The organism is Bacillus salacetis (assembly GCF_003581585.1).
GTDB classification, from domain to species: Bacteria; Bacillota; Bacilli; order Bacillales; family Bacillaceae_B; genus Rossellomorea; species Rossellomorea salacetis.
In genome coordinates, this window is record NZ_QXIR01000017.1 from 1 (window position 1) to 57671 (window position 57671).

Here is a 57671-nt window from a genome sequence, read left to right on the forward strand (position 1 = left end):
TGAGTATTACTTAACCTTCAAGAAGCTGCATATAATACAACTCATCTCCTTCATATTCAACGAAAAGAAACCCTTTAACCTCTTCAGTATTTGAATAAACCTTTGTCCCTTTTGGTAATTTGGTTGCACTAAAGTCATTAAACAACCAGCTGTTCTTTGTTTGTTTTTTCACTTCTCCCAGGAGATGCTCTTTAGAAAATGGAACATCTCCACCATCCTTAAACCACTCCAGGTTAGTAACATTGTTATAAATAAAACCTTGATACTGTATAATATCTGCATCATCACTTTGTTTCAGTACGTCTCGGGCGGTCACTTTTCCCCCATCAGCCATACCACATCCCACTAAAGCAAGCGACAAACTCACAGTAATTAATAGCATTTTTATCACTTTCAACACTCACACCCCTTTGTGTTCATCATCTTCCTAGTTCAGCTAAACTGCCCTTTAATAAAATATCCATTATTTACAAGTGTAGCACACAATTCCTCAATAAAGGCTCATATCCACAAGAACAGGATGCAAATAGGAAAGTCAGTTAACACAATAATTATTGTACGATTGTTAATTAAGGTGCTATTTGAAGTGCTAATTCACCCCTGAATTTGATGAAAACATTGATAAAACAACAAATAAAGCAGGTCTAATCCGTATGCGAATTAGCCTGCTATTTATAGTACTATTTACTATTTTCTCTCCCTGAACGGAACCCCTTAATAATAAAATTACCTAGCGGCTCTTTATTCTTCACGGATGATCTTCGTTGTCCAAGTTGAAATGAGCGGTTACGATATAAAAAAAACTGACCCATGCAATGCACAGGTCAGCCTTCATATTACGTAAAGCAGTTTTCCCTTACCCTTCCACAGGCGTGACCGCTTCATGAAGAAGGACATCAAGTTCCTGCGTATACTCCTCCGCCTGTTCTTCACTCCAGTTGAACACCCTTTTCAGGTACTGAATGACAGGCTCTTTATGCTGGCGGACCCAGTCAATATGGAAAAACAATGCTCCTGTCCGTCTGATGAATATATCAACTGGTTTATATGCCATTTCATAGGCAAGCGCATAGTTCACGACGGCATACACTACAGGCTCCAAGCCCTCGTTTACTGCAGGGTCCCTGCCTTCCAGATACAGATCCAGCACCTTATCGATGTTCGATCCATATCGGTTCACCAGGGTTCTTGCCATGACCGGATCAATGTCCAGATCTGCCGCTTCTTCAGTCTTTTTCTTAACGAATCCCGGATATCCTTTTGATCCCCCAACATCACCGCCGGATAGTGCCAGGTGCTTGGTCGCAATTTCACCAAAAGCCGATCCCTCTTCTTCCTTCAGCTGCTTTGCCACCAGATCCACGACACTCTCTGCCATTTTTCTGTAGCCGGTCAGCTTCCCGCCGGCAATCGAAATGAATCCGGAATCCGAAATGAAAATTTCATCTTTGCGTGAGATTTCAGAAGGATCCTTCCCTTCCTCCAAGATCAATGGACGCAGCCCCGCCCAGCTTGATTCGATATCTTCCGCTGTGATATTCACATCAGGGAACATGAAGTCAATCGCATTCAGAACATAGTCCCTGTCAGCAAAGGTCATCGTCGGATGGCTGATGTCACCCTTGTAAACGGTATCCGTCGTACCGACATAGGTTTTGCCTTCACGCGGAATCGCAAACACCATCCGTCCGTCAGGCGTATCGAAATAGATTGCTTGCTTCAGAGGGAAACGGCTGCCGTCAAAAACGAGATGGATCCCTTTCGTCAATTGAAGTGTCTTTCCTTTTTTCGAGTTATCCTTTTCCCGAAGCGTATCCACCCATGGGCCTGCCGCATTGACAATCTTTTTGGCATATACCTGATGCTTCGAGCCGTCGATTTGATCCACAAGCCCGACACCGGCCACCTTGCCGTTTTGATCATATATCAGCTTCTCCACTTTCGAGTAATTCAAGGCAATGGCACCTTTTTCAACGGCTTTTTTCAGGACTTCGATCGTCAAGCGGGCATCATCTGTCTTATACTCCACATAATAACCCGCCCCTTTAATGCCGTCCTTCTTCAGCAACGGCTCACGCTTCAGTGCTTCCGCGGCTGAAAACATCTTCCGCCTTTCGCTTTTCTTCACTCCCGCAAGAAAATCGTACACCCGTAAGCCGATATTCGTGGACAGCGGGCCAAAGGTCCCTCCTTTATAAAAAGGGAGCATCATCCATTCGGGTGTCGTGACATGCGGGGCATTTTCGTATACGATTGCCCTTTCTTTCCCGACTTCAGCCACGACCCTGATTTCAAATTGCTTTAAATAACGGAGGCCCCCATGCACGAGCTTCGTTGACCGGCTTGAAGTACCTGCAGCGAAATCCTGCATTTCCACAAGCCCCGTTTTCATCCCTCTGACGCTTGCATCCAGGGCGATCCCGGCACCGGTGATCCCTCCCCCGATGACCAGTACATCAAGGGACGCGCTTTTCATTTCTTTATAAAATTCGTTTCTATCCAAGCTTGAAAAAGACATGATTATCTCTCCTTATTTATACTGAGGCGAAAAAAAAGAGACCGCAAACCAACCCATAATATAGTTATAGGTCGATTGCGGTCTCTCAAATTCTCCGTCCGATGTATTAACATGTACCCGTATTATAACATAAGAAACACAAATTTGAAAAGATTTTTGTTGTTCCTGTTACTCCCATACAAGCGAGTGGTTAGAGGTCGTTACGGCGATCGCCCCGCCCTCGTATGCAGCCTCAATGTCTTCTTCGTTCCTGATCAAGCCCCCTGCAATCACAGGAATATTGGTGGCCCGATTCACTTCTTGGATGATTTTCGGGATCAGCCCCGGAAGTACCTCAATGTAATCAGGCTGAACATTGTTGATGATTTTCAAGTTGTGCTCGAGCGCATGGCTGTCGAGCAGGAATAATCTCTGGATGGCAATCAGGTTGTTTTTCTTGGCAATGGCGATGGCATTCCCTCTTGTTGAAATGATTCCATCGACCTTGATCACCCTTATTAAGAATTCCATCCCGTATTCATCCGTTTTCAGGCCTTGTACAAGATCGACGTGAACAATCAGTTTCTTATTTGCTTTCCGGGCGTAGCTGGCCATGCTTGGCAGCTGGGAAAGCCGGGTTTCCAGCAAAATGATGTATTTATGGTCGCTCTCCAGCAATTTATCAAATTCTTTCATGCTTTTCACTGCAGGCAGTATTCCTGATAATTCCGGCATGTTGTATCCCTTCCTTACTGTATTGCGAATTTTATATTAAACCATCTGGTCCTCTGCATTGTTTTAGGTCCTAAAGATGCATTCAATCCTTTGATATAGTCTACTTTAGTTTCGGACTTATTTCTAGTACCGAAATAGATATACCGAAAAGGAAAGCTGTCTTGTGTTAAGATAGGTAAGAAATCGGATAATTCCAACAATAGAAACCAATAGAATGGAGAAAGTATGCACCTACCTGCCGAAAACAAACTTAAACAAATAACGCAATACATCAACCAAATCCTTCTTGACCAAAATGGCACCGGCCTGAGTGCCGCCATCGTCAAGGATTCGGAGATCATTTACTCGAAGGGATTCGGCCATTCCCGGACCCATCCGGAAAAGAAGCCCATCGATGGGGATACGTTGATGAGCATTCAAAGCATTTCAAAGAACTTCATGGCCCTTTCCCTCATGAAGCTTGCGGAAAATGGCCTGATAAATTTAGATGACCCGGTCGTCCGGCACCTGCCGTACTTCAGGACAAAAGATAAGCAGCAAAGCGACATCATCACTATCCGCCATATTCTGACTCACACGGCCGGCTTCCCTTCAGATCTGGGCATCGCCAATATGATTGCCCCGAATGTAAAAGAAATCTTTTCCGATACACCCACTGAATTTCAGGAAGCACTCGATCACTACCAACTCACAGAGGACGAAATCAAAAGCATAACCTCGAGGGAAGATATAACCAGGTGGTTCCAAAAAGTGGAGCTGGAGTATCCTGTTGGAGAGGGATGGAATTACTGCACTGATGCCTATGTCATCCTTGCAGACTTGTTTGAAAAAGTCAGTGGTTCAAAGTGGGAAACCCATCTTCAAGAGGAAATTCTCATCCCTCTCGATATGAACCGTACAACGGGCGATTCCGCTAAAGTTGAACAGGACGAAAACAGTGCCAGGTATTATCTGGGTGAGGAACGAACAGAGACTCCTTTCCCAAAAAACTCGATTTCCGCCCCGATCGGCTATTTGTATTCAACCGCCCATGATTTAGCAAAATACTTGGCCTTTCATTTATCAAAAAAACCAGGTATCCTGCGTCCGGAATCAGTGGAAGACATGCAGCATCCCTTCCACCTTGTCAGCGAAGAGTGGCGGTTTGGCAGCGACGTCAGAAGCTACGGACTGGCATGGTTCACTGACAGCTATAACGGCCTCAAGGTTGTTGAACACGGCGGCGGGCAAATGGCCGTCAGATCGCTCATGAGCATCGTTCCTGAACTTAATTTAGGGGTAGTCGTCCTGCTTAATTTTGACGGAACCGCCCATCATGATATTTGTGATAAGATTATAGACATCTTTAACGAGTCATAACAAATGAGGTGGAATGAATGGACAATAACGTTTTTGAACAAATGGCCAAAAGATACGATACAGTAGAGAGAATAGAACTGGCCAAGGTTGTCGTCAAGGAAGTCAGGGATGAATTGCGAAACAGCAGATCGAAATCGTTAATTGACTACGGCAGCGGAACCGGGCTCGTCGGTTTAGAACTGACCGATTTGGTGAACTCTGTTCTGCTGGTCGATTCATCGGAACAAATGATTGAAACAGCCAAAGCGAAAATCGCCAAAAACGGAATCGCAAACGCAGATGCCCTTTATGCTGATTTTACCCAGTCCACCCCTGATCTCCAGGCAGACATCGTGTTAATGTCCCTGGTCCTTCTTCATATCCCGGATACGAAGAAGATCCTGAAGGAAATGTTCAACATTTTAAACGACGGCGGCAAGCTCATTATTGTCGATTTTGACAAGAACGATCAAATCAGCCATCCGAAAGTCCATAACGGTTTTTCACACAGTGAGCTGCAAGAAAAATTATCCGAAGCCGGCCTTTCATCCAGCACCATCAGGACCTTCCATCATGGCAGCAATATTTTCATGAAGAAAGACGCATCCATGTTCATTTCCTGCAGCAGGAAGTGAAATTGACAACAGACCCGCCTAGTTGACGGGTCTGTTTCTTTTATCTGATTTTCAGTATTGCACTAAACTATGCTTCTCTTTACTCCACCATGAATGTCATCACCACAAATAATAGGAAGGCCAGCAGTAGCAAGCTGCCTCCCACGACAAACCATACAGTGACAGCCGCTTCACTTAGTTCAAAGGGATTCAGGTTATACATCCACATGCCGGAAGTCAGGCCGAGTGCCCCTGCCATCCCCAGGATACTATGAACGGCTACAAGCTTCTTATATTTTATTGTGTATACCTTATAGAAAATTCCCCAAGCGAATACGGAAAGCCATCCTACTAATAAAATATGTGTGTGGATCGGCTTGAGGGCATAGTCCATTTGACCAGCCATATGTGATCCCAGAAACGCTCCGATGAGCCCAAAGATTGCAGCAAATCGTATCAAACGCAAACTCCATTTTTGTTCCATTCTCCATTCCCCCAATTATAATTATTTATCTATAGAAGGAAGGGTAATCGTGAAGATGGACCCCTCCCCTTCTTTACTTGCCACAGCAACTTTCCCCTTATGCAAATCAATGATCTGTTTGACAATGGAGAGACCCAGTCCGGTGCCGCCCTTTTTCCTTGCTGCATCCACCCGGTAAAAGCGGTCAAAGATCTGTTCCCTCTCACTATCAGCTATGCCAATCCCAGTATCCTTAAATGTCACGATAAGCTCCGTATCCTTTGCGGCCAGTCCTATCCAGATGGCGTCTCCATGCCTGCTGTACTTAATGGCATTGGTCATGAGGTTATCCCAGACATTCATCATCAGTTCGGAATCGTATTTGAATACACAAGGAACGAGATTGTATGAAACTTCTATCCCTTTTTCCTCAATGAGCCATTGATATTTACGGATGACTTGTTTGATCTGTTGATCTGCCTGGACTTCCGAAAGCTTCATAGGATAGGCTTTTTGATCCAGGGAAGTCATGATCAATAATTGTTTCGTCAAATGGGAAAGCCTTTTCGATTCCTCATTAATGATCTCCAGATAATGGACCCTTTCTTCCTCGGGCACATCTGACTTCAATAAGTCTGCATAGCCCTGTATATTCATCAGGGGTGATTGGAAATCATGTGACACATTACTAATAAAGGCTTTCCTTGCTTCATCATTATGCTGTAATTGTCTTTGCATGGTTGTAAAGCTTTCGGCCAGCTGCCCGATTTCATCCCTGCGGCTGATGCTCAAGTCATAGTTGAAATTCTCACGAGTCAATTCCTTTGTGGCTTCCGTCAGCTGCGTAATGGGCTTGATCAAGTGTTTAGCAAACCCGATCATCCCCATGATACTGATAACGGAAACCGCTAAAATAAACCACGCAAGGATCATGTGGATATCAGAGAAAAGGAGCTTGTTATTCGGGCGCATGAATAAGGCATATTGCTCGCCACCGGCAGTGAACGGGACCCCGACGGTATTGCGTACATCATTAGAAAAGTGCCCCATCACAAAAGATTGATTGGAATCCTCACTCATACCGTGGTAAATCTTCTGTTCATCCACTACCTTCATGGCTTCCTCGGGCAGCTCCGTCTTAGAGAACTCTGCTCCAAAAAACTGTTTTTCCCCTTCCTTGTCCATGATGAGCACCTGATACCCAAGCTTCCCTACCGAATCCAAATAAGGCGCCAAAGCTGTTTGGTGACCGTGCATCCTCTCTATGCCCGAAACGATTTCTTCTGCAATGACGACATTCTGGCGGTCAATCTTCTGTTTGGTTGTGGACATATAGAACCAGTTGGCCAGGATGAACCCTACAAGAACACTGATGGTGAGAATCAAGAGGGCCGCCGCAACGAATTTACGGTAAAGCGTCCTCATCCTTTAACCTCCAGCTTATAACCAATCCCCCTGACAGTCTGAACTTCCACCGTCGCCCCATATTTCTTTAATCGATCCCGGATCCGATTGATGTGGGTATTCAGGGTTTGTTCACTTCCTTCATAATCCACTCCCCAAATCTGTTCAATCAATAAAGCACGCGGCGCGATCCTTTGTCCCCTGGAGGCAAGGATGCTCAATAGTTCAAACTCTTTCAACGGAAAAAGAATAGTTTCCTGATCAATCATCACTTCAAAATTTTTTCTATCCAGCATCACATTCCCTGCCGTGATGATACTTTCCATCGACCGCCCCGCACGCCGCAGGACGACAGCTACTCGGTATAACAGCTCTTTTACCTCGAAAGGCTTGACAATATAATCTTCTGTTCCTGACAAGAAGCCCTTTTCCTTATCATCCAACTGACCCTTTGCGGTCAGCAGGATCACCGGAATCGCATAATCTTCTGTTAAGATTTTTGTCAGTTCATATCCATCCATCCCCGGCATCATCACATCGACTACCGCTAAATCGAATGTCATCTCTTCTACCTTCTGCAAGGCTTCCTCTCCATCATCCGCTTTAACGACCTTATATCCTTTGCCGCTTAAGTGGATGGAAACCAGCCTCTGAATATGGACATCATCATCAACCACCAGAATTTTCATGAATCAACCTCCCAGCAATACAAACTTCCCCGCACTTATACTATTGACTATTATGAGAGGTCTGATCATCCTTTTCAAATGCCATTATCAGGGTTGGCAGCAGGACTCCCCTCACCAGGAAGGTATCCATAAGGATCCCGACCGCTACAATGAATCCAAACACGAATAAATCAGCAATCGGCATCGTCGTCAGCGCGGCAAAGGTTGCAGCCAGGATGATACCTGCCGATGATATGACTCCACCTGTATTTGTCATCGCAATTTCGAGAGCTTTCTTGACGCCATGCTCCTTCCTTTCCTCCATAAAACGGGATACAAGGATGATGTTATAATCCACGCCCAGTGCCACGAGGAAAATGAACGCATATACAGGCACCCGGGTACTGATGGCATCAAACCCAAACAACACATCCACCAGGAAGCTTCCAAGCCCCAATGCAGAAACATAAGAAAGCAAGATCGTCCCCATCATATATAGTGGCATCCTGATGGTACGCGTCATGGCTGCCAAGAGACCGAGAATAAGGACCGTTTCGAGAACCACGATCGTCACGATATCTTTATTGTTTACGGACCTTTCATCCACAAGCTTTGGAGTCACTCCGCCATAATACGCTTCTCCTTTGATAGAGAGATCCCGGAGCATATCAGGCGTAGATTCCCTCAGCTCTTCCATAAAGTCTATAGCCTCTTTCGAATACGGATTTATGGATAAAGCCACACTGTACTTGACTGCCTTTCCATCCTCTGTTTGCCCGCCTGTGCGGACCGAGGCAATTTCGTCAAACGTCTCCAGTTCTGCTTTGATTTCAGCGGTCTCTTCTTTTGTTAAAAGATCGCCGCTTTCAATGAGTAATGCAGAAGGGGCAAGCTCTCCCTTATCAAATTGGGATTCCACAATCTCATAGCCAACGCGGGACGGTAAGTCTTCCGGGAATTTCTTCACGGTATCAAACTCAAAATCAATAGTCATTACATTGATGGCTGTCACCACAAGGAAAATCCCTGTCAAACCGCCGCTGAGCCATGGCTTTTTCACAACAAACCTGGCAATTGATCCCCAAAAGGCATGTTTTACACCGATTTTCCCGCCATATTTCGGTACCTTCGGCCAAAACGACTTGCGTCCGAATAAAGTGAACAGCGCCGGCACAAGAGTGATCGAAGCCACCATGATAAAGAACATGGCCAATCCAAACACCGGTGCAAAGTTCTGATAATCACGGAAGTCAGCCAGGAATAAAATCAACATCGCAGCCATCACGGTTCCGCCGGCAAAAAAGACAGGCTCTCCTGTGGCACGCATAGCGCTCTTCATCGCATCATATTTACTTTCAACCTGGTAGAGCCCCTCACGGTAACGCGAGAACACAAATAAAGAATAATCAATGACGGCCGCGAACAGCAGGATACTCATGATTGATGTCGTCGAGTTATTGATTTCCAGGCCGGCAGCACCCATCAGCGCCACACTCTGATTCACCACCTGATAGACGATTGCCGTTGCCAGAAGAGGAATGAACGCTAACAGAGGCGAACGGTATATAACGATCAACAAAACCAATACGATTAAAATGGTTGCCATTAGCAATACGACATCTGCCTGTTCAAACAGCTTGGTCGCATCTCCCGCTATTCCAGCCGGTCCGGTAATATAGAATTCCATATGTTCAAACGTATCTGCAATCTCATTGCCAATTTGTGAAGCCTTATCGTTGATTTCTGAATACGCTTTGCCGCCAAGCCCTTTTTCCAATTCCATCGGGACAATCACCGTTGACCCATCTTTGGAGATGAACCCTTCCACAGCCTGAGGCGGCAGCATGCTGATATCAACGATTCGGTCAATTCCTTTGATATTCTCCGCCTTGATTCCTTTTAGGATTTCATTGACCTCATCTAATTTGACCTCACCTGAATCATTATGAAAAACAAGAATGCCAGGCGTCCCTTGCTCGTTCGGGAATAATTCTTCTATTTTATCCTCAGCGATGATCGATGCCGCTTCATCTGGGAGGGATTGAAAATTGCTCACTTTATAGTCATCAAGTTTTGGACCGGCACTCAATCCTGCCATCAGCACGACCCAGAAAAAGATCGTGAGCCACATCCCTCTCTTTGTCGATACCCAGTCTGTAATGGGGGTCAGTAATCTTTTCATCAACTTTCCTCCTTCATGTTATTCGTTTCAAAGTATAACGCCCGTACATAAACTGAATATCAATTTTTGTTTACAGAAGCAGGTAAGAAGAAAGATTTTATATCAAACAGAAAAAACACATAGAAAAAAGACCGGCAAGATGACGGGCACTGAAAATCTTCAGATTCATTAAAACCTAGGCTTAGGTAAGGAATGTTGATTTCCGCTCCAGGTGCGCGACTCCGCGGGGCGGGCGGTGAGCCTCCTCAGCTTCGCTTGCGGGGTCTCACCTGTCCCGCTAATCCCGCAGGAGCTCGCACACCTTCCACTCCAATCAACGTGATGAAAAAAGGATAAGGACGGTAGTATAACCTTCTATAATTACTGAACATCGTAGCTTGTTGTTATTGAATCATTGGAAATAATAAAGTAGGTCTCTACCTGGTTTTTGTATGCTCCTTTTTCACCTTGCCATCTTTCCCTATAGCTATATGTCCTGTCTTACAGACAACCATAGAAAAAGCCGACTCTCCTTCCTTTTTGGAAGAAGAGTCGGCTTTTTCTATGGTAATTACAATATTATTCCCTTTCAAACAGCGACGCACCGGCAATTCCGGGTTCGGTCATTTCGTAAGGATTCAGAATCAGATCGAGTTCTTCTTCTGTAAGGACATCGTACTTCAGGCAAAGCTCCCTAATCGGTTCGCCGTTCAAGATCGCTTCCCTTGCGATCCTTGACGCGACTTCATAGCCGATATGCGGATTGACGGCCGTAATGATGCCGACACTCTTCTCCACATACGCCTTCATTCTCTCTTCGTTTGCTTCGATTCCTTTAACACAGTACTCTGTGAACGAATCAAAGGCATTGTTCATGATGCTGATCGATTGAAGCAGATTGAAGATCAGGACCGGCTCCATGACGTTCAGATCAAACTGCCCCGCTTCGGATGCAAGTGAAATCGTCTGGTCGTTCCCGATCACCTGGAAGGATACCTGGTTGATCAGTTCCGGCATGACAGGGTTGACCTTGCCTGGCATGATGGAAGAACCAGGCTGTCTTGCCGGCAGGGAAATCTCGCCAAGGCCTGCTCTTGGGCCGGAAGCCATCAAACGAAGGTCATTGGCAATCTTGGACATGTTGACCATGCAGATCTTCAGGCTGCTGGACACTTCTGTATAAGAATCCGTATTCTGTGTCGCATCCACAAGATGTTCCGCGCCCTTGAACGGAAGCCCGCTGATTTCCGCAAGATAAGGAATGACAAGCTCGATATACTTAGGAAACGCATTAAGGCCTGTCCCTACGGCAGTGGCACCCATGTTCAATTCATAAAGGTGCTCCCTTGTCTGCTTGATTCGCTTGATATCCCTTGCGATCACACGGCTGTATGCTTCGAATTCCTGGCCGAGACGGATTGGCACCGCATCCTGAAGATGAGTGCGCCCCATCTTGATGATATGGCTGAATTCCTGAGCTTTGGCGCTGAATGCCTCATGCATCCGCTCCATTGTCGAGATCAGCTGCTCCAGCAGATTCAAAATCGCAATATGCATGCTTGTCGGGAACGCGTCATTCGTTGACTGAGACATATTGACATGGCTGTTCGGGCTGCAGTGGCCATAAGAACCTTTTTCTTCCCCCATGAACTCAAGGGCGCGGTTGGCCAGGATCTCATTGATGTTCATGTTGAACGAAGTCCCTGCGCCTCCCTGGATTGGGTCGACGAGTACCTGTTCATGCCATTGACCATCGATCATTTCATCTGCCGCTTTCACAATCGCTTCCCCGATGCCTGTATAAAGACGGCCGACATCCATGTTCGCCTTGGCTGCCGCCTTCTTCACCATCGCCATCGCTTTAATCAATTCCGGGTGGATCTTATAGCCCGTAATCGGAAAATTCTCCACCGCACGAAGCGTCTGGATTCCATAATAAGCATGCTCAGGTACTTCCTTCGGTCCCAGGAAGTCTTTTTCAATTCTAGCGTTGTTCAGTATGACTGACATTTGATTGTGTCTCCTTTGGTTTCTCTATTTATATGAAAGTTGTTTCCTATTAAATTTCCTTCTCTATAGTAGCATGATGGGGGACGGTTCTCTACCCTGAAAAGAGTACAAATCTTATTCTTACTTAAATATTTTTTCCGTATTCCAGATTAGGACAAGATCCTTTTAGGGTATAGGATAACCAAAACCAAATTTCCCCAGAAAGGATAGCTGCTATGAAGTACATTCCCATGATCCTCAGTATGATCTTTCTTTTGTCCGGCTGCAGTCTTATTTCGATTAACACCTCGTCCCCTGAGCCAGCCAGTGAAAATGCGGAAACTGTGTCACCTGTGGATGAAAGTGAAGATGCCGTATCAGACACTGATGAAAACAAAGAAACTTTATCGACTACAGAAAATGAAGAAGCTATGCCAACGGATACAGATAAGCAAGACGTGATCATTGCTTTTATCGAAGAGGATATCCACAAAATTTCAGAATTGGAAACGGTCGCTTTTAATTCGTTATTGTCTGTTTCCGGAGAAAATTACACAGATGACCCAACCATGCTGGCGGTCATCAAGCAAGACGTTCTGCCTGCTTATAAAGAAGCTGTGAGCGAAGCAGAAAAGCTGGAAGCACCCATCCCAGAGCTTGAACAGCCGACAGAGCAGATCAAAATGACCACGAAGACGTTCTTGGAATCGGTCGAATTGCAAAAAGAAGCGCTGGAAAAGCAAGACATACAGGTGATGGAAGAAGCGAATCAAAAGATGCTGGAATACCAGGGAATGCTTGAGGAGTATCATGGGATGATGAAGGTAATAGCAGATGAATACGAAATCACCTATGAACCGCTTCAGATTGATCAGACACAGACTTTGTAGGCGAATACAATAAAGAAACACAGCGGAATCCGCTGTGTTTCTTTTTGATTAAAATTTTATCTTCTTCGCCTTTTTGTTTTCCGCTCCATCCCGGTCGATGACGATCATTTGCCAATACTCCAACTCAGGCAGGCTGATCACGATTTCATCGTCCTGCCATGTGAACGGGATTTCCTGCAGCTGACCTTCTTTTGCATCAGGGCTCGCTGCATAGACACGTAAGTCACGGAGTTCCTTTTTGGTTTTCCCGACAGGATAGCGGACAACCAAATTTTCTTGTTTCTCCGGTTTAGCTGCTGCATTCCTCCAGTTGGAATCATTCTGGAGAAGGTTGATCAGGTGGACAATTTCATAATCCTCAAAGCCTGCATTATCCTTATTGTCCCTTGCGATTGTCCAGATGCTGTTCTGCTCGCCGTTTGTGCTTGTTTTCACTTCTGTGTTCTCTTTTTCGATAACCACATTTTTGTCCGTCTCTTTACTGTCAAAAAGGAGATTTTCATAAGCAGCAAAGAATTTGTAGTAATCCTTCATTGACTCTTTAAGCGATTCACTCATCTTTTTGCTGCGGTTCGGATAATATTCGTGAGCCAGCATATTCGGTCCCTCTTCGTAATTTTCCGCAGTCCCGATTTCAATATGTGTGGCACCCATCGCGGCAAGTCCGGCATCCATGAGACGGACGGACGGCTCATCGAACAAGCCGATGGTCATCCTCCGCAAATCGATCGACCCCTTCTGGCCTTCTTCTTGTTTCAAGGTGATCCTATGGGTACCGGAAGTCACATCCGGCAGGACGATATATCCGTCTTCACTGTAGGAATCCTTGCTGCCTGTTCCCTTAAAGACGACTGTATACGGATTTCCATTGTCGTCCAGCACAGGCTCTCCATCGATGTAAATGGTTCTTTCCGTGTCCGCTCCGGCATTGGCATAGGTGAAGATGAAGCTCGTTTCCCCATCTTCTTCTAAGTCTGCCTCAAATGTGACTTCATCCCCGACATGGCCGAAATTGAGCAGTGTGTCCTTATAGATGTGCATTGGCGCAAGGGTGTTGACTGATTCTGCATGCCATTTTTCCTCTCCGGCCTGCAGGTAATCCAGCTTCACGCCATCATCATCGATATTTTCAACGGCTATCTTAATGGAATTGATTCCTTCTTTTAAAGAAATATTCTTCATTTCAAGTTCCTGCCATCCATTGCTTGAAGGGAATGTAATATCCTCTGTCTTTTCTCCATTGATATAGACACTCCGTCTGGCATCACGCTTTGAGGCCGAATCATTGTTGTATTTCCAAACAAGATCATACGAGCCTGCCGCTCCTGCTTTCACCTGGAAATCCAGGAAGTCATTTTCGTCCTTGAAGTCATAGACATGGCCTGTCGTTGTAGAGATGCCATGGCCGTCAGGTCCGAATGACGCATCCTCCACCTGGTATTCCTTTTCTCCTGCCGTCAAGCTGTCCAGGTTGATGTATTGTCCGTTGGAGGCCAGCTCGAACACCACTTCATGTTCCCCGGCAGGGACCGAAGCTTTGATGGACTTTTCAGCCATTGCTCCTCCCCATCCTCCTGGTGTGCTGCTGAAAATGTTTTCGGAAATCGTTTTTCCATCAACATAAGAGTTATTCGCCGGTATCAGCTCTCCATCCACATAGATATTGACTTGCGGGTTATTGCCCGTTCTATATTTGAAGGTGAGTGTATCCGTTTCTTCCTCGTTATCAACGTTAAAGATGACTCGCTGTCCTTTGTTTCCAAAGTTGTCTGTGTATCCAGGAGAGATGGATACCTGGCTTGTTTTTTCCATTGCCGGGCTCCAGCCGAATTCAGCCTTCTCCGCTTCGTAGACATCGTCTTCTATTGTCAGTTTATCCACGGAGATTGCAGATGGGGTCGTTGCTTCTTCCATCTTCACCATGACCTCATTCGTTCCCTGCGGTAAATAGACGACAGACTCAGCCTTTTGGAATCCTTCACCTTCTGTATGAGGCAGGATGAATACTCCTGCTTTTTTTCCGTTGATGAAAATGCTTCTTTCCGTCTCTTCACCCGGATTTTTGTAATAGATGGAAATGCCGGTCTCCTTAGCTTGATCCGTATCCCTTGTGAAAGTCATAAAATCGCCTTGCTGCTTGAATTCAGTCAGCGCCCCATCTGCGGCTTTTATCAAAGGCGTCTGGGAAGGCTCCCATCCACTGATTGCCTTTTCCGCCTGATAGCGGTCAGTTCCCACAGACAGGTAATCAATCTTCGCTCCTGTGTCATTTACATCTTCCACTTTAAGGACCACTTTCTTGGCTCCTGCCTTTAAAGGAACAGGGATTTCCGCGGAAGGCTGGAAGTTCTCCCATCCTCCGGTTGATTTCAACAGAACCTTGTCCTTAACGGGATCTCCATTCACATATAGATTACGCGAAACATCAATCTGCTCAACCCCATACTGGAAGCTTAGCGGGTAGGTTCCTGCCTCTTTAACGTTCACATCAAATTCAATGTAATCGCCATCTGTTTCAAAATTGAAGACATGGCCGTATTTGTCGACTTTACAGCTGATCAGCTCAGCATCTTCAGCTTCGTATTCTTTTGCGAAATCACCTTTTTCAAGAGTGATGCTGTCCACATTCAGCCATAGGTTGTTAGAATTCAGGCTCAGCATGATTTCATTCTTTCCTGCCTGCAGGTCCAATTCATAGGATTTGGCTGCAACCGGGTTGCCCCATCCTGTTTTCTCATTGAAATCGATGGAAGGCACCACTTCAGCGTTATTGACGGTCAGCTTTCCATTCGGACTTTCTCCATTGTCATGGCCGTAGTCAAGGCCGAATGAGTAGGTTCCTGCAGTTGGCACATCGACCGTCCAGATGATCTGGTCTTCATCTTTCTTCCCGAAATCACCGACCCAGCCGGCTGTCTTTCCGATCCTTGAGAAGAACTGATCGGCTTTCGGTATTCCCTGGACATCCCCTGCCTCATAATGAATTCCCGTCGCCTGCTTGTAATTCATATACCCTGCAATCACGACCGCTTTCCCGCCATTTGTTGCCCTGGTATCTTCTACTATTTTCAGAAGATCACGGTAATGATCTTTGTCCTGCCAGATTTCACTGTAGTCGAAATCCCTTTTGGTCGTCGTTTTCGGCACATCCTGATACCCTTCATTTCCGCCGACCATGTTAAAAGTCACAAAGTTCTTCTTTTTATCATTCTGGACAAGCGAGTCTTTGACTGAATTGATGAGAGTGTGTGTAATTACTTACAGGTAATGTCCTTTCTTTTTAACCTACATTTTTTAAGCGTAGTACATTAGTTTAGTTGGGAGAAAACAGAAGCAGCTTTACTATCAGGTCAATAAAAAAAGGGATCCTGTTCCTAACGGGCGGTTTTCGAGTACAAAACTAAAAAATGCACATCCAATTTTTTTGCTTAATTTGTATAATAAAATGCAACCCAAAATGGAGGTGGCGGAACTTTTTGTTCTTCTAAATTTGCTGCGGTTTCCAATACATTTTAAATAACAGATATTTTTAAAAATATGGTAAGTAAGTATGTATGATAAAATAAAAAAACAGAATCTTCCATTAACGGAGCAGGTTAACGGAATAAGCCGAAACTTAAATAGTTGGTTTTTCGTCTAATTGTTAGTGCTTTTTTCAAAAAACAAGAAATTTTGATGAACAAAATTGCCTAATGAACAACTGGGAGGTCATAAGATTTGCAGCATTGCAAGAACTGTAATTCTAAATTTAAATGAAAAAATATTTATCGTTATTTATGGGGGCATTTATTCCAGCCACTCCGTTGTGATACCTGTGGCAAAGAATACTTTGTAACAATAACTGGGCGGTTAACAATTACTATCTTAGTTATTTTTCCTATGGTAATCTTTCCTCGATTTATTTCACCTTTTAGTAATTTTTATTTATCAATAGGAATTGGAATTGTTCTTGGACTTGGTTCTCTTCTAACCCCATCCTTAGTTAGTTTTGAAGTTGAGGATAAACCTTCAAGTTGCGGTGATGATTTTTAGTATTTAAGACAACTATTAACATATGCAAGTAGAGGGAGGTTAGTAGAAGACGAACTGGCTAAATACTCTTGCATAGCTATATTGGTATAGTTAGGAAATTGGAGGTGAATAATGAACTTTTTTAACTGGAAAATAGAAATGGTAGAAAGTTTAAAACCTTATATAGATATTGAAAATAAAAGAGTGGCTATTCTGACAACTGAAGATGATGAAATTCATATGGCTTTGGAATTGGATGAAAACAATAATTTAGTTATGCACCCAAGGTGGAATATAAACATTACTATTTTAGGTGATAAACATATAAAATTCACTACAAATTCATAAAGATATTCTTCAAGTAAAGGGAGCGTTAATTGAATAACCCCCGATATAAAAACCGGTCAGAGGCACATCAGCCTCTGACCAGTTTTTTATACAAATATGATTGATTTTCATCTGCAAATAGCTCAACAATTCCGTTTGTTAATTAGAAGTTTGTACTTCAAAACAGAACCGGTTATCTTGTTTCAGTATCTTTTCCATTTGGAAAGTCTTTTAAGATCCTTCATAATGCTTCTCGCAGCATAATATCCGCTTAGTGCGGAAGATAATGTTCCCGGACCCGGGAAGGCTTGTTCGCCGACGATGTAGAGCTGCGGCTGTGATGACCGGACGCTTTTCGGCTTGGTGATGGCGTTTCGCACAGTCAGCGGAAAGCCGCCGACGGCTCTTTTGCCGATATAGCGTTCATATGTCAGGGGTGTGCCTGCTTCTGCAAACAGCAGGTTCTCTTTTACCGGGATGACTCTCTCGATCTCTGACAGGGTCTCTTTTGTTACCTGCTCCTTGATCCGCTTGTACTCATCCTCTGTATATCTGGACCAGATCCCCAGTTCAGTATGAAGCGACACCGTCATCATCACTTCCCCTTCAACCGGTTCACCTTTCGGATTAACAGCATGATTGAAGGTGACATAAACGGGGCCATGGGTGGTTTCCCTAATAGAGGGAGAATCAAGACTGGGGACGATTTGATAAGCGAAAGGTAATCTCCTTTCCTTTAACTGCCTGCTCAACCCTTCTGCAGACAAAATAGCATCGACTCTAAAGGCTCCCCAGGAAAACTCGTCCTCGCTCTCATAGCTCGTTCCTTCCCCGAAGGAAATCCCTGAATTGTTGATCACAGCATCAAAGGAAGAAGTGCATTTACGGCTTGTCACACTCCATTGTTTCCGGGTTTCTTCATATAGAAGGCTATCAACCGGAGACACTTTCAAGATCTCACCGCCAAGATCTTTGATTCGATTTGCCAGTACCTTCCCGAGCTGGCCCATCCCGTTTTCTATAAAAAAACTGCCTCTTCGGTAAATGGTCAGAGCCAGGCTTGATGGAAGCAGTGCTGCCTTCGAGACATCGGTCTGCACCGCATCAAGAAGCTGGGCGTCCAGTAATTGACGGAGAGGTTCATAGGATTCGAGATGAAATTTCTTCATTAAATCTTCGACTGTATAAAGCGCATATCTCGCCAGGCGGGCCACTGATTTGGGATTCCGTACAGCATGACGAGGCAGGGTTCCTAAGTCATATCGTTTTCTGATGGGCAAAGAAACCCTGCTTTCTGTCACACCCAGAACATCATCACTTATTTGTTGAAGAGTCGCCCAGAACCTCACCACATCCCCGCTTCTCGGATGAAAAGCTTCCTTCAGTTCATGCTCCCACAATGCTGGATTTTTAACGATCGAAACCTTCCCTTCCGGTAAAATGACATCCATGGGATGAAGCAGTTCTTCTGCAGGCAGATCGATGTCCAACTCGTTCAGCAAAGTTCTCAACAAGCCCTTTTCCTCCAACCCAAACGCAATCGTTGCGCCTGTCGGGAACTTCCTTCTTTTGCGAATATACCATCCCGCCGAACCACCAACGGTCGTGGCTTTTTCAAGGACCGTCACCTTATATCCTTCCTTCGCCAAATAGGCAGCCGACGTCAACCCGCCCACACCCGCACCAATAATACAAACCGTCTTCGACGACAAGAAATCACCTCCGCTCCTTGCTTTCCGCAAACAATGGTTGTTCCAGTTGCCATCATTATACCCTTAATGGACCTGAGAATTTAAAAATGGAGGTGCTGCGATGTGCTGTTGTTTTTGTATAGAAGACTCCTGCGACCTCCAGATAAAATGAAACAGTTTCTGTCATTCAATTGACACACATTATTGGAAATAAACTTCCCGCATTGGATTGAAGTGCAGTTATAATAGCAAGACTTCTGACAAACTAAAACCCTGTTTTAAATTAAATCACAAAGAGCCCAAATATACAGTTTCGAATGAAACTTTGTGTATTTGGGCTCTTTGATTTATTGGTGTTATTGGATTAACGCTCCCTTTAACGGAATATCCTAACGGTATTATTTAAGGTTAAAACATTTCTCACAGATAAATTTACATTCATTATTTAATTAAGATTTTATCTCTGTCATTCCCTTTTTATCTGGATACCTCATATTTATGTAGATTAGATCATTCGCTTTTATTTCTTATTACTTCAAATTTAGCGGCAGACTTAAGAAAAAGATTCAAAATAAAGAGCTTACTTTCTTCTGAAACACCCCGTTAATTTAATAGCCTTATTATAGTTCAATGTTGATAGATCGCAGAAAAGTAACTTCCTATTTTATGGAGGTTATGGCTTTGTTTATTCGCTCCAATATATATTTTCTGCGTCACAACGTAATTTATAAAAAACCTGAACTAATGTTTTTTGTTCAGATATTGATTCTTCCATTTTTCGTAAAGTTCTTTTCCCAACACGACGGTCCAAAATACACAATATTCTTGTTAACAAATCATTCGACTTTAGAGATACTTCAATTGGTGAATTAAAATATTCTTCCAAAGCAGAAAAGAAATCATATTGTGCATAAATACTTTCCATTTTTAATTGTTCTTGTGCTTGTTCTTGGATTGCTCGATTATTAAAAACATTATCATTACTAAAATCATCTAATTGAATGCGAATATCTCTTTCTCTATAATATTCTTCTCTTTCGGCAGTAATTGTACACATACTTAACATTTCTACTTTATCAACAGTTATGACAGCTCTACCTAACTGGTCGTGTGCTTTTCGATAATTAATCACATGAAAATCTACTCTTGACTGCAAAGATTCGCATACAAAACTCATTAAACGTTTCTTTGCTTTGCTCCATTTCGGATGATATAACAAAAAACTTCCTCCCTTCCAACCTGTAAAATGTCACCATTAAAAATTTTGTTTAATTTACCTCCCTTTAACTGAACACAGAAAAAAAGCTGAAGATCAGCTACTCGATGGATCTTCAACTAACGCCCCCTATAGTTAAAGTACATTTGTTCACAAACTTAGCTCTTTACAGGAATGCTGCCCCGTTAGCTAATAACAATCAATGTTAAAAGGCAATGGGAAACTTGTTCCCACCACCCCACTTGTTTAACCTTTCTGTCCGACAACTAATCCAGAAGAAAGCCAGCGTCCTCCATCTTGTAAAATGATATCTTTTTCACCATCATAGTATTTAAAATTATCAACCCACATTTGAAATCCATGTTTAAAATAGTAGGCTTCAATAATTTCAAAACCGTTTTGATTAAACAGACTGCAATTCCATTGAACGGTACGTAACCATTCTTTATAACTTTTGTAAATGTCATAGCTGGTAATATCATTAGGTGCATCATCCATTGTACACATTGGCTCTGCAATTCCAAAGTGTCCTCTATGTTTTATAACACGCATAATTTCCCTTAACACCGAAGGGCGGTCTTCACCAATCATAAAGAAGGAACCAATACTAAAAACCGCATCGAAAGTTCCGTCCGCAAAGGGTAATTTTTGGGCATATGCTTTCAAGGCGAGAACTTGATTTCCTACCCCTTCAATATTTGCATTACTATGAATGACATTTAAATCTTCCCAAGGTTCTAAGGTTACGACTGATACCTTCCAATATTTTGCGAGGGTAACAGCAATTTGTCCACTACCAGCTCCAATTTCTAATACACGCATTCCTGGTTGTAGGTTTAATGCTTTAACTAACGGTAAAGCCATTTCAAAGGAACCAGGTCCTAATGGTTGTGGGTTTTTGATACTTAGAAAAGGATTATAGTCAATATTGTTCATTAAAAGAACCCCTCTTTCAAAACAGGGGAATTACGTTTTTATAGGGCGGTCGCTATCCCCTTATTCTTTCTGCCCCAATAAAAAGTCGATTTTTCCATTGACTGAACCTCCTTATGTTATTAATAGGATATATTCGGTTAATCAAATCAAAAATCCTTCTTCAACATAACTGCCCAATAATTGAAGATGGGCAATAGCTGGATCAATTAGCTGATCTTCAGGTATTGCCCCCGTTAGCACAACTAAGATTTATTCTACTTTTTGTACTTTTAAACCGTAAATCCCTCTTACTAAACTCCTGTAATAATCTGAACGAATTGAAAAACTTCCAAATTCTTCGTGTGTCGTACTGGAAAACCAGGCAAAATTATTTTTTATAAATGTTAAGTCTTCAGGTAAACTTGGAGCTACCCATTCATATAGATTATTTGCATATTCTTTTAATAGTTTACAGGTTTCTTTGTTTGGCTCAATTACATAAACCGTCGCTGCTGGACCTTTTGTTATTGTATTTGCCCACTTCTTTGTTTCATAACTTTCTATAATGTACGGATTAAACTTTGCAATTACTTCTTGATTGTATTTCAGTTCTTTTCTTGTCACAAAATAGAACTTATCTGAGTTATCACACAGAACCGTTATTAGTCTCCTATAAATTCTTTCCGAAGGATTTTCCGCTAAGTACCAGTATTCCATACCATCAACCTCTTTCTTAAAAGGAATGCTGCCCGTTAATCCCATAATTTTAACAAAAAAAGCATTAATCCTTCTTAAATCAACGCCCCCTATAATGGAAGATAGCCTAAGAACCGTAAATGAGGTCATCATAATAACTGTCCCATTCAGGTTCTAAGAATCTAGCTCTTGCTGCATTCTCAACAGAAGATGGAGACCTAGATACTAATTCTTTTACCTTGTCTAGTTCAATAATCTCTTTTTCACTATTTATTATGTTTCCTAAATAATCTATTAACTGGTATCCTTCTTCGGCTTCTTCTTTATAATGAGGAAAATGAATCTCTGGAGTAGGTTCATTTCCTAACACTTCCCATAAACCATCCTCTATTCTTGATACAACTGTTGGAACAAGAAAAATAATTTTTTCTTTAGGAATTTCTTCGACTGGTGGATGCTTATCACTTACCAAATCAAAGATAATTAAAAAGTCACAAATTGTTCCTATGGCGAGAACTTGACCGTAGGAAAATCGGTTCTCGTCTATTCTTATTGAAAAAATATCTCCTATCTTGACTTTTACTTTTTTTCTTTTTGCCATATAACACCTGCTTCTGTTTTAATGGTGAAATATTATCTTATGCAGTAGTAGTTTTTGTTCCGTTAACCTGCCCAATAATTGAAGAAGGGCAATAGTCGGATCATTTAGCTGATCTTCAGTTATTGCCCCCGATTGTTGAACAAGATTTTATAGATTCTTTTCTATTTCTAAACAATAGTGTGGTTTTCCTTCGAAAATTACTTCTTTAATCTTATTAAAACCTAACCTGGTCCAAAACAAAATTCCTTTCTCATTCTCCTCATGGACTGCCAAACGTAATTTTTTCTTTCCTTCTTTTCTAATAAGGTCTTCTAATTGTTGAAACACTCCAAGTGAATTTCCTTCCCCTTGAAATTGCTTATGAATTACAAATAAACTAATCCAAGGAGTATTATCTGAGGGATTATTTATACAATAATCCACTAATCCTATGTAATTATTCTCCTGCTTGATTAGCAGTCGAGTTGTATTTAACTTCTTGGATTCTTCATATTCAGAAAGGATATCATCGTAGTTAATAATGCTTTTATTTTTAGACATCTGATTATAGGAAGAGTTTGAATTCATAATTTCTAATTCAATCTCCCATTTATCTATTTCGTTATTTTCAAAAGTAATCACGTTAAACCCCTTTCCTTCTTTCAATGTTACCAATGCTACTCGATACTCATACAACAGGGCGGCTGCTTATTATTCAGCAATCGCCCCCGTTAGTTGAGTAAGTAAATACTATTTATTTCACTTTGCTACCCATCAGAATATCTTTTAACTGGTCAACATTATCGACAATAAAAGTAGGGTTAGAATGTCTTAATTCTTCAAATGAACCATATCCATAAGTAACTCCAATAGAGTCAATTCCGGTATTAATTGAGCCGAGAATATCGTGCTTTCTATCCCCAATCATAATAAAGTCTCCAAGTTTATATTCAGTATATTTTTCTAGTATGTATTGAATGATTTCAGTTTTTGATGCTCTTGTTCCATCAAGATTGCTCCCTACAATAAGTTCAAAATATTGGTCAATATTAAAATACTTTAGAATTTGCTCAGCGAAAACAGTAGGCTTCGAAGTTGCAACAACTAAAGTAAACCCTTGTTCTTTTAACGATTTTAATAACAAGGGAATATTTGAATATAACTCATTTTCAAACATTCCTTTTTCCTTAAACCTCTCCCTATATAAATCAATTGCTTTTTGTGAATTTGCCTCATCAAAATTGTAGTATTCAGCAAATGAAACTTGTAATGGTGGTCCAATAAAACATTCTAATTTATCAATATCTGGCTCAACAATCTCCATTTTAAGTAACGCATATTGAACGGATTTAATTATTCCTACCTTTGGGTCTGAAAGTGTTCCGTCTAAATCAAATAAAATTACTTTATATTTATCCATCTGAGACCTCCCCCTATCAACAGTTAATCAAACTAATCTTACCATAAGAAATAACTAATAAGTTCCAATTCTTTCTTCAACTATTCTGCCCGATAATGGAACAAAAAGAAATAACTCACTTCAAAAAATGAAATCAATTTCTATGAACTCCCAAATATCCTCAATCGATTTCCCTTCAACTTTAACCTTTCGAAAGTAAAACCTCAGCGTTTTTACCTATAATCTCATTTGCGTCATTATTGAACTCCCAAAACATATATTTTCCTGTTCCGCAACCTATATAGTACTTTTTGGTTTGGAGCAAAAACTCAATTTCTCTTCCTATATCTAAATCTTTAATAAGGTCTTCAAAACTATAACTCATTTATTTCTCCCTAGTTTATCAACTTTTTTTAAATAGTCTTATTCCATTAACCGTTAATCCAATAACTTCAACAAAAATAGCGTAAACCCTCTTAGTTCAACGCCTCCGTTTACCAACAAAAAGAAACCTTGAAAGGCATTAAGCCCTTCAAGGGTAAAAATTAATATTTTTTTAACTCATTTTCTAAATCTATGATTAAGGTATCAATATCTAATACTGCTGAGTCTACATTATTCCAAAATACTGATAGCTTGATACCATCTGCCTTCATACCAGGTAACCATTCCTGCATAAATTCCTCAAGTTCGATCTGTTCTGCTTTATAATTCTTCCACTCATCAACTGCACATAAAGTTGCAAATTCTTGTTTAGGCCAAAAGGGCATCAAGGAATTACCATTTTCATCTTCTGAGATTGCCCAGCCATCATCGTATAACCCCCATACTTCTTCAAAATCAGCAACTTTTTTTATAAAGTATTCATACCTTTTTGAAGCAGGTAGCTTACTAACTACCTCAATCTCTTTATTATTCAACAATATTACCTCCTCTTTTTCTTCCTTTTTCCATAGCCATCATGTTTATGCTGAGTTTTATGACTTCTTATAGTTTGAAGATCACTATGCTCATAGCCATAACCCTTTCTGGCTTCATATCCTCGTCTATGTGCCAAATTATATCCTTGCGGAACTCTTATACTTTTTCTCTTTCCTCTTTTAATTTCATTTATATCACGTATTATATCACCTCTTAAAGCTCTAGATACTTTATCATCATTCGCAATTTCTTTAAGTCTACTTTGTTTACCTGTTCTTCCACTACTTCCCCCCTTATTTTTTTGTGCCTGTGATTTACTTCTTATCTTAATATTCTTCTCAGATCTCGATTTCTTAAGAGAAGATGCTGGAAATTTCTTTACCTTCTTAGCTTTTTTTAAATTTTTTGTAATACCTATAGCACCTTTAATAAACCACTTGGTTTGTCCACCAGGTATTATATTACTAGCAATAGACGCTGCTGCCCCCGCTTTATGGTACCACTTCGATTTAGGATTTCTCAAAGTCCTAATATCGTTTCCAATGTAAGCATTATACCCTTTTTTACCATACTTCTTAGTGGCTTTCCACCCTTTCTGCAGCCACTTTGGAGCATGACCATCAGGATCGATGTTATTTACAGGGTCTGCATCTGCATACAGATATCGATTTAGTGATGTAGGATCTTCTTCTGTCCCCTCGTATTCATCCGGAACAATAAATCTTCCTGTTGACGGGTCGTAATCTCTCCAGCCCATCAAATATAGATTTGTATCGCTATCGTACATGACTCCGTATTTACCGACGTAACGATAAACGTTGGTCTGGGCGACAGTCAAATCTCCCGTAATAGAGACAACATTACCCCATTCATCGTAATCATAGGTTGCTTTGACATTACCTGCTGCATCCGTAAGAGCGACTACATCTCCTCTGGCATTGAACTGATAGTAATACACGACATCATTGTAGCTAAAGCTCAATAGGTTTCCATCTGCATCTCGGTAATACTTGATTCTTTGTTCTTCCGTTGGCCCTGCAATTGTTTCTAAAAATAACCCTCCGTTGGTATCCAAATGATAATGATAGTGAGTATTTTTAGACCCATCATTAACATTTTTAGCAATCCTGTTTCCATCGGTATCATACTCATACAGAACCTCTGGCTGTTTTACACCATTAACGGTTTTAAGGACTTTCATTAATTGATCGTCGCTGTTGTACTCGTAGTTTGTAATTGTTACATTTGAGCCTTCCTTGGCCGAAACCTTCGAAAGAGTGCCACTGGAATTATGCTCGTAATCAATAGTGCTAATAAGGCTTCCGGTTGTCTCATTGTAGACTTTCTTTTGGCGTATACGATTTTCTGAGTCATAAGAATAGGTCTCCACCACTTTATTGGTAGTGAGGTTTTCTACTTTAATTAAATTCGAGTTTGCATCATAACTATATTTCAACTTCTTCCCATTTGCTTCAACTGTCTCAAGCTGCCCTGAAGGAGTATAGGTATATTTCTTTTTACTAATTCCTTTATCTAACACTTCAACAACTTGTTCCGCATCAGAGTGGTTATAGACCAAATCTAGAATGATTGATTGGTTGTTTCGATTTACAGCTTTTAACGTTTTCAGTTTAGTACCGCCATTATAGGTTAGAGAGGTTTCAACCCCTGGCCCAATTACCTTAGAAAGCGAATCATCCACCAAATACTCATAGGAGAAGGTATCGAAGTTTGGTGTTAAAACCCTCTTCATACGATCATTATCATCATAGGTGACAACAGTGTCTCCCAGTACACTATGAAGTACCTCTTCATTTTTGTGGTCGGCTATCACATTAGTTGTTTTGGTCCCTGTGTGGCTGATTTCTTCGAGAATTAAACGATTGTTCGCATCATACTGAGATTGTGTTTCGCTGTTGAAATAGCCATCTCCATCCGGGTCAACTGCAACAGGAACCGGATTGGTTTCGTCATAAACCCACGTTTTAAGGACATTACCATTCATATCATGATAGAAACGACTCTCTGTTTTCTTCCCATCGGAATTAATGCCTGTTTCCTTTACCAATTGTCCCAATTCATCATACACATAGGTTACTTCCTTGGAAGGCGTGGTAACGGAATCTTTTGTATCGCTAATGGTCTTTTTAGTGACCTGACCAATAGCATCATAACCATATAAAATTGTCTGTAAAGAGACCGTACCGCTAATTGGATCCGTAACCTCTACTGTTTCCTCTTTGATTTGTCCTTCTTCATTATAAGCCCAATTCGTAGCCGTTCCAGTGGCATCCACTAGCTTGGTTTTGTCCCCAGCAGCATTATACGTATAGGACGTCTTTTTCCCTTCTGTATCAATAACTTCTTTTAATAAGTTATTTGCTTCATATACATATGTGGTAAATCCAAGCTTATCTAATGCGAGGGCTTCATTACCTAATCCATCATATAGAGTCCATGTTTCAACCGCTGGAGTAGATGAGTCTTTACTGTATATAGCATTATTGTTTTTATCATACTGATATTCTGTCCAATCGCCAGTTCCGGTAATTGTTTTAACTATATTACCCACAGCATCATACTTGGTTTTTTCAACCAGTGTATTTTTATCTTTAGTAGGATCAGAATAACTAGTTAGACGATCTAACTCATCATAATTATAAAAGGTTGTGCCCTTAGAATAGAGAGTCGAAGTAGCCTTATCCCAGGCAAGATTCTCTTCGGTTTCCTTATTATTGTTGTTATCATAAGTAAACCTAACTTCATTTTTCATGGGGTCAATGCTTCTGGCCAATCTTCCGACCGAATCATAATAAAAGCGATTCAACTCTCCGTTGGCATTTCCATCTTTTTCAGCAACTTTTTGTCCCAGTTCATTAAATTCGTCTATCTCCGTAATTGTCAGTACTTCTGGGGCTGACGCAACTTGAGAAACATAATCCACTCTTGTTACCTTTGGATTTTGTTGTGAAATCTGGTTGTTGAACTCATCATATTCATATTCCACAACATGCCCTAAGGCGTTCGTTTCTTTCTTGAGATTGCCGTTAAAATCATATTCAAAATGTGTGATTTTCCCACGCCGATCTACCTGCTTAGTAATTTGGTGATCGGCATTGTTTTCAAACGATGCAATTTGCCCCAGCTCATTGGTCTCTTTGACCTTATCACCAGCTAGGTTGTATTCATAAACCATTTTGTTTCCGTAAGGGTCGAAGGTCTCTAAAAGGTTTAATCCGTCAGTACTGTATTTATTTTTTGTAGAGTATCCACTTTCTTCTACTCGAACATCATCTACCAGAATGGCTGTTGCGCCTGAGGTCACCTTTACACTAACATAAGCCGCATTAGTCGGAATATCTGAGGCAACATGCTGTAGAACCCAATTTGTTGATGTCGACGCTGTGCTATTCTTGGTTGTTAAGGCAGCCTTAGATGAATCGTAAAACTTCAGAGATACTACAGCACCGGAACCTTTTATCCAAGCCAATGCACGAACAGGGAGATTCCCTTTCTTAATCGGAATAAAATCAGAATCAATACTTCCGGTTAAAGATAAGCTTCGTGTCCCACTTTTTTTGTCTGATGTTTGGAAGGTTACAGTACCACCTGCTCGCCAGTCCGAAACAACCGTACCTTCCCCTTTTTCAAAGCTGTAATTCGGTAAATAGCCATATAGTGGACCACGTTCATAGGTAGTGTCTAATAAGTTTCCATATGAATCATAATTAAAAGATTCTTTGAAGCCTTCGCTGTCGATAGTCCATATCCTGTTCCCTTTTGTGTCATAATCATGTTGGATCACTCTACCCAAAGGATCGGTTTCCTTACTGACTAGACTAGTTCCAGCTTTATATTCGAATCTGGTAAGGGGCGTGTGTGTCCCTCCCTCAATATCATGAGTCAATGGTTCAGTTTTTGTTAATACGTTCCCACGTTCGTCATAGGTATAGGAGGTTTTATACCCCTTTCCATCAATTGATTCTTTTAACTGATTTTTTTCATAATTAAAGCTGTTAACAATATTTAGTTTGCTCGGATCATCAATTGATTTGATGAGGTTTCCATTTTGATTGGTTTCATAAATGGAGACAAGTGATTGATTGCTGCCATGATTCGTTACCTGAGTTGTTTTCTTTAATAAGTCATAATTAAAGGACTCGTGAACTGGGTACGGATTGTTTAGCTGTCCAGCAGCTGCATTTCTCGTGGTCAAAGTACCTTTTACCGCTATTAAACGATGCCCATTGTATTGAAAAGTCACTGTTTTATTATTCGGATTCGTATATTCTTCTAATTTCCCGTTGACCCCATATTTATAGCCAATAGTCCGGTAGAGTGAACCTTTGCCATCGTAATATTTAACTCCAGCAAGCTGGCCATTCGTATAGGAGAAGTGAACTTTCGTGCCTGCATAAGTAATGATATCCTCTAGTCGATTGTTTAGATACGTAAAAGAGGTAATCCTGCCGGTAGGGTCTTCTACTTCACTAATCTCATTATGGGAGTATCGAATTTGAATCTTATTTCCATTTAAATCTTCAAAAGAAGTTAATTGTCCTTTTATATTGAAGCTATAGCCTATATTGGCTGCATCAAGGTCCATTAACTTAAATGTATCGTCGCTTAGCTTCGTAAGCTTTCTGAAAACACCTGCTGGCGATGTGTACGTGGAATCTGCATTCTTTACAAAGAGATGCTGGGAACCGTCTTCATCCGTCAGTAACAAGTTGCCGTCCGTTTTTTCTTTAATAGACATATAAAGGTCTAAGCGCCATCCTTTTCCTAAAGGAGTCACAGTTTCCTCCTGGCTATTGTAAACACGGTTAATTGCTGTATCGAGTTCTCTTCCTTTAAGATTTGAATCAGAAAATTCTAGATAGCTATTGCCGTTTGCAAGGTTAACCTTTCCAATACCATAACCTGTATTGATATCTTCAAATCCCCAGTAATTCTCTGTACCAAGCATAGAGACAAGAGGATCGACCCAAACCATTTTGGAAGAAATAGAGGTATTTCCAGCTTGGTCTGAAACAGACAACCGAACTGTGTAGAGGCCAGCTGGTATGCTTGCAGTATTCCAGTCTCCTAAAATATTTTCTGTGACTACAGAAGAGCCAGTCTTAATGGTTGTCCAGGATGTTGGAGCTTCACCGCTTCCATAGCTTATGGTATATTCTTTTAAGTCATTATCTGTAGCTGTTCCTTTAATGACCGTCACTCCATTGACATAATCCATTGCTGATGGAGAGGTCAGTTTTGCTGTTGGATAACTAGTATCTAACGTGATGCTGTCAGAGTAAATTATGGACTCATTTCCACTTTGGTCTTTAAAAACGGCTGAAACTGTTTTTTCACCGTTACTATTAGAAAGAACCCAAGGCTTGTCACTATTAACTAGTTGTTCATACGCTGACCAGGTATTTACCTCATTTCTTAACTTTACAGAATAAGGCGGATTAGAATTATCCTGGGCATTTAACTTAAGGAAAACGTTTGGTGAGTTGGTTAATGTTTCACCATTATTAATCGTTACCTTCCCTGTAGGAAGAGTTGTATCGACTACTTTAACATTCTTTGAAAACACTTCTCCTAAACTTCCATATTGAAGCTTAAGCATTTGCCACTCAGTGATATAATCTCCAGGGCTCTTATTTCCTACAAAATTAAGAGTAAAAGTTTTAACTTGCGATGGACCTATGGAGTCAGATGAACTCAACTGCACTCTGGTATCAGCAGTTAGAGGATCCACTTCCTTGACTGACCCTAATAAGAAGCCCCCTGCTGCTGTCCACGTTTCTAATCCTTCATTTCTAACTTTAATTTGAACACTATATTGGCCACCAGCTTCCATTTGAGAAGGTATGGAAACTCCATCAATGGACGCATCTAGCTGCTTTCTCGCAATCTCAATGGTCTCATCGGAAGATATGGTGTTTCCTTCATTATCTTCTGCGGTTACATGGATATAATAACTGGTTCTAGGAATGGCATTGGTAACTGAAAATGTGTTAGATGTTACAAAAGTACCAGCTACTATGTCTGTCTTACCTGGACCAGTCCCTACATAGACTCTATATCCTTTAATACCTGAAAGGGAATCAGTAGAAGCCCCCCAAGTAAAAGTAAAATTAGTATTGAGCTTATTTGTTACTACCGGTTTCCCTGGCTTCGTCGGTTTCGTTTGGTCAGGAAGTGTGGGCATATATGCACCTGATTGGACGGTCTCTCCGTATGCATTATAAGCTTTTACTCTAAACCAATAGTTTTTGCTGTTAGGGTAAGTCCCTCCGGAGTTCTTATAAACCGGTCTCGGATCATCGGAAAGGTCAGTCCCCGTTCCATCATGTCTTAATGCATAAAGTCCTTGTTGAATTTGAGAAGCAGTTGGCCATAATTTCTTCCCTTTAGTTGACCAACTAGTTACATTTCCTACATTTATCTCTTGATACTCTTTCCCATTAAAGATTAAAACTTTATAGCCTGTTGCTCCACTTACTGGTGTCCAAGATAGATTCACATATCCTGAACTGGTTCCAGTCCCATTTCCGACATCCGTTCCAGTAGGAGCACTAGGAGGGCCAGAATATGTAACTGCCAGGTAAGGCTTGTTAGACGCTGCCTCTGCAGAGTTATATTTTCTGTACGTACCCAATGTACCTTCTGAAGTAGAACGTAAAACAAGCCCATGATTAGCAGTTCCGTCATACCATTTGTTTACCAGTTCTGTGATATTAAGAGTGGCCCAGCCAAGAGTGCCATTAACCGCAGTGCTGCCGTATGTTTTTGTAGTATCGATGCTCGGCTGATTATTCCACGTGACGGTATTAACTCCCCACGAAGATGAAACTCTTTGAGCATAAAGGTTCGTGTTAATGGTGTTATATCCATTACTAAATCGATATGCCTTAAGCTCTGCCTTAACTAAAAGCCCTCCATTTAAATTAGGAAGACTGTTCGTAAAATCCATATAAGATCGGGTCACGCCAGTAGAATCGGCATAGCCTGTCCGTAAATCCGTACTACTATAATAATTATAGGAAGGGTAGTCTTGCATTACATAAGAGTCTAAAGTGTTGGACGCACTCCCACCCAGATTGACAGTTGGATCCACAACAATAGGAAAAGCTCTATCCTTATCATTCACAAAACCTTTATCTACTGTTAATTGTATAGATTGTTTTTTTCCTTTTGATTCTACTAAAGAATATTCGATGGCATGAGAGAAAACCTCATTCGCATCTTCCATATATGGTGGTGTCATAACCCACACAAGTTGATTTTCTTTATTGTAGAATTCAATATTCTTACCACTTTGCTTGGCGGTCAAAGATCCCGTAATGTCAAAAGTGAATTCCGATTGACTATCCTTTGAATGCAAAACGATATCCTCTTTTAAACCTTCAGGTAATAATGAATATTTTATGTCTGTATCATTAAAAACATTTTTATATAATGCATTGTTTTCTGTTAGTTCTACTTCTGCTTCCTTTTGTGCATTTTGTAGAATAAACCCTAATTTATCCTTGCCAAATGATATGGACACCAATTCACTGTTTTTCTTAACCTTTTCTGCAAATTCTACGGAGAATTGGTTTTTTTCTGATTTATATTTAAAACCTTTTTTATCCTTTTCATCAATCTTCTTGAGTTTGTTTTCAATAGGTTGATATTTTCCTTTTGTATCCTTGTAGTGAACAGCACTAGTATGCACATCAGTGGTATAACTTAAGTCACTATTAATAAATGTGCTTCCATTAGTTGTTCTACTATCTTCAACTTCTTGTACTTTTTCAACATTTTGTTGAAGGGTTTCTTCGAATGTAATCTTCTTTGGTTTCAGTTTCTCTTCTTTCTTTTTCTCTTCCTTACTACTTTGTTGTTCATGGCTTCCACCATGAGCAAACACACTACTTATAGGGATAGACGAAAATAACAAAACAAATGCAACCAACGACAACAAAATTTTATTGCTAAGTCCCCGCTTAATCAACTAGTTTTTCCTCCGGTTCAATTAAAATGTTCAATAATAACCAGACTCGCTACTTTCAGTCTAGTAACCCTCCTCTCTTCAAGATAATTTCATCTATTTTTTTACAGAATACAACAAAAATTTCCTTTCGTTTTTAAGTAATTATTTCCATCCTTTTGATTGCGGTTTAAAATATAAATTAAATTAAGACTCGCCTAGAGACGAGTCTTATTTCTTTATGAAGAGGATTGATGATATTCAATTAACTGGCCCGTTTGTTGAATAACAGCTTCACCCCCGAGACTTATAAAATAATAGTATATGCATTTTAGACGGTAATTAAATTTTATCCGCATGATCCCTAAAATTAGCACTTCCACCTTATCTACTATCCGAAGTACAGGTTTTTAACTGAAAAATCTGTGTGCCATTTTATCAAACAAAACTGTTTCATCCTATCTAGCGGCCACAACTCCTATATAACTAGTAACCGGGTGTTTGGCTTGTGGTAAAATTGAGATGGATCATTAAGTGAATGAAACAGGTTTTGCTTCAATATAATAGTCCTGAAATGAACCGTTCACCTGTCACACTAAATCATTAGAAAAAGGAGCCAGGAATATGAATAGTAAAATCACTATCGCTCTATTGAAACAAGAGTTAATAGAGGACATCAATAAAACAAATGATCATTTTACGTTGTTTGGCAGAGTTGTCCCAAGCTTGCAATCTGGAAAATGGTCTTATGAAGAGATTCTTTTTGAGGGACCCAGAGAAACCCGTTTCCCAGATGACAAGCTGGATTGGGGCCAATACATAAATCAAGAGGGTCGTGCCTTGTTTTTAGCTTATATGGATGATACTTGCATGGGCCAAATCAGGATCGTTAAGGATTGGAATCACTTCTGTTATATCGAAAACATTGCGATAAAAAAAGAATTTAGAGGAAGCGGGATTGGGAAGCTGCTTTTGACTACAGCGGAAGATTGGGCAAAACAAAGGAACCTTATAGGAATGTCCCTGGAAGCACAAGATGATAATCTTGGTGCATGCCGATTTTATGCGAAACACGGATTCATTCTGGGCGGGGTGGATACACTGAAGCAGTCACATAATCCGAATATTGACGCTACGTTGTACTGGTATAAGTTATTCAAGTGACTGGGGCTTTCGTGGAATGTAAGGACAGATTCCCTGGCCCCCGCCATGAAATTTCTTGATGACAATGATTCCACCTTTATGAGAAATGAAAATCCCAGCCAAAATGGTTTATAAGAATACCGGTGAATGTAATGGCCGTTCGTAAAGAGGATTGTACAATTTTTTTACGAAATTGAAGTGGGAACTTATTGTATGGATCATTAGTTTGTGATTTATTCAATAACTCAACTGTCAAAAAAATACACCCCTGAATATTGGTCACTCAAGTGAGTGGTTTCTCAAAATAATTATCTGAATATTGAAACTAATCAACATTCCATTCGTATGTATTTAGTGAAGGCGGTCTCAAAGTTGAGAACAGCCCCTTGAGTCGCTCTGATGAAATACATTAACTTCCAGGAGGTAAACTTTATGGCTGAAGGCTTGTTTTTACTAATGATTGTGTTAATAACTGTGGTCATCATCGGTAAAAGAAAAAAGAAAAAGTAATAAGGGCTATCACAAAGGATCTTAAATGGGCCGTCTTCTCGGCGAAAAAGCAATCTTCTCGGTCCATTTAGCCTGTAAATTGGCCATCATCTCGGTGAAAGAGCAATCTCAACGGCTCATTTAGCCTGTAAGTTGGCCAGCATCTTGGCGAAAAAGCAATCTCTACGGCCCATTTAGCCTGTAAGTTGGCCAGCATCTCAGCGAAAGAGTATACTAATCGGTCCAATTAGCCTGTAAATGAGCCAGCATCTTGGCGAAAGAGCAATCTCAAAAGGTCCAATTAACCTGTAAATGAGCCATCATCTCGGCGAATAAGCAACTCTACGGCCTAATTAGCCTGTAAATGGGCCAGCATCTCGGTGAAAAAGCATACTCAACTGCCCGATTAGCCTGTAAATGAGCCATCATCTCGGCGACAAAACAAACTCAACGGCCCGATAAGCCTGGCTATCTTTTTTTAGGTGGGCGCATTCAAATATGGAGAAAGATACTCCACTTTTCCTCTCATAAGATAATGAGCAGTATCAGTATCCTGGTGAATTCTCTTCCTTTTTTCCTTATGCTGCTTTTGCAGAGGGACAAGGAATCTGTCCCCATTGTCTCTTCCCTTCAAGACCGTTTTGTGTGCCTTTTCCAGGGTTGATGTCCTTGAAGTCGATCTTCAAGACCGATTTGTGTGCCTTTTCTAGGGTTGATGTCCTTGAAGTCGTCCTTCAAGACCGATTTGTGTGCCTTTTCCAGGGTTGATGTCCTTGAAATCGACCTTCAAGACAAATTTGTGTGCCTTTTCCAGGGTTGATGTCCTTGAAGTCGTCCTTCAAGACCGATTTACGTGCCTTTTCCAGGGTTAATGTCCTTGAAGTCGATATTCAAAATCGGTTTTCGGCCCTTTTTTCCCACCCCCCCTACTAAACCGGGCTAACAGGGCTGCTATCCCAACTGGAACAGAGGGGCAGCCCCCTGCCCCCACTTAGCTTCCTTCATCAAATTTATCTTCCATTTCTTTTCTTGTGCTGTTGAAGGTGTCTTCGATTTCCCCAAATTTTTGTTGGTACAGGCTGTCTTTTTCGTGGTACATGGTGTTATAAAAATCTTCGAGCGCGTTAAATACGTTTGAATATACTTCATCCCCAAGGAGTTCCTGCTGATTGAGTTCTATCAGCACTTTTCTCCCTGTATCGAGGAAGGTGCCCAGGCGGCTTACGGTTTCATCATTCAATTCAATTAGGCGTTCCTGGTCTTCCTGAAGCTGGTCTGAGCTTTCCTTGGAATTTTGCTCGAACCAGTCGCTCCATTGTCCGATTGTGTCTGTTGATTCCTGGAATTCCTGATCAAGATCCTGCTGTGTCTTGGCGTTGATGTAGCGGCCATCCCCGCTTTTTGCGATGTTTTCCAGCTCTGAAGCATCTTCCTTTGTCACTGCCAGGCCGATTACGTTGATGATCGGCTCGATGTTGGAACCGGCAAGGGCTTTTGCTGCTTCTGCGGGATTTCCATCGCATGTTTCTTTTCCGTCAGATACGAGATAAATCACATTTGTGCTGTCTGTCTGCTGCTTCAGCTTCTCCCCAACCTGCTCGAGTGACTTGCCCATGGACGTCCAGCCGCTGGGATTAATGTTTTGCAGTTCTGATGAAAATTGGTCTTTTTCATACCTGCCAAGAGGATAGACCTCTTCAATCCCGTTGCAGCTCAGTTCCTTATCCTCGTCATTCCCGGTCCCTTTATGTCCATAGACCGTTAAGGAGATCTGTGCATTTTCCGGGAGATTGGATGTGAAGTCCTGTATGGATTCTTTTGCAATATCCATTAAGGTTTTGCCGTTTTGTACGGCTTTCATGGAGCCAGACGCATCCAGAATGATGGCGATGTTGATTTTCTCCTTCATTTCCCGCCCGTTCAGTTTAATACTTGATTGCTCTTCCACTTCTTCTAGATTGATCTTTCCTCTCGGTTGGAACTCTGACATGGGAGGCAGGTCAGGAAAAAAGGAATCTGATATGAATTGTTTGATCAGATTGGCCCTTCTGTCATCTTCTTCATTTGAAATGGCTTTTAGCAGCACTGCAACGGATGAATTCAAATCTTCTTCGGAAAGGTCTTCATCTTCAATTTTCTCCCACCAAATGCCTTTTTGCTGTTCTTCTGCCTCTGCAAGCGAGATTGGAAAAGCAAAAGCATTTTCGCTTCCTTCAAAAGCTCCGGGCCAGACCGGATCAGTTTCCTCTTCGGCATCTTCAGATTGTTCATTTGCAGTCTCTTCTGTTTTCACATCGTCCTGCTTCTTTTCCACGCTTGCAGTACCCTTTTCATTGGAGCTGCAGCCGGCTGCAAACAGAATTAAAAACATCACGATAAGTTTCAGTGATTTCAATACTCTCTCCCGCCTTTTTCTCTAAAATATTCTCTATTTATTTATAAACAAGGGAGGAGATTGTTTCCATTTTTTAGTTCCGAATAAGGGAAAAATAGGTAAAAAGACTTGTGTAGGAGGGACGATCCCCCTAAGAATCACTCCCACTTAAACACATAACTGGCAAGCATGAATCCGCCGACCAGCCACACACCCATAATCAGAGTTTCCGTTCCCAGTTCCAAAAACGGTGTTCCCAGATTCATTGTCTCCCGCAGAGCTGAACTCAGGTGGACAATGGGCAGGAAGTTAACAATCGGCTGAACAATATCCGGCATGCCGCTGACTGGAAAAAACACTCCGCCAAGAAACAATAGGGGAAACGTAACAAATGCTGCAATCGGGCCCGCACTTTCAGGGTTTTTGGCCATACCGGCAATGACGAAGCCGAGTGACATAAAGACCAGGGTCCCAAGTACGATGAAAAAGATCAAGGCGAGCCAGGACCCTGCGACATCGATGCCGAAGATGAGATTGGCGATGAGGACGATCAGCATCGCCTGCGTCCCATTTAGCATCAGCCTGGCTGTGATTTGCGCCGCAATGAAGGTCGAAGCTTTTAACCTTGTTCCCTGCATCCTGCGGAGAATCCCTCTCTCTCTCCAGGCTGAGATTTGCCCTGACACGCCATTCATATTGTTGTTCAAAATCATCATCGCGACAATCCCCGGCACAAGGAAATCGATGTAACGGATATCCAAAGCCTCAATCCCGACCTTTTTAACAGTCACGAGCGGCTGATAATCCACAAGGTCTTTGCTGTATTGATCAATGATTCCATTGACAACCGTGAGGCCAAGCTCGGAATTTTCAAGGTTCTTCTCATTATAATAAACCGGAAGTGTGAAGGCTTGCTCTTCTCCATCCAGACTCTCTTCATATCCTGCTGATATCTCAATAAGAAGCTCTATATCCCCGTTTTCAACTGCTTCTTTACCAGCTTTGACCGTCTTGAACTGTTTTGTTTCGACGCCTTCATTTTCGTAAAACTGATCCATTAAGTCATTGGATGCATCAGTTTGATCGAGATCTGCCACCCCGGCGGTCAAAGAAACCGTATTTCCTCCTCCAACAAGCGAACCCAGCGCCAGCATTAAGATGATGGGAAAAAGCAACGTGAAGAGCAGCACCTGCTTGTTTCGTGCAAAGATACGAAGCTGCGCCAATGTTAACTGCCAATATGCTCTCATGATTCTCTGATGCTCCTTCCTGTCATATGGATAAAGACATCCTCTAACGTCGCCAAACGTGTTTGCAGGTCCTTGATTTTAAATTGATGCTGCTCGGACGCCTGGATCAAGGAGGTCAGCGCCACCTGCAAATCATCGGTATACAGCTGGACAAAGGTATCTTTGATAGAGACTTCGTCGACTCCCTCCATCGACATGAACCACTCTTCTTCAGGAGGATTGCTCAAATGGAATTCCACCGTACTGCTTGACTGCAGTTTTTTCACCAGGTTAGTTGGTGTATCGAGAGCGATCAACTCCCCTTGATCCATAATGCCGATGCGGTCGCAGAGCACATGGGCTTCATCCATGTAATGAGTGGAGAGAATCACTGTTTTTCCCCGCTCCTTCAAATGCAGGACAATATCCCACAGAGTCCTTCTCGCTTGTGGATCGAGACCGGTCGTAGGTTCATCAAGAAATACTATATCGGGATCATGAATCAAAGCCAGCGCGATTGCGAGACGCTGCTTTTGCCCGCCTGAAAGGCCTTTAATACGGTCCTTCCTCTTTTCAGTCAGGAGCATATCCTCTATTAACTCGTTGATGTTGACGTGAGTCGGATAAAAGCTCGCGTATAAGTGCAGGATTTCGTCTACCTTCAATAATTCGAATAAGGAGGTGGACTGAAGCTGCACACCAATCACTTCTTTGACCTTGTTCACTTGTTTCCGGACATCGAAGCCTGCCAACACCGCCGTACCTTCGTCAGGCTTGCGGAGGCAGACCAGCATTTCAATCGTCGTTGTCTTCCCGGCCCCATTGGGTCCAAGCAGGCCGAATATTTCTCCTTTATTGACTTGAAAAGCCACTCCATTCACAGCCGTAATGGAGCCGTAGCGTTTCACAAGATTTTGGACATCTACCATTACTTCATTAGTCATAACTAACAACCTCCCGTGGGACGGAGGGACAGGTTCCTTGTCCCTTCGTTATTAAGTTCGCTCATTAAAGGATTCTTTTTTACTGACTAAACGTCCTTCCCTCAGTATTAATGAAGGAACTCCGTTTGGGGATAATATGGGGAAATGTCAAAACGAGGTGAATGATGTGATTAAACAATTCTTGCTCATATTAGGTCTAACATTTATGGTCATCCCGCATCAAGGTGCACTGGCAGAATCTGCGCATAAGCCTGAAGATATGTATGTCACAACCGAAGACATTATTGTAGATCTAATTTCGCCAACAATTGATGAAAGGGTCATCAAAGAATATGGAGGCGAACCTAACATCTACTGGAAAACACAGAGAATCGTCGGTATAACCTATAATGATAACCATTCATATGATGTGGCGGCGAGGATTAGTATTCCTTCCGAAGATGATAATGCCAAAGAAGATGTAGTCATAGTAAGGGTAAGCCCCTCCTGTGATAGCAGCAAGATCAATAAACAAGTATGTAATCATGATTTCAACATGGAAATCGTGGAATACAAGCACATTTCCCGATAATCCAGGCCCTTGATCTCCAAGGCGGTAATATCGTTCCTGATATGGGACAGTTCACCTGTCCCCCGTCCCTTTAATACCCAAGTCCTGTCAGTTTCTATACCCATTTCCATCCTCCAGGAAACAATGATATAACCACCGAACCCTCTGGCAGAAGGACGGAAGGACTGGCCCCTCGTCCCTCCCGGATTAAATTCATTAAGGACTGTGGAGCATAAGAATATTTTGCTAAGCACTTTCCTTCAATGTTGCCTCTTGAAAATGGGACAGTTCACCTGTCCCTCTGTCCCGACAAGTAAATAATTTCAGGCACCCTTACCTCGCCCAATCTCACACCAGTTCTCCTTTTTACAAGAAAACAAAGTGGTCTTTAGATAACGAATTTACTCAAACCTCTTTGCTCTGCCCATGCGCTGGAAGTCTCACCTATTGAAAATTCCCTCTATTGCAGGATCAATAACGGTTACGTCAGGGGAGTCTAGTAATATGGTAAAATCAGGTTAGCTAATGGCGCAATTTTTTAAAAAGGCTGGAAAACACCGTATCTTTTTTCCTCCTCATTGTGTTTATAAAGTGAAAAGAAAAAGGAGGAAGTATGATGAATAACCTTGAAAATGTATCTACCAGCATGCGGGATATGAAAAAGAGGTTCGACCAACTTATTGAACCCCACAGGCCGGCTTTGTGGCAGTATTGCCGGATGATCACCAGGTCGCCTTGGGATGCTGAGGATTTAGTACAGGAGACGCTCCTTAAAGCTTATAGTGCTTTGCCACGGATCTTTCAACCAGTTATCCCTAAAAGCTATTTATTCCGGATTGCTACTAACAGCTGGCTTAATCATCAAAGGAAACAGCAGAGAATCGTGTTAGAAGAAGATACTGATGAGCCTTACGAGGACCAGGATCCGTTTACGATTAGAGAGGCGATTGAAAAGTTGGTTATCTACTTATCTCCTAAGCAACGGGCAGTGATTTTACTTTTTGACGTTTTTCAATTTCAGGGCAGCGAGGTGGCGGCCATGATGGGTTCAACTGAAGGAAGTGTAAAGGCGCTGCTTCATAGAGCCCGAAGAAATCTAAAGCAATTAAGTCACGAAGATCACTATATCCCTGAGCAAAAAGGCGGCTCTGCTAAAGATCCGGTAATTGAAGCCTACCTTGATGCCTTTAACCGGAGGGATCCGGATGCGATAGCCGCTTTACTCGATGACAATGCTGTCAATGATATTGTCCATACTTCGTTTGAGTACGGAAAAGATACGATTAGAAACCATTCACTAGAAGGATGGGCAAATGATCCAATGCCTATGAAAGCTGTTTATCAATTGCTTTGGGGCAGACCCGCTGTTGTTGTCATGACTAAAAAGGATGGGAAAGATGCCGTTTATAGTTTAATTGAATTGGAGCTCGATGCTGGTGTTATTGTCAAGAAACGCACTTACTACTTCTGCCAAGACTTGCTGGAAGCCGTTGGTGAGGAACTTCACCTGCCAGTCCATACGAATGGCTACATTTACTGAGCATGGAACGATGGGTTCAGACAAACCAGCCTATTGAAAAAGAAAAGAGGAAAATCAATGTCAAACATATCACTTGAGAAAGCCAGTCTGGATGATGCTGAAAAACTTACAGAGTTAATGAAGAAAACATTTGATGAAGAGGCGAAAAAGTGGCTTTCTCCTCACGAGAATATCGTTGATTACAATATCCAGCCTCCAGGATATTCATCCGTTGAAATGACCAAATATATGATAGAAGAATTGGACTATTATAGGGTTCAATACAATGAGGAATTGGTCGGAGGAATAATAGTGACGATTACCGGAAAGGCATTTGGCAGAATCGACCGCATATTCATTGCCCCCGAATACCAGGGCCGGGGAATGGGTTCAAAGGTGATCCAATTGATCGAGGAAGAATTCCCGCAAGTAAGGACCTGGGATCTTGAGACATCGAGCAGACAGGTTACGAATCACTACTTTTATAAGAAAATGGGCTATGAGACTACCCTGGAGACGGAAGATGAATATTGTTTTATAAAAAGGAAAGAGGAACCGGCAACAAACGGGAAGGCTGTCGTGAATAAAGACCTCTCAAACAGCCAGTATGAGAACAACAATATGAAAAATACAGAGTGCTATCAAGTGAACCTGGAAGGAAGTTCATTCTGTAACAGCAGCCTGATGAATGCTCAATTCTCCAATTGCAACCTGAGTTCCTCCTCCTTTCAAAACATTAATCTGAGGCATTCTTTATATGCAGATTTAAACCTCTCCAACAGTAAGTTTCGGTTAGTGACTTTGGGCGGCGTTTCGTTCATGGATACAGACCTCGGAGATGCAGGTCACCCCATTTCATTTGAAAGATGCGATTTGCAAGGTACAAAGATAAAGAACAGCACATTAAGAAATGTAGAAATTAATAATAGTGATTTGACTGGAATGAGGATTGATGGCATTCCAGTGGAGGAACTGCTTGAGGCTTATTATCAGGTGAAGAATAAAAAGCCTGATTGATATCTTGCATAATCAGGAGGGGGAAAATGAATATCCGTAGAGTGAGAGGTTCGGATTACTATACGTTATCGCCCCTTATCAACGAGTGGTGGGGCGGAAGGAATATGTCTGATATGTTACCAAAGTTATTCTTTGACCATTTTACAAATACAAGTTTTATTGCGGAAAAGAATGGAGAAATTGCAGGCTTCCTAATTGGATTTCTGTCTCAATCGCAGCCTGATGAGTCATATATACACTTTGCAGGGGTTCATCCTGAATTCAGAAAACACAATATTGGAAAGGAATTATACAACAAATTTTTCAATGTGGTTAAACAAAATGGACGTACTGTCATCCGCTGTGTAACCTCTCCTGTTAACAAGGTTTCGATTGCTTTTCACACCAGGATGGGATTTGCAATTGAAGAGGGAGATAAAAAAATGGATGGTGTCCACGTCAACACTAATTATGACGGAACAAACCAAGACAGAGTGTTATTTATAAAACATCTGGAATAATTAAAGTCCCCTCTTCAAAGAGGGTTTTGCTGAACCAGCAGCCCCCTCCCTTCAATTGTTTAAGGATGAATGAGATAAAAATTTGAAATTATACCTACTTATTCTATGTATTGGTGTGTTACGATTAAGGAGTTAATATGAGGAAAAACCTTTCATCCGGAGTGTTAATATTAGGGGAGATTAAGAGGTGAATGACAATGGATAAATACAGCAGATTACGGAATATTGATTTCACCATACTATTCTTACTTTCCATTATAGTTTTTGATTTGGCTGTCATTATAATGTCTATCAATCATTATTATTTTTCCTTCGTAATTTCCAATAATAATAAGCTGCCCATCCTCCTTACTTTAGTTGCATTTTATATGTTTGCTTTTGCTCACACGATAGACCGGGTGGTGGTTATCAGTGTTACCATTGCAGCGTTCCTATTGTTAGGATTCCTCTCTGTAACTAACAGCTCCTATCAAACCATTGACTCCTCAACAGGGAATGAAAAGGTGATGATCGGACATAGAAATGCCACCTTGGGAGAAACCAATCATTTTTATGAATTTTATTTATATACATCGTTTCCCGGCCTGGTGAAAAAAGTGAAAGAACATCGTATTCTGACTCGCGGAGTTACCGCAGGCGACTTAGAAGTACTGGGAGTGGACGATGCAGAATGGATAGGTGATGAGAGAGTAATTTTCCACTCCCCCTATGCTGAAAATACAGAAGTTGACTTAACACCGTAGAGTTTAGGGACAGGTACCTTGTCCCTCCCATAGTAGAAATAGTTCACCCTTTCCTTTGATAAGGCCATCCTGAAAATGGGACAGTTCACCTGTCCCTGTGTCCCCCAGCGGAACAAGGAATTAATAAAACAAAATCACTGATTTAACACCAGTGACTTAACTTTAAGAGTATTGCTATCCGGTCTAAGAAATAATAGGTTTTTCCTGATGCTTAACTAATTGCTCATTGATAAGAAAATTGTGGCATTTCAGGAGGGCCTCCCGAAACTCTTTACTAACCCTTTCTGAATCATAGGCACAAACAGAAAGAAGCTTTGTTTCTGTAACAATTTTATCCGCTTCATTTTCAGAATCCACTAATTTCTTACTTACTGTCCGCTCATCCCGCCATTCTACATGAGCCCAGCTCCGAACAACATAATCCAGCTCTGAAGAACCTGTTATTGATTCCGGGAGATAATCCCAAATAGAATTAATATTAAAGTCTCCCTTGGCATAATAGAAGTCATAATTATTGACGAATGTCACTTTTTCTAAGTCACTTTCATTCGATAACATTGTAAGTTTTTCTTTAATCAATGGAGTTAGTCGGTCATTTTCTATAATGATAGAATGTTCATTGTGTTCTAAACCTGAAATGATAAAGTCGACTATATTGGAAATATATTGATTCTGTTTCTCGAAAAAATATAATACATGTCCCTTGGTAAGATTTTTAACCTCATTAACTTCTATTATATTCGTACTTTCCAAATGTGCACCCCTTTTATTGACATATAATAACTGTCAATGAAGTGTAACATACATTGATGCTGAAAAGGGTGTCTCCGTAAAATAATTCCCTTTGGGACGGAGGGACAGGTACCTTGTCCCTCCCCTATTTATTCTCCAAAAGGATGCACATAGAAATAGTTCGTTTCAGGATATCCTCTGCACTCTTCTTCAATTGGTCTTCCTGAAAACGGGACAGTTCGCCTGTCCCTCTGTCCCCAAATGTGCTAGAAAATAGTCGGTACCATGCCTCCATCCATACGAATTGGAGAACCTTTAAAGGCGGAAGCATAAGGGCTGCATAGAAAGGTAGTTAATCTGCCTATTTCAGCCGGCCTGATAAATCGTTGGATTTCAGACTGAGGCAGATTTTCAGTCATAAATTCTTTCTCTTTTTCTGAAAAAGGCATCTCATTTGGATACATCCCCTCGATTATATGATGCACATTTTCAGAGAGTGTTGGCCCCGGCAAAATGGTATTGATCGTCACTTCTTTTCCTATTGTTAGTTTGGATAGACTTTTTGACAATGAAAGCAGCATTGATTTTGTTATACAATATTGAGGCATTTGTCCCGATGGCATGACTGCTTCTTCACTCGCAATAAAGATCACTCGGCCAAAATTATTTTTTATCATCTTAGGTAAGTAAAATTTGGATAATCCATTGGCTGCAAGGACATTGGTACGGATATACTTTTCCCATACTTCATCATCCACATCTTCATACTTCATCATTTCATAAATTCCCATATTATTAACTAAAATATCAATTTGGGGATGTTTTTTAAATAATGCTTCCCGTTGTTGATTATCTACAATATCAGCAGCAGCATTTTGAGGGAAGGTATCAGGGAACTCTGACTTGATTTCATTTACAGTTCGTTCTACCTCTTCGTAATTTCGTCCATTGATCAGTACATTGACACCTTCTTTTGCAAGTTCAATGGCAATTGCCTTACCAATCCCTCTTGTTGAACCAGTCACTAATGCAGTTTTATTTTTCAAGTTCATCTCCATAATACAGTGCTCCTTTTAGACTAAAAGATATTCCATTTTTTTGCTGTTCTTATTAAGTCATCCTTTATGTTACTGTCTCGAAAAATAAACCCGTCAATTTATCAAGTTTGTCCCGAGATGTTCAGTACGCCATTTTAAAGGGGTGGCACCTTCCCATAAGTGGAAGGCGCGGTAGAATGAGTTTTGGTCTTCATATCCAATCAAAAACGCAACCTCTTTAATATCCAGCGACGGGTCTGCCAGGTATTCTCTTGCCTCCTCATGACGAACTTTTGCTAACAAATGCTTGAAGCTTGTGCCTTCTTCCGTAAGCCGCCGCTGCAAGGTGCGGTCACTTATCCCCAACTCGCCCGCAATAGTCTGAATGTCGGGGCGGCCACCCGCTAAGCTGCGTTTCATGATCCACTTGACCGTTTCGGTAATGGAAGGACTGTGAGGCTGCTCATTCAATGACTGTTCCAGTACGGGAGTCAGTATCTCAAGCAATTCCGCATTGTACGAGACAAAAGGTCGATCCAGATGTGCTCGATGTATAGTCAGCCTGTTGTAATTTGCCCCGGTTTGAATTCGGCAGCCGAAGTAATCTTCAAGGATCTGCATGTCGCCAATTGAATCGGTAGAAATTTCTACTGAAATTGCTGTCAAAGGTTGACCTGTGCCTCGGCGTCCCAGTTCGAGAAGAAAGGCCAAAGTGATGCCAATCAATATGGACAGACCGGGTTGTTCACTATGTAATGTTTTGATTTCAATCGTACAGAGTTCACCTTCCTCGGTAATATGTAAGCTTTCAGGCGGGCAAAGCTGTTTGTACTTGGCCATTCGCTTCAAAGCATCACGGTAGTCACGAGCGTGATAGGTTGCTAAGACAGTCGGAGGGAAATGATCTGTTTCAAATGATGTCGTAAGCTTGATGATTCCTTTGGAGGGATCACCAATGAGGTCGGAAAAAGCCTGCCAGATTGCAAAGTATTGGGTTGTTGTGACAAATGGCGCAGAAACAATGGAGACTGGCAATTGCGCTTTTCGAACCACCTCGTCGGCGGCTATTCCCAATTGACGTAATCCTGTCCAAAATCCTGCAGGGATCTTTATTCGTTCAGAGGTATTCAACGTCATACCGATGGGCCCCCTTTATCTATTTTTATTTACAGATTAAGCGTGTCCTTCTTTGCTGATGGTACAGTTTAATAGTAACTCCCCGACGATGCTTTGTAACTAGCGAATGGCGACAATACACTTGCTAACTGCGCCAAATTCTATTCAAAATGACAGCATTATATATAAAAGCTCTCTCTTATTTTCCGCTATTCAGCAAACAAAGCGTTATCATTGAATAAGCAAGAGGAAAATAATTGGTATTAATTAATGGTGGCATTATTTGTGGGATTTTATGTAACTTTTGGCAGGTTATTATCGTCTATATATAAGAGGTCAGTGGATTGAAAGACTTATTCTCTGTTTTGATTGCATTGGCTTTATTAATGATTACAGGATGCAATATTAGTGGGGCGGATGGACAGGTCCCTTGTCCCTCACCTATTTACTCTCCAAAAGGATGCGCATAGAAAAGATCGTATTCAGGAAATCCTCAGCACTCTTCTTCAATATGGTCTTCCTGAAAATGGGACAATTCACTTGTCCTTTTCATGAAAGCTCGGGGACTCTTGCTGCTGGAACACGAGGACCGTCCCCATACTTTTACTCTTAACAGCAGGAGGAAATTATGACAAAAAAACGTAAGAAAAGAATATTATTCACCCTAATGATTCTATCAATTCTAATAATCTATTACTTTTTACAGCTTAATTGGCTTTCTATCACAAAAGAAACAGTCCATTTAGAGGAGTTACCAGAAGAATTTAATGGATTTAAAATTGTACAGTTATCTGATATGCATAATAAGGAATTTGGGGATGGAAACATAAGGTTGGTAAAAAAAATCAACAAAATAAATCCTGATATGATCGTAATAACAGGTGACATGTTAACAAACACGAGAGATGTAGCAAATAACGGAGATGTTTTAATTACATTCCTTGAAAATCTTAATAAAGATTATCCGGTATATTATGTTACTGGTGAACACGAAGAAGGTTTATATTATGAGGATAGAAACAAGTATCAAAAAGAAGGTACTAAAGAAAATTATGAAAAGAAGTTAAGCAGTCTTGGTGTGATGGTTCTAAACGATTCACATACTACCGTTACACGCCAGGATGCAAATATTAACTTGTACGGGTTAAAAGAGCATCTGTCGGGAGAAATTCAAATTGAAGAACGATTAGGGAAACCAAGTCAAGATGAAGTAAATATTTTACTTTCGCACAGACCTTTTTATTTTGAGGAGTATTCTGAATGGGGAGCAGATTTAATTTTTTCTGGTGACACGCACGGGGGAATGGTACATTTACCTTTTATCGGTGGAGTTGTATCAACAGAAGGGCTTTTCCCCGAATATGACGGTGGTTTGTTCCATAACGAAAACTCGAGAATGGTCGTAAGCAGAGGATTGGGGAACAATCCAATCCCGCTTAGAATAAATAACCGCCCCGATATAGTTGTGGTTACACTGGAAAGAACAAATAAGGATTAGTACCTTCTTCAAAAATGAATTAATGAAAATTCAATCACCAGCCCCAACCCTTAAACAATGCAAAAGACTCATCAATCGATGAGTCTTTTGTGCTTCTGTATATTGCTTCTGGAAAGCACGGGGGCGCTTGCAATTGAAATAAGAGAACCGTCCCCCTGTCACACCCGCAGCCCCAAATACCAACGATAAAACTCTTCCCCAACAGAAAAAGGAATGTCCCTGATATCTTCGACCCGGATTGGTTTGGCCCGGTTAATGGTCGAGATGGATGCGGCTCCAATCAGTTTCTGGAGCCGTGACTGGCTTACCTCTACTTCAATCACTTTTTCCCGCTTCGTATAGAAGATCGACGATTCAAAGAAGCCTTTTTTGAATTGAACAAAGTTATCACGCAGGAGATAACCGGTGTGTAGGAAGTTCAGCCATCTCCACACAAGAATCGCAATCAACAGGGCAATCGATACATAGATCCAGGAATCGGCTATCCCAAAGACCGCCGGCTTGAACCAGAAGAGCGCCCCTGTGGCGATGATCCAAATCCAGCTTGGCTGGACCATTCGGATCGCCAATGACTCTAACGGAAGCAGGTTCATCTTCTTCTCCACCTGATAACCCGGCAGAAGTTCCGACACCAATTCGTATGCCCGCTCGGTCGGGAGGAATGGATAGAGCGACTTGATATCCGGGCTGTCTTCGGAAATCACGCCTTGTCCGATGCTGATCAGCTCGACCTCTGTCATGCCGAACAACCGTTTAATCAAGGACTGCTTCAGCTCCACTGCCTGCACCCTTTCTTTTAAAATCGAGAAACTCTGCAGCTCGATGACGCCGTTTTGGATGTAAATCCGATCCTTGTCGGAGGAAAGCTCGTACGCCCCATATTTCAGGTACGTCCTGACCATTCCCAGGACGGCGGATACAATCAACAAGCCGATCAGCACAATCGTGAAAGTCAGCGGAGACTGTGCGATCCATGAGAAGATGCCCTTTGCCTCCTCGTCCACATTCCAGATGTCACTGATGTTCGAGTAAACCGAAAACAGCAGCGGAATCAGAAACAGAAAGCCCAGGGAAATGAAGGACGCTTTGATGGTATCCTTCTTGGTCGGACGGAAGTGCAGGGTCCTTTCGCTCGGCAGCTCGGGCTCAGCCACCTGCCCTTCCTCCGTTTCTTCCAAGACTGCTTCCTTTTCTTCCTTGTTCACTGCCATCTTCTCCAGCTTTTCCGCTTCCTGGAGAGTCAAAGCCTCGAACTTCACGGAGGCATCTTCCCCTGCTGCCGCCGTTTCAAAATGAAGGGCCGTCAAACCGAACATTCGGTGAATGACGGACACGTGGCGGTTCACGTTTTGAATCTTTGAAAAAGCCACAGTCTGTTCAGATCTGAATAGGACCCCTTTATTCAGGTAGAAAGCCTTTTTATCATAAGCATACGTCTCAAACAGCCACTTCAATGGAATGGCCAAAAGCGAGATCCCGATCACAATCAGCAATCCCCATCTCGCATAATAGACGAGGGCTGAGTCGGATCCTGCCTTGATGACGAATAATAAGATCACGAAGAAGAAAGAACCGCGGATCAAGCTCCAGAGCTGAAGGACCATCATGAGTGGATGATAGCGCTTGGGGGTACTCATTGCTCCACTTCCTTGACCTTGGCGAAATGAGCGATCGTGTTCCTGACTTCGACAGCCATCTCCTCTGACAAGCCGGGGATTTCGTGAGTCGATCCCATCGTTTCGATTCCAATGGAACGCAGCCCGAATTTACGAAGCAGCGGTCCTTGCGAAGTCGACACCGCCTGGATTTTCGTCATCGGCACCAGGTGATGCTGCTCCTGCCAGAAGCCCGCTTTCAATTGTAAAAATTCTTCATCAAAATCAAACCGCCAGCTTCTGTACAGAAACCGGGGCTGGAAAAACGACCAAATGAAATCGATGACAGAATAGACTGCCAATGCGATCAGGATCCAGCCTATCCACTCTGTCCATTGGAACCGGTGATCCAGGTAAAACAGAACCCCAAGGATGACAAAACCGACAATACTTGAAATGATATTGCGGACCAGCCAGACCTGGACAACCTCTTTCGCTAATTTCTTCTGCGGCATTTCCATATTCTTTTCTCCTAACCGTGATGTGAATTTTGTTGTTCATCGAGGAAGATTTCCTCCAGTGACGGTTCCTCAACCTCCACTCGGTAGACATCCACCTTGCACTCGTTGCAGGCGCGGATGATTTCCGCAATCTTCTTCTCCTGTTCGACGGTGATGTGGATATACCTATCCTGAATCACCACGTCTTCCCCCGCACCTTCCAGCCATTGTGTCAACCGGGCTTCTTCTGATGCCGGGATGCTTCCATGCTTGATTTTCACGACGATCCTGGATTGATAGAAGGATCTCAGTTCATCCATCGATCCAATTTTTACGATTTGCCCCTCTTTCATGATGGCAATCCGGGAGCAGAGCTTTTCCACTTCATCTAAGTTATGGGACGTCATGAACAGCGTTTTTCCCTGCTGGTGCAGTTCGCGGATCAAGGTATGTATATGGACGACCGATTCTGCATCCAGTCCGGATGTCGGCTCATCCAGGAAGATCAATTCGGGATTATGGATGATCGCCTGAGCAATGCCAAGCTTCTTTTTCATCCCGAACGAATATTTTGCGACCTTTTTAGCTGCATCGGTTTCCAGTCCCACTTTTCTCAGGACATCCAGGCATCTTTCAGTCGATGCTTTTTTTCCCGACACCTCTGATAAAAACTTTAAATAACTCATGCCGGTCATCGAACCGTCAAAGCTTGTATAATCCGGCATGACTCCTATCCGTTTTTTGACATCATCTGTGACCTCTTCCGTTCCCAGCAAGGAGAACGAACCGGCGCTCGGGTGGATGATCCCTGTCAGCATATTGATGAAGGTTGATTTCCCTGCCCCATTCCTGCCGAGGAACCCAAAGATCTCCCCTTTTAGGACAGACAAATCAATTCCCTTCACCACCTTCACTCTACCATACGTTTTAACCAGCTGTTTGGTTTCAATTGCAGCCATCAGCACTCTCTCCTTTTAAACACAAGATGGGATATCACGACCATGACGGCGGCCAGCGGGAAGATCATCAAGAACATATAATCCTCTTCCAAGTAATAGAATGGCGTCAAATATTTCAGCCAGCTCACGTACCCATTGCTGGTGAATGCCAACCACAGGCTGACAATCGGAAACGCCAGGCCGATGACAATGCTGAGAAACATTGTGAATGCCGGCTTCGGGATCACAGTCGAAAGCAGGATCGTCAACGCAATTTGATAGATTAACAAACTCATCGTCTGGAAGAAGCTGAGGGGGTCCATGGTCCCTGTCATGAAAAAGATGATCAGGAAGGACGCGGTGACACACACCAGCCAAAACAGCACGATGCCGGAAAACTTTCCAAGCAGAATCGACAGCCTCGATGTCCTTGTCACCAGGAAGCGGATCGTCCGGTCATGGGTTTCCCGGTTCATGGCATCATGCGATAGCCCCATCACAAATAGCTGTCCCAGAAATAGCAGCAGGGCCAATAACCCTGCATATTCGATCTTATCCGCATCCTCAGCTGAGAACTCCTCCAGCGAGAGCAGCAGATTCGAAAACTTTGCAGAATAGTAGGACGTTGCAACCAAAATCACAATAATGATAATCGATTTGATTCCTTTAAATAGTTTCAGAAATTCTCTCTTTCCAATGGCAAGCATACCTTATCTCCCTTCAATATGAACACGTTTTTCTGTGATATCCTGATCATACATCGGGTATCTTAAGCCTTGCGAACCTCTTCCTTAATTTTACCTTAATTCCTACTTTTCCTTAATAATAATTGATATGATGGAGCTATAATTTCAGCAAGAATAGGAGAGTAGAAGATGCATGACAGCAAGATTCTGATTGTCGATGATGAAGTGTCCATTGTCCAGATGCTCACGACCATTTTAAAAAAAGAACAGTTTACATACATCGATTCCGCCAATAACGCGGAAGACGCATTGGCCCGCTGCCGTGATAAAAGATATGATTTGATCCTGCTGGACGTCATGCTGCCGGACCGGAGCGGCTTTGAGATCTGTCCGCTGATCAGGGAAACAACCGATGCCCCCATCTTTTTCCTGACTGCCCGCACCACCGATCTGGATAAGCTGTCAGGCTTTGCCTTAGGGGCGGATGACTATATCACCAAGCCGTTCAACCCGCTGGAAGTCGTAGCGAGGATCAAGGCGCACCTCAGGCGAAAGAGCGGCGGCACTTCCGGGAAGCCTAAAGTAAAAACGTATCAATTCGGCGGTCTCATCGTCAATACTTCTTCAGGGGAAGTAACGGTAAATGGCAGGAAAGTCGAGCTGCCGGCACAGGTCTATCAGCTGTTGACCTTCTTCTGCAAACATCCCAATCAGCTGTTCAGCAAAAATCAGCTGTATGAACAAGTGTGGGGAGAGGAATTCCTTGGCGAGGATAATACGGTGATGGTGCATATCCGGAAGCTCCGGGAAAAAATCGAGGAAAACCCCAGCGATCCCCGGTATATCCTGACAGTCAGAGGACTGGGTTACAAATTCATCCCCCACGGAGAATTAGAATGAACATCCATAAAAGGTTTGTCGTCCAGCTCTTTCTTCAGCTCATGCTCATCTTCTTCCTGATCGGCGTGCTGCTGTTCTTCCTCTTTGGCATCATCGGCTACTTCCTTTCCGACAGCGAAGCAGAACATGATTTATCCTTGGCGGAAGACTATTTCATTTCGCAAAATATTACAGTCGAAAATGAAAAAGCAGACATTGCCGACCGCCTGAAAAAACTGGTGGAAGAGCAGCACGGCCGCCTGCTGGTCGTGTCTGCGGAAGGACAGCTTCTCGGGAACTATCCGGAAATTGAAGACACCCCTTCCACTTTTAATGAAGGAGAACTCGCCGGCCTGGTGCTCGAAAACGACCCAACGCTTGACTACTCCTACTGGCGGCTGGATGAAACCGATCCTGATGGCCCACTGGTCTTCTTCAGGGAGGAAAATGGCGAGTCGCTTCTCCTCGATTCAGTGAAACAGCACGTGGATTGGAAACAGGGAAAGCTCGACTTTCAGGAAAGTGTCCTTTCGGAGCTGCAGAACAAAAACGCCTGGGTCCAGCTCGTGAACAACTCGGGGGAAGTAATCGACGGCTATAATGCCGGGAATAAGGCCAAGACGTACTCTCATCAAGAGATCCTGTCCATGACGGAATCCAAGGAAGAATCCGTTTCTTCCTATTATAATGAGGGTTCACAGCAAACGATTTTGATGGGGGTGCCGCTCAAAGACATGGCGGCTACATTGGAGGAGAAAATCGACAGCAAGGTTGGGAACAGCATCATCATCGTCTCCGTCCTGCTCATTCTATTGCTCCTGCTCATCACGTTCTGGTATGCCCGCAAATTCGGCAAGCCCCTGATGACCATGATGCAGTGGATCGAGAAGCTGGGGAACGGCGTCTATGAACAGCCCGTCAATCACGTCGAACAGCCTCTTCTTTTTAAAAAGAACGGAAAGATCAAACGAAAATACAAGCTGTATCAAGAACTGATTACGAACCTTTCACAATTAACGGACACCCTGAAGGACAACCGGGATCAACGCGAAAAAATCAAGGTGACCCGCGAGGAATGGATCAGCGGCATCTCGCATGACCTGAAAACACCCCTCTCCTCCATCGCAGGCTATTCCAAGATGCTGGAGTCAAGGGAGTATCACTGGTCACAAGAAGAAGTGAGGGAATTCGCCGAAATCATCGGCAGCAAATCAGCCTATATGAAGGATTTACTCGATGACCTGACGCTGACCTACCGCATCAAAAACGGCGCTTTGCCGATCGTCCGTGAAAAAATGAATATCACCGAGCTCATACGCCGGACCATCATCGGCTATATGAACAACCCGGACTACAAGGAAATGAACATCGATTTCCAGGCAGAAGACGATAACGTCACAGCATCCGTCGACCCCAAATGGTTTCAACGGATCATCGACAACATCGTCGAAAACGCCCTGAAATACAACCCGGCAGGAACGACCGTCACCGTCTCCCTTGCAGTCATCGAACAGCACCTGTGCCAGATCACCATCTCGGATGACGGAATCGGAATGGACCCAAAAACCGTCAACAGCCTCTTCCAGCGCTACTACCGCGGAACCAACACAAGCGACACAGGAAGCGGAACCGGCTTGGGGATGGCCATCACAAAGCAGCTCATTCAGCTTCACCAGGGAAGCATCAATGTGAAGAGCACGCCGGGGGAAGGGACCTCGATTCGGATTTTGATGCCGGTTTGAGGGACGGAGGGACAGGTTCCTTGTCCCTTAAGAATTGTTCCTTGATATGGGACAGTGTACCTGTCCCTCTGTCCCATGTCCCTCTGTCCCAAAAGATGTCACAGAAAAAATCAACAAAGAAATTGGAGAAGCAGCGTCTAAGATGATAAGTAAATTAAAGGGTTCTGTAACCAATTGGTTTAACTAAAAAGAAATACCAGAAAAAAAAGGAGAACGAAATGTTCTGGACAATTGAAGATACGATTGAAGTTATCAAAATAGGAGTCGGAGTGATCTTATCTGCTCAATTCACTTACGGCTGTACAATAGCCATATTAGAGAAAACAATGTTAGGTTTCTATAAGACCTCTATATATGATCCACCAACTACAGTGTTTCAAAAAATAACAAACACATTTCAAAAGGGGTTGTTGGGTTCAGGATATTATATTTATACGAAAATTGAAAAATATAATTGGTTCGTTAGAAAAATTTTATTTCTAATTGCACTGGCTATCCAAGGAATTCTTTCAATCATCTTATACTATATTATAACCGGGTTACTAGAACTCATTTTTCTATCATAAATCAAATATGGTTCTTATTAAAATGGATAAAGAGGACGGAAGGACAGGTTCCTTGTCCCTTCAGAATTAATACCTATCTCTCTGTCCCATATTGAAGACAGATGTTATTTATATAAAATTTCAAATAGAATTGAGGAGAATGGATGTCTCAAGATGGAATTGTCTTAATAGCAAGTGTATCAATCTTTGATAATGATAGAGTCTTAATGATAAAAGAGAATAAACCTACTGCAGTCGATAAGTGGAACTTTCCGAGTGGCCATGTAGATTTTTCTGAGGACATTCTTTACTCAGCTCAAAGGGAAGTGAAAGAGGAAACGGGGTTAGATGTAAAACTGATTGGCACGACTGGAGTATATAATTTCATCAGTAACACCAACCATCAAGTAATTTTATTTCATTTTATTGGTGAGGTTACTGGAGGGTCGATAAATCTCGAAGAAGAAGAAATAACTGACAGCAAGTGGATAAAAGTTAACGAGCTTTTAGCCTTTGAAAACGAGGATTTACGAGAACCGCATGTATTAAAGCAGATAATGGATAACTTAGTAGAAGAAAACGTATATTCAATTAATATATTTAATGAACAGCTTTTTAAAAGTTCTCACTGAGCTAACAGGCGTTTTAATCCAGCCCTCTGTCCCAAGCGCTTCTAATACAGCAACACAGTAAGGCATGTCAAAACAGCTATGGGACGGAGGGACAGGTTCCTTGCCCCCTCTGAATTGTTCCTTGATATAGGACAGTGTACCTTTCCCTCTGTCCCTTTCGCTCCTTTTCCTGGAATTAAAAATAGTATAATATATAGAGAAATTAATAAAAATACAAAATTTTGAAAAAAGAGGAATTATTTTGAAAAATAAGCCTATAGTACCGCTTTTGTGTTCAGTTCTCATAATATTGCTTTCTTTTATTTTTGAGATAGGAGTTAGGGTTGAGGGGGAATATCATATTTATGGGTTTCCTGCAGAATGGCTTGTTCTTAAAGGGTGAGTTTAAGGAGTTTTAAGTTACTGGGGTTCTTGTTTAATGTAAGCATTGTTTACTTGCTCATTCATTTTCTGATTAAAATTTTTGATAAATATAAATTTCCTGTAAAAAGATAGGGGTTACTATATGGGAAAGTGTACCTGTCCCTCTGTTCCACATCAACACAGTAAGGCATATCAAAACAGCTATGCTATCAAAACAAAAAGCCCCTAATCATTTAGGGACTTCTTAGTATACAAGAAACGGCTTCATTTCTTCTTCCGTTAAATCTTTTGGTTCTACTCCATGCTGTTTACAATAGTTGTCCAACGCTCTTATTTTCACTTTAGGGGAATCTGTGGAAGCCGGGAATGCAAATACACCATCTGGAAAAGCGTTATCAAATCTTTCGATATCTCTTCTGCGCATAATATCACTCCTGGTTCTAGTATGCCCACCTGGAGTTCTTTTAATAATATACCTTGATTTCAATTTGGTCCCTGCCACCATAATACACCTCCCGGAAAATATTGTTCGACAAGTTTTGAAGCTGCCACGTTATCAAACACAAAATGCTGCCCAAATGTCTGTTTAGCTCCCATACTAAAGTAAAAGGGGTATTTACTGCTTTTGGATGTAAGACCTACAGGTGGGACGGAGGGACAGGTGGGACGGAGGGACAGGTGAACTGTCCCAGGAAAAAATAATTAGGGACAACCACCTGTACCTATTGTCCTAAGATATAAATCCCTAAAAGTCATATTAATTTTGATAGCAATTTTCGTAGTCATCCTTCATTAAAATACTCTGACAAGCCAAACCGGATTCGTGGTAAATATCCTTGCCAATGCGTAAGGTGATACTTCTATCTGAATCAGGATAATCTGTGTCATAATTTTGAATTTTCAAAGTATCTTCATTCAACCATTCCATATTAAATGTGCTTTTTGCATCTCCAAAATAAGCAATTTGAACCTTATCGGCCTCATTGTTATAGGTGACTTCAACCCAAACATTAACACCGCCTGCTGCTCCTCCATAAAGTTCATAGTAGGCATCAGCTGTATAGGCGTTGGTAGGTGAGGTGACAGGGCCAGGACCTTTTTGCATAAATTTTTTATCAATTTCATCAAATGTGAAAAAGTATGCTTCATAAATATAGATTGAAGAAACTAGAATAACTCCCGACAAGGTTGCAATCAACAGTCTTCTTGGAAAAGGCTTCTTTTTAACGAAAGAAATTATTCCCTTAACACATAGAGTTAAAAGTAAAAATAATGTGATGCAAACTATAAAAATATAAATCAAAATGCGAATATTTTTCCCCCCTTTAAATGTGTCCGATCGTTATATTCCCTTTACTCGAACAAAAGGCGGCTGCTTGTTCTGCAAACGCCTTTAATTGGGATAATTGATTTCAATGGATACACAAGTAACTTGGCAATCCATCATTGGTATTGTTAATGAACACTTATATAATTGAATGCCGTTCACTTCAATGTCTTCAATCTCTATATTATGCAGAAAAAAATTGTTGTCCGGTTTTTCAGGTACTGTGCCACTCATTCCTTCAAGCCAAGTGTTAAAGCTTGCCGAAAAACAATCCTTGAAAATGACTTGATAATCTTTTTTATTACCCGCGGGATCGCCATATTTTAATACCACTGTGTGAGATGTATGTTCATAAGATAATTCTTTTAACTTTGCATCAATGTATTCTGTATCTAATAACTTGTTCATGATTTCTTTTGAGCTTTGTTTCAAAATAATCACCCTGCCTACTTCACTGATAAGTTTATTTTCTTCCACTGCCCTGTTCCTTTGATTGAGAAAAGGAGGGGCTAGGACCTGAATCGTCGGCTTACTTACTCACGGGATACTTAACATTATTCTTTTCTAGCTTCTTATAAACCTCTTCCTCTAAATCCACATCCAGCGAATCAGCCAGCTGCACTAGATAAAACAGAACATCCGCCATTTCTTCCTTGATATTCTGTCTGGTATCCACTGCCGCCTCTTCACTCGATTTCCAGTGAAAATCCTCCAACAGCTTACTTGGGGACGGAGGGAGGGGACGGAGGGACAGGTTCCTTGAAATGGGACAGTGTACCTGTCCCTCTGTCCCAATGAGTCTTTTTTTGCTTATGGTATATTGCCTCCGCTATTGCACCACGAAAACCGTCCCCTGTTACACACCGCCTTACTCTTTAATAATTTCATTTGGAGTCGTTTTTTCGAGCGAATTATCTTTTACCCCTTCAAATGATTGTTTCAGGACTGTATTGTCGTTGACGAAGATGCTATAAGTCCCTTTTGGTATATCACCCATACTTTCAATATCGCTCACTACTTTATTAAACACTTTTTCGTCCGGATCAGTATTTTTATCTTTCATAAACAAATTTATTACTACTTCAAACT

48 protein-coding genes and 1 pseudogene (1 of these 49 running past the window's edge) are annotated in these 57671 nt (G+C 41.9%); 15 read left to right on the plus strand and 34 right to left on the minus strand.

What is annotated here, in order from left to right; genetic code table 11:
- Nucleotides 1-10: 10 nt before the first annotated feature.
- The 3 genes from D3H55_RS12920 to D3H55_RS12930 all read right to left on the minus strand — a co-directional run bounded on the left by D3H55_RS12920 (nucleotide 11) and on the right by D3H55_RS12930 (nucleotide 3232).
- The gene (locus tag D3H55_RS12920; protein WP_119547325.1) at nucleotides 11-397 is read right to left on the minus strand and encodes a hypothetical protein; all 387 of its coding nucleotides are present in this window, start codon (nucleotides 395-397) and stop codon (nucleotides 11-13) included.
- A gap of 459 nt (nucleotides 398-856) precedes the next feature.
- On the minus strand, nucleotides 857-2518 hold the full coding sequence (locus D3H55_RS12925) for a glycerol-3-phosphate dehydrogenase/oxidase (RefSeq protein WP_119547326.1): 1662 nt from the start codon (nucleotides 2516-2518) through the stop codon (nucleotides 857-859).
- A 168-nt stretch (nucleotides 2519-2686) separates the two neighbouring features.
- Nucleotides 2687-3232 (minus strand): glycerol-3-phosphate responsive antiterminator, encoded by a 546-nt coding sequence (locus tag D3H55_RS12930; RefSeq protein ID WP_119547327.1) that lies wholly within the window; start codon nucleotides 3230-3232, stop codon nucleotides 2687-2689.
- 225 nt (nucleotides 3233-3457) lie between these two features.
- Here D3H55_RS12930 and D3H55_RS12935 point away from each other — a divergent pair, with 225 nt between their 5' ends.
- Nucleotides 3458-4591 (plus strand): serine hydrolase domain-containing protein, encoded by a 1134-nt coding sequence (locus D3H55_RS12935; protein WP_119547328.1) that lies wholly within the window; start codon nucleotides 3458-3460, stop codon nucleotides 4589-4591.
- 17 nt (nucleotides 4592-4608) lie between these two features.
- Nucleotides 4609-5205: a class I SAM-dependent methyltransferase gene (locus D3H55_RS12940; RefSeq protein ID WP_119547329.1), complete on the plus strand. Its 597-nt coding sequence runs from the start codon at nucleotides 4609-4611 to the stop codon at nucleotides 5203-5205.
- A gap of 79 nt (nucleotides 5206-5284) precedes the next feature.
- Here D3H55_RS12940 and D3H55_RS12945 read toward each other — a convergent pair whose 3' ends face one another.
- The 5 genes from D3H55_RS12945 to aspA form a co-directional block, all read right to left on the minus strand.
- Entirely contained in the window at nucleotides 5285-5668 is a 384-nt protein-coding gene (locus tag D3H55_RS12945) for a hypothetical protein (RefSeq protein ID WP_119547330.1), read from the minus strand.
- A gap of 21 nt (nucleotides 5669-5689) precedes the next feature.
- Complete coding sequence (locus D3H55_RS12950) at nucleotides 5690-7072, minus strand: ATP-binding protein (protein ID WP_119547331.1); 1383 nt, start codon at nucleotides 7070-7072, stop codon at nucleotides 5690-5692.
- On the minus strand, nucleotides 7069-7740 hold the full coding sequence (locus tag D3H55_RS12955) for a response regulator transcription factor (protein ID WP_119547332.1): 672 nt from the start codon (nucleotides 7738-7740) through the stop codon (nucleotides 7069-7071). The genes D3H55_RS12950 and D3H55_RS12955 overlap by 4 nt, the downstream gene beginning before the upstream one ends.
- 40 nt (nucleotides 7741-7780) lie before the next feature.
- Nucleotides 7781-9901: an MMPL family transporter gene (locus D3H55_RS12960; protein WP_119547333.1), complete on the minus strand. Its 2121-nt coding sequence runs from the start codon at nucleotides 9899-9901 to the stop codon at nucleotides 7781-7783.
- Between the two features lie 558 nt (nucleotides 9902-10459).
- Nucleotides 10460-11890, minus strand: a complete 1431-nt coding sequence (gene aspA, locus D3H55_RS12970; RefSeq protein WP_119547334.1) for an aspartate ammonia-lyase — start codon at nucleotides 11888-11890, stop codon at nucleotides 10460-10462.
- Between the two features lie 242 nt (nucleotides 11891-12132).
- Here aspA and D3H55_RS12975 point away from each other — a divergent pair, with 242 nt between their 5' ends.
- Nucleotides 12133-12759, plus strand: a complete 627-nt coding sequence (locus tag D3H55_RS12975) for a hypothetical protein (protein ID WP_168413071.1) — start codon at nucleotides 12133-12135, stop codon at nucleotides 12757-12759.
- 48 nt (nucleotides 12760-12807) lie between these two features.
- On the opposite strand, the gene D3H55_RS12980 is transcribed toward D3H55_RS12975, so the two are convergent.
- Nucleotides 12808-16014 (minus strand): glycoside hydrolase family 66 protein, encoded by a 3207-nt coding sequence (locus D3H55_RS12980; protein ID WP_338067942.1) that lies wholly within the window; start codon nucleotides 16012-16014, stop codon nucleotides 12808-12810.
- Between the two features lie 888 nt (nucleotides 16015-16902).
- Here D3H55_RS12980 and D3H55_RS12985 point away from each other — a divergent pair.
- On the plus strand, nucleotides 16903-17118 hold the full coding sequence (locus D3H55_RS12985; RefSeq protein WP_119547337.1) for a hypothetical protein: 216 nt from the start codon (nucleotides 16903-16905) through the stop codon (nucleotides 17116-17118).
- 182 nt (nucleotides 17119-17300) lie between these two features.
- On the opposite strand, the gene D3H55_RS12990 is transcribed toward D3H55_RS12985, so the two are convergent.
- From D3H55_RS12990 to D3H55_RS13035, 10 genes are all read right to left on the minus strand, one after another.
- Nucleotides 17301-18809 carry a phytoene desaturase family protein gene (locus D3H55_RS12990; protein ID WP_168413072.1) on the minus strand — a complete coding sequence of 503 codons (1509 nt, stop codon included), beginning with the start codon at nucleotides 18807-18809 and terminating at the stop codon, nucleotides 17301-17303.
- A gap of 664 nt (nucleotides 18810-19473) precedes the next feature.
- Nucleotides 19474-20007: an SF0329 family protein gene (locus tag D3H55_RS12995; RefSeq protein ID WP_119547339.1), complete on the minus strand. Its 534-nt coding sequence runs from the start codon at nucleotides 20005-20007 to the stop codon at nucleotides 19474-19476.
- A gap of 243 nt (nucleotides 20008-20250) precedes the next feature.
- On the minus strand, nucleotides 20251-20940 hold the full coding sequence (locus D3H55_RS13000) for a class I SAM-dependent methyltransferase (RefSeq protein ID WP_119547340.1): 690 nt from the start codon (nucleotides 20938-20940) through the stop codon (nucleotides 20251-20253).
- A gap of 249 nt (nucleotides 20941-21189) precedes the next feature.
- Complete coding sequence (locus tag D3H55_RS13005) at nucleotides 21190-21765, minus strand: hypothetical protein (protein WP_168413073.1); 576 nt, start codon at nucleotides 21763-21765, stop codon at nucleotides 21190-21192.
- Nucleotides 21743-22216, minus strand: coding sequence for an Imm26 family immunity protein (locus D3H55_RS13010; RefSeq protein ID WP_119547342.1), 474 nt, complete (start codon nucleotides 22214-22216; stop codon nucleotides 21743-21745). Before D3H55_RS13010 ends, D3H55_RS13005 begins: the two co-directional genes overlap by 23 nt.
- A 147-nt stretch (nucleotides 22217-22363) precedes the next feature.
- On the minus strand, nucleotides 22364-22891 hold the full coding sequence (locus tag D3H55_RS13015) for a GNAT family N-acetyltransferase (protein WP_168413074.1): 528 nt from the start codon (nucleotides 22889-22891) through the stop codon (nucleotides 22364-22366).
- 58 nt (nucleotides 22892-22949) lie between these two features.
- On the minus strand, nucleotides 22950-23615 hold the full coding sequence (locus D3H55_RS13020) for an HAD family hydrolase (RefSeq protein WP_119547344.1): 666 nt from the start codon (nucleotides 23613-23615) through the stop codon (nucleotides 22950-22952).
- A gap of 181 nt (nucleotides 23616-23796) precedes the next feature.
- Entirely contained in the window at nucleotides 23797-23979 is a 183-nt protein-coding gene (locus tag D3H55_RS13025) for a hypothetical protein (protein WP_119547345.1), read from the minus strand.
- Nucleotides 23980-24139: 160 nt separating this feature from the next.
- A complete protein-coding gene (locus D3H55_RS13030; RefSeq protein ID WP_119547419.1) occupies nucleotides 24140-24514 on the minus strand; it encodes a DUF2750 domain-containing protein in 375 nt (124 codons plus the stop codon).
- Between the two features lie 5 nt (nucleotides 24515-24519).
- Nucleotides 24520-32508, minus strand: a complete 7989-nt coding sequence (locus tag D3H55_RS13035) for a DNRLRE domain-containing protein (protein ID WP_119547346.1) — start codon at nucleotides 32506-32508, stop codon at nucleotides 24520-24522.
- Nucleotides 32509-33108: 600 nt separating this feature from the next.
- Here D3H55_RS13035 and D3H55_RS13040 point away from each other — a divergent pair.
- Entirely contained in the window at nucleotides 33109-33648 is a 540-nt protein-coding gene (locus D3H55_RS13040; protein ID WP_119547347.1) for a GNAT family N-acetyltransferase, read from the plus strand.
- Nucleotides 33649-35107: 1459 nt separating this feature from the next.
- Here the strand turns inward: D3H55_RS13040 and D3H55_RS13045 are convergent.
- From D3H55_RS13045 to D3H55_RS13055, 3 genes are all read right to left on the minus strand, one after another.
- Complete coding sequence (locus tag D3H55_RS13045) at nucleotides 35108-36511, minus strand: vWA domain-containing protein (protein WP_119547348.1); 1404 nt, start codon at nucleotides 36509-36511, stop codon at nucleotides 35108-35110.
- Between the two features lie 137 nt (nucleotides 36512-36648).
- Nucleotides 36649-37740, minus strand: a complete 1092-nt coding sequence (locus D3H55_RS13050) for an ABC transporter permease (RefSeq protein ID WP_119547349.1) — start codon at nucleotides 37738-37740, stop codon at nucleotides 36649-36651.
- Nucleotides 37737-38663: an ABC transporter ATP-binding protein gene (locus D3H55_RS13055; RefSeq protein ID WP_119547350.1), complete on the minus strand. Its 927-nt coding sequence runs from the start codon at nucleotides 38661-38663 to the stop codon at nucleotides 37737-37739. The genes D3H55_RS13050 and D3H55_RS13055 overlap by 4 nt, the downstream gene beginning before the upstream one ends.
- 136 nt (nucleotides 38664-38799) lie before the next feature.
- Here D3H55_RS13055 and D3H55_RS13060 point away from each other — a divergent pair, with 136 nt between their 5' ends.
- The 5 genes from D3H55_RS13060 to D3H55_RS13080 all read left to right on the plus strand — a co-directional run bounded on the left by D3H55_RS13060 (nucleotide 38800) and on the right by D3H55_RS13080 (nucleotide 42992).
- A complete protein-coding gene (locus tag D3H55_RS13060) occupies nucleotides 38800-39234 on the plus strand; it encodes a hypothetical protein (RefSeq protein ID WP_119547351.1) in 435 nt (144 codons plus the stop codon).
- A gap of 595 nt (nucleotides 39235-39829) precedes the next feature.
- Nucleotides 39830-40753 (plus strand): sigma-70 family RNA polymerase sigma factor, encoded by a 924-nt coding sequence (locus tag D3H55_RS13065; RefSeq protein ID WP_168413075.1) that lies wholly within the window; start codon nucleotides 39830-39832, stop codon nucleotides 40751-40753.
- A gap of 57 nt (nucleotides 40754-40810) precedes the next feature.
- A complete protein-coding gene (locus D3H55_RS13070) occupies nucleotides 40811-41749 on the plus strand; it encodes a GNAT family N-acetyltransferase (RefSeq protein WP_119547353.1) in 939 nt (312 codons plus the stop codon).
- Between the two features lie 26 nt (nucleotides 41750-41775).
- Nucleotides 41776-42249, plus strand: coding sequence for a GNAT family N-acetyltransferase (locus D3H55_RS13075; protein ID WP_119547354.1), 474 nt, complete (start codon nucleotides 41776-41778; stop codon nucleotides 42247-42249).
- 191 nt (nucleotides 42250-42440) lie between these two features.
- On the plus strand, nucleotides 42441-42992 hold the full coding sequence (locus tag D3H55_RS13080) for a hypothetical protein (RefSeq protein ID WP_136035705.1): 552 nt from the start codon (nucleotides 42441-42443) through the stop codon (nucleotides 42990-42992).
- 183 nt (nucleotides 42993-43175) lie between these two features.
- Here the strand turns inward: D3H55_RS13080 and D3H55_RS13085 are convergent, their stop codons facing one another.
- From D3H55_RS13085 to D3H55_RS13095, 3 genes are all read right to left on the minus strand, one after another.
- Nucleotides 43176-43745 (minus strand): MEDS domain-containing protein, encoded by a 570-nt coding sequence (locus tag D3H55_RS13085; RefSeq protein WP_119547356.1) that lies wholly within the window; start codon nucleotides 43743-43745, stop codon nucleotides 43176-43178.
- Between the two features lie 245 nt (nucleotides 43746-43990).
- Nucleotides 43991-44782, minus strand: coding sequence for an SDR family NAD(P)-dependent oxidoreductase (locus D3H55_RS13090; RefSeq protein WP_119547357.1), 792 nt, complete (start codon nucleotides 44780-44782; stop codon nucleotides 43991-43993).
- A 93-nt stretch (nucleotides 44783-44875) separates the two neighbouring features.
- Nucleotides 44876-45898, minus strand: coding sequence for an AraC family transcriptional regulator (locus D3H55_RS13095; protein ID WP_119547358.1), 1023 nt, complete (start codon nucleotides 45896-45898; stop codon nucleotides 44876-44878).
- Nucleotides 45899-46505: 607 nt separating this feature from the next.
- On the opposite strand from D3H55_RS13095, the gene D3H55_RS13100 reads away from it, so the two are divergent.
- Nucleotides 46506-47375: a metallophosphoesterase gene (locus D3H55_RS13100; RefSeq protein ID WP_119547359.1), complete on the plus strand. Its 870-nt coding sequence runs from the start codon at nucleotides 46506-46508 to the stop codon at nucleotides 47373-47375.
- 158 nt (nucleotides 47376-47533) lie between these two features.
- Here the strand turns inward: D3H55_RS13100 and D3H55_RS13105 are convergent, their stop codons facing one another.
- Genes D3H55_RS13105 through D3H55_RS13120 form a run of 4 tightly spaced genes read right to left on the minus strand, consistent with a single transcriptional unit; the run spans nucleotide 47534 to nucleotide 51115 of the window.
- Entirely contained in the window at nucleotides 47534-49012 is a 1479-nt protein-coding gene (locus D3H55_RS13105; RefSeq protein ID WP_119547360.1) for a PH domain-containing protein, read from the minus strand.
- Entirely contained in the window at nucleotides 49009-49491 is a 483-nt protein-coding gene (locus D3H55_RS13110; protein ID WP_119547361.1) for a PH domain-containing protein, read from the minus strand. Before D3H55_RS13110 ends, D3H55_RS13105 begins: the two co-directional genes overlap by 4 nt.
- An 11-nt stretch (nucleotides 49492-49502) precedes the next feature.
- Complete coding sequence (locus tag D3H55_RS13115) at nucleotides 49503-50429, minus strand: ABC transporter ATP-binding protein (protein WP_119547362.1); 927 nt, start codon at nucleotides 50427-50429, stop codon at nucleotides 49503-49505.
- Entirely contained in the window at nucleotides 50429-51115 is a 687-nt protein-coding gene (locus tag D3H55_RS13120; protein WP_119547363.1) for an ABC transporter permease subunit, read from the minus strand. Before D3H55_RS13120 ends, D3H55_RS13115 begins: the two co-directional genes overlap by 1 nt.
- A gap of 168 nt (nucleotides 51116-51283) precedes the next feature.
- Between D3H55_RS13120 and D3H55_RS13125 the strand changes: the two genes are divergently transcribed.
- From D3H55_RS13125 to D3H55_RS13140, 4 genes are all read left to right on the plus strand, one after another.
- Nucleotides 51284-51994, plus strand: a complete 711-nt coding sequence (locus D3H55_RS13125) for a response regulator transcription factor (protein WP_119547364.1) — start codon at nucleotides 51284-51286, stop codon at nucleotides 51992-51994.
- Nucleotides 51991-53715 (plus strand): sensor histidine kinase, encoded by a 1725-nt coding sequence (locus D3H55_RS13130; RefSeq protein ID WP_119547365.1) that lies wholly within the window; start codon nucleotides 51991-51993, stop codon nucleotides 53713-53715. The genes D3H55_RS13125 and D3H55_RS13130 overlap by 4 nt, the downstream gene beginning before the upstream one ends.
- A 218-nt stretch (nucleotides 53716-53933) precedes the next feature.
- A complete protein-coding gene (locus D3H55_RS13135; protein WP_119547366.1) occupies nucleotides 53934-54281 on the plus strand; it encodes a hypothetical protein in 348 nt (115 codons plus the stop codon).
- Between the two features lie 143 nt (nucleotides 54282-54424).
- On the plus strand, nucleotides 54425-54892 hold the full coding sequence (locus D3H55_RS13140) for an NUDIX hydrolase (protein ID WP_119547367.1): 468 nt from the start codon (nucleotides 54425-54427) through the stop codon (nucleotides 54890-54892).
- Between the two features lie 607 nt (nucleotides 54893-55499).
- Here the strand turns inward: D3H55_RS13140 and D3H55_RS13145 are convergent.
- The 5 genes and pseudogenes from D3H55_RS13145 to D3H55_RS13165 form a co-directional block, all read right to left on the minus strand.
- A complete protein-coding gene (locus D3H55_RS13145) occupies nucleotides 55500-55679 on the minus strand; it encodes a hypothetical protein (RefSeq protein ID WP_240628568.1) in 180 nt (59 codons plus the stop codon).
- A gap of 333 nt (nucleotides 55680-56012) precedes the next feature.
- Complete coding sequence (locus D3H55_RS13150) at nucleotides 56013-56453, minus strand: DUF5412 family protein (protein WP_240628569.1); 441 nt, start codon at nucleotides 56451-56453, stop codon at nucleotides 56013-56015.
- A 195-nt stretch (nucleotides 56454-56648) separates the two neighbouring features.
- Entirely contained in the window at nucleotides 56649-57059 is a 411-nt protein-coding gene (locus D3H55_RS13155; protein ID WP_119547370.1) for a PIM7 family immunity protein, read from the minus strand.
- 52 nt (nucleotides 57060-57111) lie between these two features.
- Nucleotides 57112-57306, minus strand: a pseudogene (locus D3H55_RS24945) (MazG-like family protein); the annotation flags it as partial.
- A 144-nt stretch (nucleotides 57307-57450) separates the two neighbouring features.
- A protein-coding gene (locus tag D3H55_RS13165; protein ID WP_119547372.1) for a DUF1672 family protein crosses the window boundary here: on the minus strand, nucleotides 57451-57671 show its end. The gene runs 718 nt beyond the window's last position; the window shows 221 of its 939 coding nt (coding positions 719-939); its start codon lies off the right edge, out of view; the stop codon is at nucleotides 57451-57453.

What these genes read in the sequence shown, in the direction of transcription:
- D3H55_RS13055 (WP_119547350.1), bottom strand. Translation starts at nt 38,663, where the DNA reads ATGACTAATGAAGTAATGGTAGATGTCCAAAATCTTGTGAAACGCTAC.
- D3H55_RS13125 (WP_119547364.1), top strand. Translation starts at nt 51,284, where the DNA reads ATGCATGACAGCAAGATTCTGATTGTCGATGATGAAGTGTCCATTGTC.
- D3H55_RS13115 (WP_119547362.1), bottom strand. Translation starts at nt 50,429, where the DNA reads ATGGCTGCAATTGAAACCAAACAGCTGGTTAAAACGTATGGTAGAGTG.
- D3H55_RS13120 (WP_119547363.1), bottom strand. Translation starts at nt 51,115, where the DNA reads ATGCTTGCCATTGGAAAGAGAGAATTTCTGAAACTATTTAAAGGAATC.
- D3H55_RS12955 (WP_119547332.1), bottom strand. Translation starts at nt 7,740, where the DNA reads ATGAAAATTCTGGTGGTTGATGATGATGTCCATATTCAGAGGCTGGTT.
- D3H55_RS13140 (WP_119547367.1), top strand. Translation starts at nt 54,425, where the DNA reads ATGTCTCAAGATGGAATTGTCTTAATAGCAAGTGTATCAATCTTTGAT.
- D3H55_RS12975 (WP_168413071.1), top strand. Translation starts at nt 12,133, where the DNA reads ATGATCTTTCTTTTGTCCGGCTGCAGTCTTATTTCGATTAACACCTCG.
- D3H55_RS13065 (WP_168413075.1), top strand. Translation starts at nt 39,830, where the DNA reads ATGAATAACCTTGAAAATGTATCTACCAGCATGCGGGATATGAAAAAG.
- D3H55_RS12945 (WP_119547330.1), bottom strand. Translation starts at nt 5,668, where the DNA reads ATGGAACAAAAATGGAGTTTGCGTTTGATACGATTTGCTGCAATCTTT.
- D3H55_RS12930 (WP_119547327.1), bottom strand. Translation starts at nt 3,232, where the DNA reads ATGCCGGAATTATCAGGAATACTGCCTGCAGTGAAAAGCATGAAAGAA.
- aspA (WP_119547334.1), bottom strand. Translation starts at nt 11,890, where the DNA reads ATGTCAGTCATACTGAACAACGCTAGAATTGAAAAAGACTTCCTGGGA.
- D3H55_RS13105 (WP_119547360.1), bottom strand. Translation starts at nt 49,012, where the DNA reads ATGAGTACCCCCAAGCGCTATCATCCACTCATGATGGTCCTTCAGCTC.
- D3H55_RS13040 (WP_119547347.1), top strand. Translation starts at nt 33,109, where the DNA reads ATGAATAGTAAAATCACTATCGCTCTATTGAAACAAGAGTTAATAGAG.
- D3H55_RS13070 (WP_119547353.1), top strand. Translation starts at nt 40,811, where the DNA reads ATGTCAAACATATCACTTGAGAAAGCCAGTCTGGATGATGCTGAAAAA.
- D3H55_RS13080 (WP_136035705.1), top strand. Translation starts at nt 42,441, where the DNA reads ATGACAATGGATAAATACAGCAGATTACGGAATATTGATTTCACCATA.
- D3H55_RS13095 (WP_119547358.1), bottom strand. Translation starts at nt 45,898, where the DNA reads ATGACGTTGAATACCTCTGAACGAATAAAGATCCCTGCAGGATTTTGG.
- D3H55_RS13010 (WP_119547342.1), bottom strand. Translation starts at nt 22,216, where the DNA reads ATGGCAAAAAGAAAAAAAGTAAAAGTCAAGATAGGAGATATTTTTTCA.
- D3H55_RS12940 (WP_119547329.1), top strand. Translation starts at nt 4,609, where the DNA reads ATGGACAATAACGTTTTTGAACAAATGGCCAAAAGATACGATACAGTA.
- D3H55_RS13090 (WP_119547357.1), bottom strand. Translation starts at nt 44,782, where the DNA reads ATGGAGATGAACTTGAAAAATAAAACTGCATTAGTGACTGGTTCAACA.
- D3H55_RS13000 (WP_119547340.1), bottom strand. Translation starts at nt 20,940, where the DNA reads ATGAACAATATTGACTATAATCCTTTTCTAAGTATCAAAAACCCACAA.
- D3H55_RS13005 (WP_168413073.1), bottom strand. Translation starts at nt 21,765, where the DNA reads ATGACCTCATTTACGGTTCTTAGGCTATCTTCCATTATAGGGGGCGTT.
- D3H55_RS13025 (WP_119547345.1), bottom strand. Translation starts at nt 23,979, where the DNA reads ATGAGTTATAGTTTTGAAGACCTTATTAAAGATTTAGATATAGGAAGA.
- D3H55_RS13145 (WP_240628568.1), bottom strand. Translation starts at nt 55,679, where the DNA reads ATGCGCAGAAGAGATATCGAAAGATTTGATAACGCTTTTCCAGATGGT.
- D3H55_RS13050 (WP_119547349.1), bottom strand. Translation starts at nt 37,740, where the DNA reads ATGAGAGCATATTGGCAGTTAACATTGGCGCAGCTTCGTATCTTTGCA.
- D3H55_RS12925 (WP_119547326.1), bottom strand. Translation starts at nt 2,518, where the DNA reads ATGTCTTTTTCAAGCTTGGATAGAAACGAATTTTATAAAGAAATGAAA.
- D3H55_RS13135 (WP_119547366.1), top strand. Translation starts at nt 53,934, where the DNA reads ATGTTCTGGACAATTGAAGATACGATTGAAGTTATCAAAATAGGAGTC.
- D3H55_RS13100 (WP_119547359.1), top strand. Translation starts at nt 46,506, where the DNA reads ATGACAAAAAAACGTAAGAAAAGAATATTATTCACCCTAATGATTCTA.
- D3H55_RS12985 (WP_119547337.1), top strand. Translation starts at nt 16,903, where the DNA reads ATGAACTTTTTTAACTGGAAAATAGAAATGGTAGAAAGTTTAAAACCT.
- D3H55_RS12935 (WP_119547328.1), top strand. Translation starts at nt 3,458, where the DNA reads ATGCACCTACCTGCCGAAAACAAACTTAAACAAATAACGCAATACATC.
- D3H55_RS12960 (WP_119547333.1), bottom strand. Translation starts at nt 9,901, where the DNA reads ATGAAAAGATTACTGACCCCCATTACAGACTGGGTATCGACAAAGAGA.
- D3H55_RS13075 (WP_119547354.1), top strand. Translation starts at nt 41,776, where the DNA reads ATGAATATCCGTAGAGTGAGAGGTTCGGATTACTATACGTTATCGCCC.
- D3H55_RS13110 (WP_119547361.1), bottom strand. Translation starts at nt 49,491, where the DNA reads ATGGAAATGCCGCAGAAGAAATTAGCGAAAGAGGTTGTCCAGGTCTGG.
- D3H55_RS13020 (WP_119547344.1), bottom strand. Translation starts at nt 23,615, where the DNA reads ATGGATAAATATAAAGTAATTTTATTTGATTTAGACGGAACACTTTCA.
- D3H55_RS13130 (WP_119547365.1), top strand. Translation starts at nt 51,991, where the DNA reads ATGAACATCCATAAAAGGTTTGTCGTCCAGCTCTTTCTTCAGCTCATG.
- D3H55_RS12950 (WP_119547331.1), bottom strand. Translation starts at nt 7,072, where the DNA reads ATGAGGACGCTTTACCGTAAATTCGTTGCGGCGGCCCTCTTGATTCTC.
- D3H55_RS13060 (WP_119547351.1), top strand. Translation starts at nt 38,800, where the DNA reads ATGGGGAAATGTCAAAACGAGGTGAATGATGTGATTAAACAATTCTTG.